General features: G+C 48.9%; 55 protein-coding genes and 5 tRNA genes (2 of these 60 running past the window's edge). 42 read left to right on the forward strand and 18 right to left on the reverse strand.

The features are described from left to right. The 9 genes from ispD to QUE60_RS04280 all read left to right on the forward strand — a co-directional run. Positions 1 to 214, forward strand: partial view of a 2-C-methyl-D-erythritol 4-phosphate cytidylyltransferase gene (ispD, locus tag QUE60_RS04240; RefSeq protein ID WP_286227388.1) — the 3' portion only. It extends 542 nt beyond the left edge of the window; 214 of the gene's 756 nt are visible here — the last part of the coding sequence; its start codon lies off the left edge, out of view; the stop codon is at positions 212 to 214. Positions 215 to 223: 9 nt separating this feature from the next. Next, complete coding sequence (gene ispF / locus QUE60_RS04245; protein ID WP_286224640.1) at positions 224 to 718, forward strand: 2-C-methyl-D-erythritol 2,4-cyclodiphosphate synthase; 495 nt, start codon at positions 224 to 226, stop codon at positions 716 to 718. 53 nt (positions 719 to 771) lie between these two features. Next, positions 772 to 858 (forward strand) — tRNA-Leu (locus QUE60_RS04250). Positions 859 to 909: 51 nt separating this feature from the next. Then, the gene (gene tig / locus QUE60_RS04255) at positions 910 to 2,241 is read left to right on the forward strand and encodes a trigger factor (protein WP_286227389.1); all 1,332 of its coding nucleotides are present in this window, start codon (positions 910 to 912) and stop codon (positions 2,239 to 2,241) included. A 30-nt stretch (positions 2,242 to 2,271) separates the two neighbouring features. Then, complete coding sequence (gene clpP / locus QUE60_RS04260) at positions 2,272 to 2,889, forward strand: ATP-dependent Clp endopeptidase proteolytic subunit ClpP (RefSeq protein ID WP_108508366.1); 618 nt, start codon at positions 2,272 to 2,274, stop codon at positions 2,887 to 2,889. A 15-nt stretch (positions 2,890 to 2,904) separates the two neighbouring features. Then, on the forward strand, positions 2,905 to 4,269 hold the full coding sequence (gene clpX, locus QUE60_RS04265) for an ATP-dependent Clp protease ATP-binding subunit ClpX (RefSeq protein ID WP_286227390.1): 1,365 nt from the start codon (positions 2,905 to 2,907) through the stop codon (positions 4,267 to 4,269). A gap of 158 nt (positions 4,270 to 4,427) precedes the next feature. Then, positions 4,428 to 6,860, forward strand: a complete 2,433-nt coding sequence (gene lon, locus QUE60_RS04270; protein ID WP_108508368.1) for an endopeptidase La — start codon at positions 4,428 to 4,430, stop codon at positions 6,858 to 6,860. A 26-nt stretch (positions 6,861 to 6,886) separates the two neighbouring features. Next, positions 6,887 to 6,962 (forward strand) — tRNA-Val (locus QUE60_RS04275). Positions 6,963 to 6,975: 13 nt separating this feature from the next. Further along, entirely contained in the window at positions 6,976 to 8,415 is a 1,440-nt protein-coding gene (locus QUE60_RS04280) for a peptidylprolyl isomerase (protein WP_286227391.1), read from the forward strand. Positions 8,416 to 8,418: 3 nt separating this feature from the next. Here QUE60_RS04280 and QUE60_RS04285 read toward each other — a convergent pair whose 3' ends face one another. Further along, on the reverse strand, positions 8,419 to 9,081 hold the full coding sequence (locus QUE60_RS04285; RefSeq protein WP_458574798.1) for an arylesterase: 663 nt from the start codon (positions 9,079 to 9,081) through the stop codon (positions 8,419 to 8,421). Between the two features lies 1 nt (position 9,082). Between QUE60_RS04285 and QUE60_RS04290 the strand changes: the two genes are divergently transcribed. The 4 genes from QUE60_RS04290 (at position 9,083) to QUE60_RS04305 (ending at position 14,896) form a co-directional block, all read left to right on the forward strand. Beyond that, positions 9,083 to 9,772 (forward strand): ABC transporter ATP-binding protein, encoded by a 690-nt coding sequence (locus QUE60_RS04290; protein ID WP_286227392.1) that lies wholly within the window; start codon positions 9,083 to 9,085, stop codon positions 9,770 to 9,772. 38 nt (positions 9,773 to 9,810) lie between these two features. After that, positions 9,811 to 13,797 carry a phosphoribosylformylglycinamidine synthase gene (gene purL, locus QUE60_RS04295; RefSeq protein WP_286227393.1) on the forward strand — a complete coding sequence of 1,329 codons (3,987 nt, stop codon included), beginning with the start codon at positions 9,811 to 9,813 and terminating at the stop codon, positions 13,795 to 13,797. Further along, positions 13,798 to 14,574, forward strand: a complete 777-nt coding sequence (locus QUE60_RS04300) for a spermine/spermidine synthase domain-containing protein (protein WP_286227394.1) — start codon at positions 13,798 to 13,800, stop codon at positions 14,572 to 14,574. A gap of 67 nt (positions 14,575 to 14,641) precedes the next feature. Next, complete coding sequence (locus QUE60_RS04305; RefSeq protein ID WP_286224647.1) at positions 14,642 to 14,896, forward strand: hypothetical protein; 255 nt, start codon at positions 14,642 to 14,644, stop codon at positions 14,894 to 14,896. An 83-nt stretch (positions 14,897 to 14,979) separates the two neighbouring features. Here the strand turns inward: QUE60_RS04305 and acnB are convergent, their stop codons facing one another. After that, positions 14,980 to 17,565 (reverse strand): bifunctional aconitate hydratase 2/2-methylisocitrate dehydratase, encoded by a 2,586-nt coding sequence (gene acnB, locus QUE60_RS04310; RefSeq protein WP_286227395.1) that lies wholly within the window; start codon positions 17,563 to 17,565, stop codon positions 14,980 to 14,982. 96 nt (positions 17,566 to 17,661) lie between these two features. Next, on the reverse strand, positions 17,662 to 17,850 hold the full coding sequence (locus QUE60_RS04315) for a superinfection immunity protein (protein WP_286227396.1): 189 nt from the start codon (positions 17,848 to 17,850) through the stop codon (positions 17,662 to 17,664). Between the two features lie 92 nt (positions 17,851 to 17,942). On the opposite strand from QUE60_RS04315, the gene QUE60_RS04320 reads away from it, so the two are divergent. From QUE60_RS04320 to ftsB, 4 genes are read left to right on the forward strand one after another with little or no spacing between them, the layout of a single operon-like run. Further along, a complete protein-coding gene (locus tag QUE60_RS04320) occupies positions 17,943 to 19,604 on the forward strand; it encodes a CTP synthase (RefSeq protein ID WP_108508375.1) in 1,662 nt (553 codons plus the stop codon). A 10-nt stretch (positions 19,605 to 19,614) separates the two neighbouring features. Next, positions 19,615 to 20,478, forward strand: coding sequence for a 3-deoxy-8-phosphooctulonate synthase (kdsA, locus tag QUE60_RS04325; protein ID WP_286226097.1), 864 nt, complete (start codon positions 19,615 to 19,617; stop codon positions 20,476 to 20,478). A gap of 51 nt (positions 20,479 to 20,529) precedes the next feature. Next, a complete protein-coding gene (gene eno / locus QUE60_RS04330; protein WP_286227397.1) occupies positions 20,530 to 21,822 on the forward strand; it encodes a phosphopyruvate hydratase in 1,293 nt (430 codons plus the stop codon). Between the two features lie 13 nt (positions 21,823 to 21,835). After that, positions 21,836 to 22,162 (forward strand): cell division protein FtsB, encoded by a 327-nt coding sequence (gene ftsB, locus QUE60_RS04335; protein WP_108508378.1) that lies wholly within the window; start codon positions 21,836 to 21,838, stop codon positions 22,160 to 22,162. Here ftsB and hslO read toward each other — a convergent pair whose 3' ends face one another. Beyond that, on the reverse strand, positions 22,163 to 23,137 hold the full coding sequence (gene hslO / locus QUE60_RS04340; RefSeq protein WP_286227398.1) for an Hsp33 family molecular chaperone HslO: 975 nt from the start codon (positions 23,135 to 23,137) through the stop codon (positions 22,163 to 22,165). 38 nt (positions 23,138 to 23,175) lie between these two features. On the opposite strand from hslO, the gene gltX reads away from it, so the two are divergent. From gltX to QUE60_RS04380, 8 genes are all read left to right on the forward strand, one after another. Continuing rightward, positions 23,176 to 24,579 (forward strand): glutamate--tRNA ligase, encoded by a 1,404-nt coding sequence (gene gltX / locus QUE60_RS04345; RefSeq protein WP_286227483.1) that lies wholly within the window; start codon positions 23,176 to 23,178, stop codon positions 24,577 to 24,579. A gap of 34 nt (positions 24,580 to 24,613) precedes the next feature. Continuing rightward, positions 24,614 to 24,689: transfer RNA gene (locus QUE60_RS04350), tRNA-Ala, on the forward strand. Positions 24,690 to 24,708: 19 nt separating this feature from the next. Continuing rightward, positions 24,709 to 24,784: transfer RNA gene (locus QUE60_RS04355), tRNA-Glu, on the forward strand. A gap of 31 nt (positions 24,785 to 24,815) precedes the next feature. Further along, positions 24,816 to 24,892: transfer RNA gene (locus tag QUE60_RS04360), tRNA-Asp, on the forward strand. Between the two features lie 114 nt (positions 24,893 to 25,006). Further along, positions 25,007 to 25,600, forward strand: coding sequence for a hypothetical protein (locus QUE60_RS04365; protein ID WP_286227399.1), 594 nt, complete (start codon positions 25,007 to 25,009; stop codon positions 25,598 to 25,600). A 52-nt stretch (positions 25,601 to 25,652) separates the two neighbouring features. Then, a complete protein-coding gene (locus QUE60_RS04370; RefSeq protein WP_286224656.1) occupies positions 25,653 to 25,832 on the forward strand; it encodes a hypothetical protein in 180 nt (59 codons plus the stop codon). A 182-nt stretch (positions 25,833 to 26,014) separates the two neighbouring features. Next, on the forward strand, positions 26,015 to 27,088 hold the full coding sequence (locus QUE60_RS04375; RefSeq protein ID WP_286227400.1) for a TauD/TfdA family dioxygenase: 1,074 nt from the start codon (positions 26,015 to 26,017) through the stop codon (positions 27,086 to 27,088). A gap of 110 nt (positions 27,089 to 27,198) precedes the next feature. Next, positions 27,199 to 28,194: a Bug family tripartite tricarboxylate transporter substrate binding protein gene (locus tag QUE60_RS04380; RefSeq protein WP_286226104.1), complete on the forward strand. Its 996-nt coding sequence runs from the start codon at positions 27,199 to 27,201 to the stop codon at positions 28,192 to 28,194. Between the two features lie 44 nt (positions 28,195 to 28,238). Here the strand turns inward: QUE60_RS04380 and QUE60_RS04385 are convergent, their stop codons facing one another. The 4 genes from QUE60_RS04385 to QUE60_RS04400 are packed head-to-tail and all read right to left on the reverse strand — an operon-like array spanning position 28,239 to position 32,384. Beyond that, a complete protein-coding gene (locus QUE60_RS04385) occupies positions 28,239 to 29,084 on the reverse strand; it encodes a M48 family metallopeptidase (protein ID WP_286226105.1) in 846 nt (281 codons plus the stop codon). Between the two features lie 40 nt (positions 29,085 to 29,124). Beyond that, positions 29,125 to 30,765 carry a thiamine pyrophosphate-binding protein gene (locus QUE60_RS04390; protein ID WP_286227401.1) on the reverse strand — a complete coding sequence of 547 codons (1,641 nt, stop codon included), beginning with the start codon at positions 30,763 to 30,765 and terminating at the stop codon, positions 29,125 to 29,127. Positions 30,766 to 30,805: 40 nt separating this feature from the next. Further along, a complete protein-coding gene (locus QUE60_RS04395) occupies positions 30,806 to 31,435 on the reverse strand; it encodes a hypothetical protein (RefSeq protein WP_286227402.1) in 630 nt (209 codons plus the stop codon). Between the two features lie 34 nt (positions 31,436 to 31,469). Then, positions 31,470 to 32,384: a LysR family transcriptional regulator gene (locus QUE60_RS04400; protein ID WP_286227403.1), complete on the reverse strand. Its 915-nt coding sequence runs from the start codon at positions 32,382 to 32,384 to the stop codon at positions 31,470 to 31,472. Positions 32,385 to 32,512: 128 nt separating this feature from the next. On the opposite strand from QUE60_RS04400, the gene gcl reads away from it, so the two are divergent. The 4 genes from gcl to QUE60_RS04420 are packed head-to-tail and all read left to right on the forward strand — an operon-like array spanning position 32,513 to position 36,662. After that, positions 32,513 to 34,303, forward strand: coding sequence for a glyoxylate carboligase (gene gcl, locus QUE60_RS04405; protein ID WP_286224663.1), 1,791 nt, complete (start codon positions 32,513 to 32,515; stop codon positions 34,301 to 34,303). Between the two features lie 31 nt (positions 34,304 to 34,334). Continuing rightward, positions 34,335 to 35,111 (forward strand): hydroxypyruvate isomerase, encoded by a 777-nt coding sequence (gene hyi, locus QUE60_RS04410; RefSeq protein ID WP_286224664.1) that lies wholly within the window; start codon positions 34,335 to 34,337, stop codon positions 35,109 to 35,111. A gap of 33 nt (positions 35,112 to 35,144) precedes the next feature. After that, entirely contained in the window at positions 35,145 to 36,050 is a 906-nt protein-coding gene (gene glxR / locus QUE60_RS04415) for a 2-hydroxy-3-oxopropionate reductase (RefSeq protein WP_286226169.1), read from the forward strand. A 6-nt stretch (positions 36,051 to 36,056) separates the two neighbouring features. After that, complete coding sequence (locus tag QUE60_RS04420; protein WP_286227404.1) at positions 36,057 to 36,662, forward strand: YqiA/YcfP family alpha/beta fold hydrolase; 606 nt, start codon at positions 36,057 to 36,059, stop codon at positions 36,660 to 36,662. On the opposite strand, the gene QUE60_RS04425 is transcribed toward QUE60_RS04420, so the two are convergent. Further along, complete coding sequence (locus QUE60_RS04425; RefSeq protein ID WP_286224666.1) at positions 36,659 to 37,519, reverse strand: LysR family transcriptional regulator; 861 nt, start codon at positions 37,517 to 37,519, stop codon at positions 36,659 to 36,661. The two genes, QUE60_RS04420 and QUE60_RS04425, sit on opposite strands and share 4 nt — an antisense overlap. 82 nt (positions 37,520 to 37,601) lie before the next feature. Between QUE60_RS04425 and QUE60_RS04430 the strand changes: the two genes are divergently transcribed. From QUE60_RS04430 to QUE60_RS04455, 6 genes are read left to right on the forward strand one after another with little or no spacing between them, the layout of a single operon-like run. Then, complete coding sequence (locus QUE60_RS04430; RefSeq protein WP_108508394.1) at positions 37,602 to 38,333, forward strand: succinate dehydrogenase/fumarate reductase iron-sulfur subunit; 732 nt, start codon at positions 37,602 to 37,604, stop codon at positions 38,331 to 38,333. Continuing rightward, the gene (locus tag QUE60_RS04435; RefSeq protein ID WP_286224668.1) at positions 38,318 to 38,683 is read left to right on the forward strand and encodes a succinate dehydrogenase; all 366 of its coding nucleotides are present in this window, start codon (positions 38,318 to 38,320) and stop codon (positions 38,681 to 38,683) included. The genes QUE60_RS04430 and QUE60_RS04435 overlap by 16 nt, the downstream gene beginning before the upstream one ends. After that, the gene (sdhC, locus tag QUE60_RS04440; RefSeq protein ID WP_286224669.1) at positions 38,680 to 39,042 is read left to right on the forward strand and encodes a succinate dehydrogenase, cytochrome b556 subunit; all 363 of its coding nucleotides are present in this window, start codon (positions 38,680 to 38,682) and stop codon (positions 39,040 to 39,042) included. The genes QUE60_RS04435 and sdhC overlap by 4 nt, the downstream gene beginning before the upstream one ends. Positions 39,043 to 39,054: 12 nt before the next feature. After that, positions 39,055 to 39,930, forward strand: coding sequence for a fumarate hydratase (locus QUE60_RS04445; protein WP_286227405.1), 876 nt, complete (start codon positions 39,055 to 39,057; stop codon positions 39,928 to 39,930). A gap of 8 nt (positions 39,931 to 39,938) precedes the next feature. Then, positions 39,939 to 40,547 (forward strand): fumarate hydratase C-terminal domain-containing protein, encoded by a 609-nt coding sequence (locus QUE60_RS04450; protein WP_286224671.1) that lies wholly within the window; start codon positions 39,939 to 39,941, stop codon positions 40,545 to 40,547. 17 nt (positions 40,548 to 40,564) lie between these two features. After that, the gene (locus tag QUE60_RS04455; protein ID WP_286227406.1) at positions 40,565 to 42,286 is read left to right on the forward strand and encodes an L-aspartate oxidase; all 1,722 of its coding nucleotides are present in this window, start codon (positions 40,565 to 40,567) and stop codon (positions 42,284 to 42,286) included. A 47-nt stretch (positions 42,287 to 42,333) separates the two neighbouring features. On the opposite strand, the gene QUE60_RS04460 is transcribed toward QUE60_RS04455, so the two are convergent. After that, positions 42,334 to 43,314: a Bug family tripartite tricarboxylate transporter substrate binding protein gene (locus QUE60_RS04460; protein ID WP_286224673.1), complete on the reverse strand. Its 981-nt coding sequence runs from the start codon at positions 43,312 to 43,314 to the stop codon at positions 42,334 to 42,336. 96 nt (positions 43,315 to 43,410) lie between these two features. Between QUE60_RS04460 and QUE60_RS04465 the strand changes: the two genes are divergently transcribed. From QUE60_RS04465 to QUE60_RS04485, 5 genes are read left to right on the forward strand one after another with little or no spacing between them, the layout of a single operon-like run. Further along, entirely contained in the window at positions 43,411 to 44,346 is a 936-nt protein-coding gene (locus QUE60_RS04465; protein WP_286227407.1) for a hydroxyacid dehydrogenase, read from the forward strand. After that, on the forward strand, positions 44,343 to 45,353 hold the full coding sequence (locus tag QUE60_RS04470; protein WP_286227408.1) for an Ldh family oxidoreductase: 1,011 nt from the start codon (positions 44,343 to 44,345) through the stop codon (positions 45,351 to 45,353). Before QUE60_RS04465 ends, QUE60_RS04470 begins: the two co-directional genes overlap by 4 nt. A 27-nt stretch (positions 45,354 to 45,380) precedes the next feature. Then, complete coding sequence (locus tag QUE60_RS04475; protein WP_108508403.1) at positions 45,381 to 45,662, forward strand: SAF domain-containing protein; 282 nt, start codon at positions 45,381 to 45,383, stop codon at positions 45,660 to 45,662. Positions 45,663 to 45,710: 48 nt separating this feature from the next. Beyond that, on the forward strand, positions 45,711 to 46,883 hold the full coding sequence (locus tag QUE60_RS04480) for a UxaA family hydrolase (protein ID WP_286224676.1): 1,173 nt from the start codon (positions 45,711 to 45,713) through the stop codon (positions 46,881 to 46,883). 44 nt (positions 46,884 to 46,927) lie between these two features. Further along, complete coding sequence (locus QUE60_RS04485; RefSeq protein ID WP_286227409.1) at positions 46,928 to 47,647, forward strand: GntR family transcriptional regulator; 720 nt, start codon at positions 46,928 to 46,930, stop codon at positions 47,645 to 47,647. Here the strand turns inward: QUE60_RS04485 and QUE60_RS04490 are convergent. The 3 genes from QUE60_RS04490 to QUE60_RS04500 are packed head-to-tail and all read right to left on the reverse strand — an operon-like array spanning position 47,644 to position 52,155. Further along, the gene (locus QUE60_RS04490) at positions 47,644 to 48,600 is read right to left on the reverse strand and encodes a dimethyl sulfoxide reductase anchor subunit family protein (protein WP_286224678.1); all 957 of its coding nucleotides are present in this window, start codon (positions 48,598 to 48,600) and stop codon (positions 47,644 to 47,646) included. The two genes, QUE60_RS04485 and QUE60_RS04490, sit on opposite strands and share 4 nt — an antisense overlap. Continuing rightward, positions 48,600 to 49,250, reverse strand: coding sequence for a 4Fe-4S dicluster domain-containing protein (locus QUE60_RS04495; protein ID WP_286227410.1), 651 nt, complete (start codon positions 49,248 to 49,250; stop codon positions 48,600 to 48,602). Before QUE60_RS04495 ends, QUE60_RS04490 begins: the two co-directional genes overlap by 1 nt. Beyond that, the gene (locus QUE60_RS04500; protein ID WP_286227411.1) at positions 49,243 to 52,155 is read right to left on the reverse strand and encodes a molybdopterin oxidoreductase family protein; all 2,913 of its coding nucleotides are present in this window, start codon (positions 52,153 to 52,155) and stop codon (positions 49,243 to 49,245) included. The genes QUE60_RS04495 and QUE60_RS04500 overlap by 8 nt, the downstream gene beginning before the upstream one ends. 421 nt (positions 52,156 to 52,576) lie before the next feature. Here QUE60_RS04500 and QUE60_RS04505 point away from each other — a divergent pair, with 421 nt between their 5' ends. Further along, on the forward strand, positions 52,577 to 53,152 hold the full coding sequence (locus QUE60_RS04505; RefSeq protein ID WP_286224681.1) for an HNH endonuclease: 576 nt from the start codon (positions 52,577 to 52,579) through the stop codon (positions 53,150 to 53,152). Between the two features lie 35 nt (positions 53,153 to 53,187). Then, positions 53,188 to 54,168, forward strand: a complete 981-nt coding sequence (locus QUE60_RS04510) for a DUF3108 domain-containing protein (RefSeq protein ID WP_286224682.1) — start codon at positions 53,188 to 53,190, stop codon at positions 54,166 to 54,168. Between the two features lie 3 nt (positions 54,169 to 54,171). Here QUE60_RS04510 and QUE60_RS04515 read toward each other — a convergent pair whose 3' ends face one another. The 5 genes in view from QUE60_RS04515 to tmk are tightly spaced (at most 59 nt apart) and all read right to left on the reverse strand, a layout consistent with a single transcriptional unit that may run on beyond the window. After that, entirely contained in the window at positions 54,172 to 54,651 is a 480-nt protein-coding gene (locus QUE60_RS04515; protein WP_286227412.1) for an ion channel, read from the reverse strand. 59 nt (positions 54,652 to 54,710) lie between these two features. Further along, complete coding sequence (locus tag QUE60_RS04520) at positions 54,711 to 55,424, reverse strand: ankyrin repeat domain-containing protein (RefSeq protein WP_286227413.1); 714 nt, start codon at positions 55,422 to 55,424, stop codon at positions 54,711 to 54,713. Next, positions 55,421 to 56,209 (reverse strand): TatD family hydrolase, encoded by a 789-nt coding sequence (locus QUE60_RS04525; RefSeq protein WP_286227414.1) that lies wholly within the window; start codon positions 56,207 to 56,209, stop codon positions 55,421 to 55,423. The genes QUE60_RS04520 and QUE60_RS04525 overlap by 4 nt, the downstream gene beginning before the upstream one ends. 11 nt (positions 56,210 to 56,220) lie before the next feature. Beyond that, entirely contained in the window at positions 56,221 to 57,360 is a 1,140-nt protein-coding gene (locus QUE60_RS04530) for a DNA polymerase III subunit delta' (protein ID WP_286227415.1), read from the reverse strand. A 53-nt stretch (positions 57,361 to 57,413) separates the two neighbouring features. Beyond that, a protein-coding gene (gene tmk, locus QUE60_RS04535) for a dTMP kinase (RefSeq protein WP_286227416.1) crosses the window boundary here: on the reverse strand, positions 57,414 to 57,671 show its 3' portion. It continues 378 nt past the right edge of the window; 258 of the gene's 636 nt are visible here — the last part of the coding sequence; its start codon lies beyond the right edge, outside the window; the stop codon is at positions 57,414 to 57,416.

The following is a 57,671-nucleotide window of genomic DNA, read 5'->3' on the forward strand; positions in this document are numbered from 1 at the left end:
GCAAGCACAAACCCCACAGATGTTTCCTCTCAAAGTGCTCCATGACGCATTAAGTCAGGCCATTGAAGCGGGGGCCAATATTACCGATGAAGCGAGCGCGATTGAGCGCTTAGGTGGGCAACCTCTTTTGGTCGAGGGTGCTACCCGGAACTTCAAGGTAACCCATCCTGCAGATTGGGAGTTGATGGAGCTAGTACTCAGTGAGCGTCGGTAAAATAGTGCCATGACAAGCAGCATTCCATTTCGGATCGGGCAGGGGTATGACATTCATGCTCTGGTACCCGATCGCAAATTGATTCTGGGGGGAGTAACCATTCCCTATGAAAAGGGTCTGCTTGGTCACTCGGATGCTGACGCACTCCTGCACGCCATTACCGATGCACTCTTGGGTGCCGCTGGTCTGCATGACATTGGGCAAATGTTCCCCGATGACGATGCGCGCTTCAAAGACATGGATAGCCGAGTGCTACTGCGAGCAGCCTTACAAAAGGTCCAAGCTGTGGGGTATCAGGTTGGCAATGTCGATGCTACTGTCATCTGTCAAAAGCCAAAATTAGCTCCGTATATTCCGGAGATGGTGCGCCACATTGCGAGCGACCTGAAGGTGACCGACAGCCACATTAATTTGAAAGCCAAAACCAATGAATCCCTAGGCCATCTGGGTCGGGGTGAGGGAATCGCAGTCCACGCCGTGGCTCTCCTCTATAAGGCATTGTAGAATCTACCTTTTACGTGAATTCTGAGCCGGTTCGTGTCTGCATCGCTGAAATAGCGAGGATGGCGAAATTGGTAGACGCACCAGGTTTAGGTCCTGACGCCAGAAATGGTGTGGGGGTTCGAGTCCCCCTCCTCGCACCACACGGCTGCTTGGCTTAGTCTTCACATCTAACCTTCATTAAAGAGGCTGCAGTGCAAATCGAAAACTTAGGTAGCTTAGACCGCAAAATTACTCTCCAATTTAATCGTGCTGATGTGAACCAAGCACGCGAAGCACGTTTAAATAAGATTGGTAAATCCATGAAGATGCCTGGCTTTCGTCCAGGTAAGGTGCCCAAGAAAATGGTGGAGCAGCAGTATGGCCTGCAAGTAGATTTTGAGGTTCAGTACGACAAAGCCTCGCAACTCTTTTATGAGGTCAGCAAAAAAGAAGGAATCAAATTAGCTAGCCAGCCCCGCTTAGAACCCAAAAGTGAGATTGGTGCCGACGAAGTGGTCTTCGACGCTTTCTTTGAGGTCTTGCCGGAAGTGAAGATTGGGGACTTCAGTGGCTCCGAATTAACCCGCTACACCACCGATGTGAACGATCCAGAAATCGATCGCGCATTGGATGTGTTGCGTAAACAGCGCGTGCATTACCACTCGCGTGGTGAGGCAGGCGAGCATGGTGACGGCGGTGCTGACACGAGTGCTCAAAAAGATGATCAAGTCACTCTTGATTTTGTGGGCACGATTGATGGTGTGGAGTTTGCAGGCGGTAAAGCCGACGACTTCAAATTCGTAATCGGTGCCGGTCAGATGTTGCCCGAGTTTGAGGCCGCAGCCTTAGGTCTTAAAAAGGGCGAGAGCAAAACCTTCCCTTTAAGCTTCCCAGCGGAATACCATGGTAAAGAAGTGGCAGGTAAAACAGCTCAGTTCACAATCACCATCAAGGATGTCGCCTGGCCTCATTTACCTCCTGTTGACGATGAGTTTGCCAAATCCCTTGGGATTACCGAAGGTGGCGTCGAGAAGATGCGCAGTGAGATTAAGGCCAATATGGAGCGTGAGGTGAAGCGGCGCAGCGAGGCTCTCCTTAAGAATCAGGTCATGGAAGAGCTAATCAAGCAATGCCAACTCGATGTGCCTAAATCACTAATTACCAGCGAGCAAGAACGCTTAGTAGAAGGCGCGCGTCAGGACCTGATGCAACGCGGCGTCCCCAATGCAAAGGATGCGCCGATTCCTGCCGAGATGTTTGCTGAGCAGGCTGACAAGCGCGTGCGTCTTGGATTGATTCTGTCGGATCTTGTCAAGCTTCATAACTTAACCGCGACCCCTGATCAAATTAAAGCGTCTATCGAAGAGACTGCTGCAACTTATGAAGATCCCAAAGAGGTGGTGCGCTGGTATTACAGTGATCCGAGCCGCCTCAAGGAGGTCGAAGCAGTGGTTCTCGAGGAGAACGTGGTGAAGCACATTTGTAGCCTCGCGAAGGTAACCGACAAATCGGTTAGTTTCGAAGAGCTCAGCAAAATGAGTTAATCTAGTACAAATGATCAATCTAGAAAGTCAATGAGCATGAGCGCACTTGAGACCCAAGCCCTTGGTTTAGTCCCGATGGTGGTAGAAACCTCCGGACGAGGAGAGCGTGCCTACGACATCTACTCACGTCTATTAAAAGAGCGGGTGGTGTTTCTGGTGGGTGAGGTCAATGATCAAACCGCCAACTTAGTGATTGCGCAATTACTATTTCTGGAGAGCGAGAACCCCGACAAGGAGATCTCGCTTTATATCAATTCTCCTGGTGGATCGGTCTCTGCTGGTTTAGCAATCTATGACACCATGCAATTTATCAAACCCCATGTGAGTACCTTGTGCATGGGAATGGCTGCCAGCATGGGCGCCTTCTTGCTGGCCGCTGGTGAAAAGGGCAAGCGCTACGCCTTGCCCAATGCTCGCGTGATGATTCATCAGCCATTAGGTGGTGCACGCGGTCAGGCCTCCGATATTGAGATCCAAGCTCGCGAGATCTTGTACTTGCGCGAACGCTTGAACACGATCTTGTCGCAACGCACAGGCCAAACGATCGAGACCATCGCTAAAGATACCGATCGCGATAATTTCATGTCAGCTGAGCAAGCACGTGATTATGGCCTGGTTGATAAAGTGATCGATCAGCGCGGTAGCTAATACCTAGATTAAGCGATGAGCGAAACTACCACCACGGATAAAACGCTGTACTGTTCCTTCTGTGGCAAAAGCCAGCATGAGGTCAAAAAACTAATTGCTGGCCCATCGGTGTTTATTTGTGACGAGTGCATCGATCTATGCACCGATATTATTCAAGAAGAAATTGCGAAAGAGCCGCTGGCTAACAAAGGAGATGCCTTACCATCCCCTCAAGAGATTCGCTTAAACCTTGATCAATATGTAATCGGTCAAGATCTCGCCAAGAAAACCTTAGCAGTCGCTGTTTACAACCATTACAAGCGCTTATTGCATCTGCCCCCACCGAAAGTGAAGAAGGCGGAAGGCGACAAAGCGGAAGCACCTAAAGATAATAAGAAAACGGCCGCCCAAGCAGGCAACAACAAGCCACTGGTCGATGGTGTGGAGTTAGCCAAGAGCAATATTCTATTAATTGGCCCTACTGGTTCCGGCAAAACCTTGTTGGCACAGACCTTGGCCCGCATGCTGGATGTGCCCTTTGTGATGGCCGACGCCACTACATTGACCGAAGCTGGATACGTGGGCGAGGATGTTGAGAACATCATTCAGAAGCTCTTGCAAAACTGCGACTACAACATTGAGAAGGCCGAGCGTGGCATTGTGTATATCGATGAGATCGATAAGATCTCTCGTAAATCGGATAACCCATCGATTACCCGTGATGTCTCGGGTGAGGGTGTGCAACAGGCTCTACTCAAGTTGATTGAAGGCACGATGGCCTCAGTACCCCCCCAAGGCGGACGCAAACATCCTAATCAAGATTTCTTACAGGTCGATACCACCAACATCCTCTTTATTTGTGGTGGCGCCTTTGATGGCCTAGAGAAAGTTATTGCGCAGCGCACCCAAAAGACGGGTATTGGTTTTGGAGCAGAAGTTGCTGCCAAAGACAGTCGAGGTATTGGCCAGCTCTTGGCAGAAGTAGAACCCGAAGATCTCATCAAGTTTGGTTTGATTCCGGAGTTAATTGGTCGTTTACCAGTACTTGCAACCTTAGCGGAGCTTGATGAAACCGCCCTGGTCGCCATTTTGACCGAACCTAAAAACGCACTGGTAAAGCAATACCAAGCCTTGCTTGGGATGGAGGGTGTGGAGTTAGAGGTTCGCCCCGAGGCCTTAAGTGCGATTGCGAAGAAGGCGATTGCTCGTAAAACTGGTGCCCGAGGCCTGCGATCTCTGCTCGAAGGCGTGCTGATGGATGTGATGTACGAACTTCCATCGATGAAGAATGTCCAAAAAGTTGTGATTGACGACAGTACCGTGCAATCTGGCGCTAAGCCTTTGATTGTGTACAAGCAGGGTGGCGATGACGCGGAGTCATCCCTAAGCAAAAAGGCTTAGGCCTTTGTCATAAAACTCTCTGAAATTAAGCCGTTTTTGCAAAATTAACCCTAATTTGGGGTATTTTTGATCTTTTTTGTATGATTGGTATTGAGTTTTTCGATGAACTCCCCACATAGGTAGTATGCTAGTCATAGAACTAACTGGAGAACAACGCAATGCCAGGACAATTATTACTTCCTTCTGAACCCATCCAGTTACCTTTGTTGCCCTTAAGGGACGTGGTGGTCTTTCCCCATATGGTGATCCCATTGTTTGTGGGTCGCCCCAAATCGATTAAGGCCCTTGAGGCCGCGATGGAGACCGGTAAGAGTGTCTTGCTGGTGGCACAAAAAGCCGCCGCCAAAGATGAGCCCTCGGTTGAGGACCTGTATGAGGTGGGCTGCATTGCCAGCATCCTGCAAATGCTCAAACTCCCGGACGGTACCGTGAAGGTTCTCGTTGAAGGCTCGCAACGGGCTGAAGTCAGTCAGATTGAAGATAGCTTGGGCTACTTCAGTTGCGAGGCCACTCCTAAAGAGATTGAGGTGGTCGACGCGCACGAGACTGAAGCACTGCGCCGTGCGATCATGGCTCAGTTTGATCAATACGTCAAACTTAATAAAAAAATCCCCCAAGAGATCTTGGCATCGCTTGCAGGAATTGATGATCCCAGCCGCTTAGCCGACACCATTTGCGCGCATTTGCCAGTAAAACTTGAGCAAAAGCAGCGCCTATTGGAAATGAACGGTGTGATGCAACGCTTAGAAAGTCTCTTAACAGATCTTGAGAGCGAAATCGATATCTTGCAAGTTGAGAAGCGGATTCGTGGTCGCGTGAAGCGCCAGATGGAAAAGAGTCAGCGCGAGTACTACCTCAACGAGCAGGTGAAAGCCATTCAGAAAGAACTGGGTGAGGGCGAAGAAGGCGCAGACCTTGAAGAGCTGGAGAAGCGCATTAAAGCGGCACGCATGCCCAAAGAGGCTTTGAAGAAGGCCGAGTCTGAGCTCAAGAAATTAAAACTCATGTCACCGATGTCGGCAGAGGCGACGGTGATCCGTAACTTCATTGATACCTTGGTGAACTTGCCATGGCGCAAGAAGAGCAAAATTAATAACGACTTGAGTAATGCTGAAAAGGTATTGAACGAGGACCACTATGGGCTCGACAAAGTCAAAGAACGTATTCTGGAGTACCTTGCGGTTCAGCAACGGGTAGATCGCGTGAAAGCACCCATTCTATGTTTGGTTGGACCGCCCGGAGTCGGTAAGACCTCGCTTGGACAATCGGTTGCACGCGCAACGAACCGTAAGTTTGTGCGCATGGCCTTGGGTGGAGTCCGGGATGAGTCGGAGATTCGGGGGCATCGTCGTACCTATATTGGTTCAATGCCAGGCAAGATTCTGAGTAGTCTCACTAAGGTTGGTGTTCGTAATCCATTGTTCCTACTTGATGAAGTGGATAAGATGGGTATGGATTTCCGTGGCGATCCCGCGAGCGCTCTGCTTGAGGTTCTGGACCCAGAGCAAAACCATACCTTCCAAGATCACTATGTTGAAGTGGACTTTGATCTCTCGGATGTGATGTTTGTGGCAACTGCCAATTCACTCAACATCCCGGGGCCCCTGCTCGATCGCATGGAAGTAATCCGCCTAGCCGGTTATACCGAGGATGAGAAACTCAGTATTGCGAAGAACTACCTCATTCCAAAACAAAATAAGAACAATGGCTTGAAAGACGGTGAACTCACCATTGATGAGAGCGCAATTCGGAACATCATTCGTTATTACACGCGCGAGGCAGGTGTTCGTGCACTCGAGCGTGAGATTAGCAAAATCTGCCGCAAGACCGTGAAGATGTTGCTCCTCAAAAAAGAGAGTGCACCGATCAAAGTCGATGCTGATAATCTCGAGAAATTCCTATCGGTACGCATGTTTGACTTTGGCTCCGCCGCAAAGGAGAACCAAGTTGGGCAGGTTACGGGTCTGGCATGGACAGAGGTTGGTGGTGATTTGCTCACGATTGAAGCAGCTCTGATGCCAGGTAAAGGCACGATCACTCGTACTGGCTCCATTGGTGATGTGATGAAAGAATCCGTCGAGGCTGCCAGAACGGTGGTGCGCTCGCGCGCCAAGGGACTCGGTATTGTGGATGAGGCCTTTGAGAAGAAGGACATTCATATTCACTTCCCGGAGGGTGCCACCCCCAAAGATGGTCCATCGGCAGGTATTGCAATCACCACCGCACTGGTCTCGGTATTTACCGGAATCCCTGTACGTTCAGACATTGCCATGACTGGTGAGATCACCTTACGAGGCGAGGTCCTTCCAATTGGCGGCCTGAAAGAAAAACTCTTGGCAGCACACCGTGGCGGGATTAAGTTGGTCCTGATTCCGGAAGAGAACGTCAAAGATTTAATTGATATTCCGGATAATGTGAAGAATGCGATCGAGATTGTCCCAGTTCGCTGGATTGATAAGGTCTTGGAACTTGCCTTAGAGCGCAAGGCCGAGCCTCTACCCGATCCCAGCCCTGAGGAGTTAGCTAAAAAGGCCGCCGAGGCTGCTAAGCAAACCAGCAGCCCTGCGAGTGGAGACGTCATCAAACATTAAGTTACAATCTCGGTTGTCAGTTTTACGGGTGCTTAGCTCAGCTGGTAGAGCGTCTGCCTTACACGCAGAATGTCAGCGGTTCGATCCCGTTAGCACCCACCATTCTTTTTAATCCATGCTCGACTCCGTTCGTAAACACCAAAAACTAGCTCAGATCATTCTGTTGATCTTTATCGTCCCATCATTTGCGCTCTTTGGTATCTCGAGCTATACGGATTTCTTTGACAAAGATACCGATTTGGTCAAGATTGATGGCAAACCCATTACCACCCAAGAGGTGGATAACAATGCTAAGCGTCAAGCCGAGCGATTTGGTGGAACTACTCAGATTGCGCAGAGTTTGCCCTTCCGACAAGCCGTATTGGATGAGTTGATCCAGCAGCGTCTCTTGGCATTTGCCGTGCGCGACCTCAAACTCAGTATTAGCAATGCCTACCTCAGTCAAAGCTTAGCGCAGATCCCAGAGATCAAAGCCATGTACAAACCCGATGGTAGTTTTGACTCTGCCCGCTATCGTCAACTATTAGCCAATGTGGGCATGACCGTTGATCAATTTGAGAACGCTCAACGCTTTGATCTCATGATTCAGCAACTGGTTACCGCAGTGGCGCGTACCGAGCTACCAAATCCAAAATTAGCGAGCATGATCTCAACCATGTATGAGACCGAACGTCAGGTTCAATCTTTACGATTTACTGCCAATGAGTTTGTAAATAAAGTGAACCCAACCGATGCTCAACTGCAGGAGTATTACCAGGCTAATACCAAACTCTTTGAGTCTCCTGAGACCATCGATGTGGAGTTCCTGGTTCTCAAAGCCGATCCTAAAGAAGACGCTAAGGTATTTAATGACAAGGCTGATCAGTTCGCCAACATCACCTATGATCAAGCTGACAGTCTTAAACCAGCAGCGGATAAATTAAAGCTCTCCATTCAGTCGGCCAAAGGGGTGGGGCGTAATGGTCAAGCGAGTCTTTCCAAAGATCATCCCATGAATGACCGACGCGTGGTGCAAGCGCTATTTAATGATGAAGCACTCAAGAACAAACGTAATATCGAAGCAGTACAAATTGCCCCTGGCACCTTTGTATCGGCGCGCGTAGTAACGTTCAACCCCTCTAAAGTTTTACCCTACAAAGAGGTGAGTGCTGAAGTGCGCCGTCAATACAGTCTGAAGGCTGCCCAAAAACTAGCAGCCGAAGCAGCAGGCACGCGCTTTGAGGCCCTACAAAAGAACCCGAATGACACCAATGGTTTTGGTAAGCCAGTATGGGTCTCGCGTAATAAGCCAATCGATCTGATTGGCCCACAACTCGATGCGGTCATGGCGGTTGATCCAGCCAAACTACCTGTCGTGGTATCTGCTCAAGGCTCGGATGGCGGAATCACTTTGTATCGCATTGATCAAGTGCGCCAACCACCAGCTGCAGACCCTAAAATGAGAGCTGCACAAGCACAGCAAATGGAAGCTCTTGCAGCCCAAGCTGAGTTTGCAGCCTTCCTCAATCACATGCGCATCTTGGCGGATGTGAAGGTTATCAATCCTCTGAAGTAATAATCAATTGGTTTTAAGAAGCTCTCGATACGGTTCGAGAGCCTTCCAAACGTTGTTAAACAGGATTGGTTGTGCCTGTTCATTTGGATGAATCCGATCCGCCTGAAATAACTCAGGCCGGGTAGCGACACCCTCCAGAAAAAATGGCAGCAGGGGAACTTGCTCCGACTGCGATAGGGTTACAAATAATCGCGCAAACTGTTTGGTGTATTCCTGACCATAATTGGGAGGGATTTGCATCCCTACGAGCAAGACCTCAGCACCACTTTTCTTACTCATCACGATCATCTCTTTGAGGTTTTTCTGGGTAGCCGCGAGCGAGAGTCCTCGCAAGGCATCGTTGGCGCCAAGCTCAATAATCACTAAACGAGGTTTGATACGTTTTAAGAGATCTGGCAGACGACTTAAGCCACCTGCAGTGGTCTCACCGCTAATGCTGGCATTGGCAACTTGCCAAATACTGCCATCCTTACGTAATTGATTTTGGAGTAATCCCACCCAACCGGTGCCGCGTGGCAGTCCGTACTCTGCAGAAAGGCTATCGCCCAGAACGAGGAGTTGTGGAGTCGCGCTTGGGGTCTTAGCAGTTTGTGCCTGCACGGGTGCAGCACTGACGAGTAAGATGGAGGCCAATCCAACAATAAATTGTTTAAACAAAGGATTCACATTGACTATTGTGCATGAATCTGCCCCAGTCTTGCAGGCCAAAGGTGTAGGTAAAACGGTTCAGACCAGTGATGGGCTGCTTGCCATTTTGCAGGATATTAATTTCACGATTCGATCAGGAGAGTCGGTTGCCATCGTGGGAGCATCGGGATCTGGTAAGAGCACACTGTTGGGATTGATGGCTGGCCTAGATCTACCCACGAGCGGCTCGATTGAGCTTATGGAACAGGATCTTGGTCGATTAGATGAAGACGGTCGAGCAAAGCTCAGGGGTCAGTTCGTGGGCTTTGTGTTTCAGTCCTTTCAGCTAGTACCGCATCTCAATGCCCTCGAGAACGTCATGCTGCCTTTGGAGATCCGCGGTACGCCCCTCTCTCAAGCACGTGAGCTCGCAGCCGATTGCCTCGCACGCGTCGGTTTATCGCAACGCTTAATGCATTACCCAAAAACCTTATCCGGTGGTGAACAACAACGCGTAGCCTTAGCCCGTGCATTTGTGAGCGAGCCATCCATTCTGTTTGCCGATGAGCCCACTGGTAGTTTGGATGAGGCTAGCGGTTCCAAAGTCATTGAGCTCCTTTTTGAGCTCAACCGCGAGAACGGCTCCACATTAATCCTAGTAACCCATGACCCTCAACTCGCAAGGCGCTGCAGCCGTCAGTTAACCCTGCAAGGTGGTCGTCTGGTCTAAAACAAGGACTGGGGTCGCTGGGATCTTATAATTACACGATGTCCTTTTTCCGTTGTCTGCCCGGGGCCGATGCCCTCTCTGTATTCCGTCAACAACGGCTTCTGAGTTACCTCCATCAGGAAGGGATTGAACTTCAGTCGATTCATGCTCAGTATCTCCATTTTGTATGGTCTGCGAATGAACTAACTAGCGATGAGCTCGCGACCCTCGAGGCACTACTGCAGTATGGTGAACCATTTGAAGCAAAAGCAGCGCCTAATCGTGCGATCGTGATTCCACGCTTTGGCACGGTTTCTCCGTGGGCAAGTAAGGCGACGGATATCGCACATCAGTGCGGATTAAAAGTCCTTCGAATTGAACGCGGTATTCGTTACCAATGGAGCGCAAAACGCACGCTCAACCCAGAACAAGAACGTATTCTCCACGCCAGCCTGTTTGATCGCATGACCGAGGTCATCATTGCTTCCCCAGATGAGGCGAACGCCCTCTATCAAACCTTACCCGATCGCCCATTCACCCGTATTGATGTCATTGGTTTGGGTCAAAAGGCACTGGATGATGCAAACCAATCGCTCGGCTTAGCACTCTCTACCGATGAGATCGCTTATCTCGAAGAGAACTTCAAGCGCTTAGGTCGCAATCCTAGCGATGTTGAGTTGATCATGTTTGCCCAGGCAAATAGTGAACACTGCCGCCACAAAATCTTTAATGCGAGTTGGACAATCGATGGAAAGGCGCAAGAACACTCACTCTTTGCCATGATTCGGAACACGCACCGCTTGCAACCCAAAGGGACAGTAGTGGCTTACTCGGATAACTCGGCCATTATGGAAGGGTGCGAAGCGGATGTATGGAGCTCCTCGGGCCCCGCAGGGCAATACCACACGAAGCGAGCCTTAGTACACACCTTAATGAAGGTTGAGACCCACAACCATCCCACTGCGATTGCTCCGTTCCAGGGGGCGGCTACAGGATCGGGTGGAGAGATCCGTGATGAGGGCGCAACCGGTATTGGTGGCAAACCCAAAGCAGGTCTTACTGGGTTTTCGGTATCGAACTTACATATTCCTGGAACGAACTTGCCATGGGAGCAAAAGCCCTACGGCAAACCAGAGCGAATCGCGACCCCCTTACAAATCATGATCGATGGCCCATTGGGTGGCGCCGCCTTTAATAACGAGTTTGGTCGCCCTAATCTGGGAGGGTATTTCAGGGTCTTTGAGCAAACGATTGCAGGCAAGCGCCGCGGTTATCACAAGCCCATCATGATCGCGGGCGGGATTGGTGCGATTGAAGACATTCACACCCATAAGAAAACCATTCTAGATGGCGATCTGCTGATTCAGTTGGGTGGCCCAGGGATGCGCATTGGTATGGGTGGTGGCACAGCAAGCTCCATGGCAACCGGGACCAACACCGCCGATCTTGATTTTGACTCCGTACAGCGTGGCAACCCCGAGATTGAGCGTCGTGCGCAAGAGGTGATTAATCAATGCCGAGCATTAGGGGAGAACAACCCCATTGTGTCAATCCATGATGTCGGAGCAGGTGGTTTATCGAATGCATTTCCTGAGCTCGCCGATAGCGCCAAGCTTGGTGCGCAATTTGAGCTACGCAACATTCCGCTGGAAGAGAGCGGTATGAGTCCTGCCGAGATCTGGTGCAATGAATCGCAAGAGCGGTATGTGATTGCGATCCACGCTAAAGACCTTGAGCGCTTTGCCGGTCTTTGCGAGCGGGAGCGTTGCCCTTATGCCGTCGTGGGCCACACCACGCAAGAGCGTCAACTGCAATTGCACGATCAGCAGCAAAGCGCCAACCCAGATCAACAATATCCAATTGATATGCCCATGGAGGTGCTCCTAGGTAAGCCTCCTAAAATGCACCGTGATGTAGAAAGTACGCACGAGCAGTTTGCCCCCATCAATTGCAATGAGATTGATCTCAAAGTGGCGATTGAGGCGGTATTACAACAACCAACGGTAGCCAGTAAATCATTCTTAATCACGATCGGGGATCGCACCGTAGGAGGCTTGAACTCGCGGGACCCATTTGTGGGTCCATGGCAAGTACCGGTAGCTGATTGCGCGGTCACCACGATGGACTATCAGGGCTATCGTGGAGAGGCGATGAGTATGGGTGAGCGCACCCCCGTGGCTCTCTTTAATGCGCCAGCAGCAGCCAAGATGGCGGTGGGTGAAGCCATCACGAATATTCTGGCAGCAGATGTCCGAGGGATTGAAGACATTAAGCTCTCAGCGAACTGGATGGCCGCCTGTGGTCAAGCGGGCGAGGATGCCAAACTCTTTACCTCAGTCGAGGCGGTCGGCATGGAACTTTGTCCGGCCTTAGGAATCTCGATCCCAGTGGGGAAAGATTCTTTATCAATGGCCACGACCTGGCAGGATCAGAATCAAACCAAACAAGTGATTGCACCGGTCTCACTAATCATCTCAGCGTTTGCCCCAGTGCAAGATGTTCGTAAAACACTCACACCGCAGCTCAACACCGAGATCGCAGATACCGAGCTGATTCTGATTGATCTAGGGTGTAATCAAAATCGCATGGCAGGTAGCATTCTTACCCAAGTGTTTGATCAAACCGATTCTGAGGCACCCTCCGTTGACAGACCTGAGGTCCTCAAAGGATTTGCCAACGCGATTACACAACTGCGTTCCAAACAAATGGTCTTGGCCTATCACGACCGTTCGGACGGAGGACTCCTCGCCTGTATTGCCGAGATGGCCTTTGCTACTCACCGCGGTATTTCGATCAATGTTGATCTACTTTGCATTGATGCGCGGACCGAACAAGATTATGGTGATGCGAAGAACTGGGCTAGCCAAGTGAGTGGTCGACGCCACGAGCAAACCATACGGGCACTCTTTAATGAAGAGCTTGGAGTGGTCATTCAGATTGAACGGTCCCAGCGTGATCAGGTATTTGCTATCTTGCGAGAGCAGGGCATCAGTGCCTATAGCCATGTGATTGGCAAAGCCAATCAAAACGACACCCTAGAGATCTGGCGCGATGCCAAATGTATCTATACAGAGAGCCGCATCACCTTGCAAAAACTTTGGCAAAACACCAGCTATCAAATTGCTCGCCTGCGCGATAACCCCGAATGCGTCGATAGTGAGTTCAATGCCTTAGATGACGCCAAGGACCCGGGTATGAGCCCGAAACTCACGTTTGATCCCAGTAAAAATATCAGTGCGCCATATCTCCAACAAGTAAGTCGTCCAAAGATCGCAATCTTGCGCGAGCAAGGCGTGAACTCGCATCTGGAGATGGCGTATGCGATGGATCTTGCCGGCTTCGCCACGCATGATGTACATATGAGCGATTTACTGGCTGGCAGAGCCCATCTGAAGGACTTTCAAGGCTTAGTAGCCTGCGGTGGATTTAGCTACGGCGATGTATTGGGAGCGGGTGAGGGTTGGGCAAAGACCATTTTGTTTAACCAGATGCTCAGTGATCAGTTCAAGGCATTTTTCAATCGCTCGGACAGCTTTGCCTTGGGTGTTTGCAATGGCTGTCAGATGATGAGTAATTTATCGAAACTCATTCCGGGGGCGGATGCGTGGCCGAAGTTCACGCGTAATCAATCGGAGCAATACGAAGCGCGTTTGGTGATGGTGGAAGTATTGGATTCACCATCATTATTCTTTCAAGGGATGGAAGGCAGTCATTTACCCATCGCAGTAGCGCATGGTGAAGGGTATGCCAACTTTAAACACCAAGGTAATTATCAGCAGATTGAATCCAATCACTTAGCAGCCATGCGTTTTATTGATCACTACGGTAATCCAACTGAATGCTATCCCTTTAATCCCAATGGCTCACCCCATGGACTCACCAGCGTAACGACTGCTGATGGCCGCTTTACCGTGATGATGCCGCACCCCGAGCGCGTCTTCAGAAATGTGCAAATGAGTTGGTATCCCAAGCAATGGAACCAAAACGCCGATGGCGCAAGCCCTTGGTTACGCATGTTCCGTAATGCCCGTGTTTGGGTGAACTAGGTGGCCAGTAATAAAACTAAATTTCCCCCTGTGACATTCTCGGAGTCAGGCGGAATTCGTTATCTCCATCTTGGTACTCCATGGATCCAAGGCGCGATGCGCATTCGCGATCCAAATGAGATCTATCTCGAGTACTCGCAGCAAATGATGGCATGGTTACTCTTTTTGCAGAGTAAGCCCAAGATGCAGGTCGCGCAATTGGGCTTGGGTACTGGCTCACTCGCGAAGTTCACCTTAGAGCATTGTCCCGATGTTGTGAATACGGTTGTCGAGCTAAACCCCGCAGTCATCCTGGCGGCGAGAACGATGTTTGCTTTACCCGACGACCATACGAAGCTACGAGTTCTACAGGAGGATGCCTTAGCCTTTGTGAATAACAAACGGCATCAGCAGCAGTTCGACGTCTTGCAAGTGGATTTATATGATGCGGATGCCAAAGGTCCCGTCTTAAGTTCGCTCGAGTTTTATCAAGCCTGTTACCGAACCTTAAAGACAGTTGGGGTGATGACCGTTAATCTGTTCTCACAACACAAAAGCTTTGACATTAATCTCAATCATATGTGTAAAGCCTTTCAGGGTAGGGTGCTGATATTCCCGGAATCGCACGATTGCAATGCCGTCGCGATCGCTTTCAAAGGACCAATGATCAAAACTGATTGGGAGCATATTGTGCAGCGCGCAAAAATTATTGAGAAAACGACGGGATTGCCAACCAAGTCTTGGGCAAATGGCTTACGGGCTGTGAATGCCCACCAAGAAGAGCGACTGGTTATTTAAATAACACTTTTCTTTTACATGTTTAGGTGTAATATTCGCTTTACACAACCTTTGTGGGGTATTAGCGATGACCGACACTACTTTTATTAGCCTTTTCATCCTCTTTGGCGCGTGTTTTGGGTTTATCACCTATGAACAACGTCACTTATTTAGTGAGGGTCCTCATAAGGCAAAGGGCTCGGATGACAGCCCATTTGAGACCCGCACCTTTTGGGTCCTGCTATGCGCATTACTCTGGCCAATCATGGTCGTTACCAGAGTCCACAGCGCTTGGATCATGCATAAACGCAGAAAACAAGCGAAGCCAGTCGCCTTACATTGAGATTTAAATCATCACCGAAGAGTGAAAACTGAAACAAAAAAGCCCAAGGCTAAAACCTTGGGCTTAATCGTTTAAGGAAAGACTTAAACACTGACGGTATCCGCAACCTCACTAAAGTCTTTGATCTTGTCAAAATTCATATAGCGATACACATCATTGGCTTTGGCATTGACCGCTTGGAACTGTTCCAAGTACTCCGCCATGGTGGGTATGCGACCCAAGAGGGCGGCGACTGCAGCCAACTCCGCAGAGGCTAAATACACCCGCGTATCAATTCCTAAGCGATTAGGGAAGTTACGTGTCGATGTAGAAACCGCTGAGGCACCCTTGCGCATCTGCGCTTGATTGCCCATGCACAACGAACAACCTGGCGACTCCATGCGTGCACCCGTGCGACCCAAAATGCCGTAATAACCTTCCTCGGTAAGGATCATGGCATCCATCTTGGTGGGTGGCGCGATCCATAAGCGCGTTGGAATATCCGTTTTACCTTCGAGGATCTTGCCAGCCGCACGGAAGTGACCGATATTGGTCATGCACGAACCAATAAATACCTCATCGATCTTGTCACCTTGAACCTCCGAGAGATATTTGACATCATCGGGATCGTTGGGGCAGGCCAAGATGGGTTCCTTGATCTCGTTCATATCGATCTCAATAATCTCAGCGTAATCTGCATTCTCATCGGCCTTGAGCAATTGTGGATTTGCAATCCAGTTCTCCATCGCCTTAATGCGACGCGCGAGCGTACGTTTATCTTCATAGCCATTCGCGATCATCCACTTCATGAGCGTAATGTTGGAGCGCATGTACTCAATGATGGGCTCTTTGTTGAGATGCACAGTGCAACCACCGGCTGAGCGCTCGGCCGATGCATCGGAAAGTTCAAAGGCTTGCTCAACCTTGAGATCAGGCAGGCCCTCAATCTCGAGGATGCGACCCGAGAACACATTCTTCTTGCCTTTTTTCTCGACGGTGAGTAAGCCACGCTTAATCGCAAAGAGGGGAATGGCATTCACTAAGTCGCGCAATGTAATGCCAGGTTGCATTTGACCTTTAAAGCGAACCAAGACAGACTCGGGCATATCCAGAGGCATGACACCGGTGGCAGCCGCGAATGCGACCAGACCCGAGCCAGCGGGGAAGGAGATGCCAATTGGGAAACGAGTATGGCTATCACCACCCGTGCCACAGGTATCAGGTAATAACAAGCGATTTAACCAACTGTGGATCACGCCATCGCCTGGGCGCAGTGAGACGCCGCCGCGATTGGTCATAAACGATGGCAGTTCATGATGGGTACGAATATCCACTGGCTTTGGATAGGCCGAGGTGTGGCAGAACGACTGCATCACTAAGTCTGCCGAGAACCCAAGGCAGGCGAGATCTTTGAGTTCATCGCGAGTCATGGGGCCGGTTGTATCTTGCGAACCAACGGTGGTCATATGGGGCTCGCAGTAGGTACCGGGACGAACGCCTTGACCTTCTGGCAAGCCACAGGCACGACCGACCATCTTCTGCGCCAAGCTAAAGCCCTTCTTGTTATCAGGTGGGCTAATCGGTACTCGGAACTCGGTCGATGCAGGTAAGCCCAGTGAGGCACGCGCCTTGGCGGTTAAGCCGCGACCAATGATGAGTGGAATACGACCGCCGGCGCGGACCTCATCGAGAATCACCGGTGACTTCAGGGTGAACTCCGCAATCACTTTGCCATCTTTGAGCACTTTGCCTTCATAGGGGCGAAGTTCAATGACATCGCCCATATTCATTTGATTGACATCGAGCTCAATTGGCAGGGCACCCGCATCTTCCATGGTGTTAAAGAAGATCGGTGCAATCTTGCCACCTAAGCAAACGCCGCCAAAACGTTTATTGGGAACGAAGGGAATGTCTTGGCCAGTCCACCAAAGCACAGAGTTGGTAGCCGATTTACGAGACGATCCGGTACCTACGACATCGCCCACATAGGCAATTTGATGACCCTTTTGTTTAAGAGCCTCAATTTGTTTCATGGGGCCACGCACTCCAGCCTCATCAGGCTCAATACCCGGACGGGGGTTCTTGAGCATGACGGTCGCATGGAGCGGAATATCTGGACGGCTCCAAGCATCGGGGGCCGGGGAGAGGTCATCAGTATTGGTCTCACCAGTTACCTTGAAAACCGTGAGGGTCATGGACTCAGGGACGGCGGGGCGGCTGGTAAACCACTCGGCATTCGCCCAGCTCTGAATAACAGCCTTAGCATTTGCATTACCTTTCTCTGCTAAGTCATTGACATCATTGAAGTAATCAAACATGAGTAAGGTTTTCTTGAGGGCTTCGGTCGCAGCAGCGCCACACTCCTTATCCTCAAGCAATTCAACTAATGGCTTGATGTTGTAGCCCCCAAGCATGGTGCCCAAGAGTTCGGTCGCTTTGACACGAGAAATCACGGGGGACTGCAGCTTACCTTTAGCAACCGCATCCAAAAACTCAGCTTTCACCTTAGCGGCTTCATCCACCCCAGCAGGCACACGATAGGTAATTAAATCAAGGAGTTGTGCCTCTAAACCCTTGGGAGGGTTTTGCAGCATTTTGACCAATTCAGCGGTTTGATCCTTGGTTAATGGGAGGGCGGGGATGCCTTGCGCAGCACGTTCGGCTACATGGGATTGGTATGCGTCTAACATAAGATTCCTGATCAGAAGTGGGCCAAAAGAACAGGCTATATTGTAAAACTTTACTGACAGCGGATCTAGTGAAAATACCCCTAATCCGCCTGATATTTACAGGATCTCTTCGTCCTTCAGAGCCCAAACCAGGGCAATCACCCAGCCAATTAAGGACCAACCTAAAAAGAGGTTCAGGGCAAAAATAGCCCCGGTATTGGCGCGTTTGCGGTAAAACGCAATCGCTACGGGCAGGAAGTAAAACAGGGATAGAAGGGTGATGAGGATGGCGAACAATAAACGCATTCCTAATTTTACTTAGGGCAAGTCCGAAGTCTCTTTTTTTCAATCCGCTCCAGCTATCGTTATAATTGCGTATTACCAATAGACGTTAAGCGATGACCAAATACGTTTTTGTCACTGGTGGTGTAGTTTCTTCTCTCGGAAAAGGAATTGCAGCCGCCTCGCTTGCCGCGATTCTTGAATCACGCGGCCTGAAAGTCACCCTCCTAAAATTAGACCCTTACATCAACGTTGATCCCGGAACAATGAGTCCGTTTCAGCACGGAGAAGTATTTGTGACCGAAGACGGGGCTGAGACCGATCTCGATTTGGGTCATTACGAACGCTTTGTGAGCGCCAAGATGCGCAAGAGCAATAACTTCACCACCGGCCAAATTTATGAGTCGGTGATTCGCAAAGAGCGCCGTGGTGAGTATCTCGGCAAGACAGTTCAAGTGATTCCCCACATTACCAATGAGATTCAGGCCTTTGTGGAGAAGGGTGCTAAAGCCAGTCATGATGGCCATGCCGATATTGCCATTTGCGAGATTGGCGGTACCGTCGGCGATATTGAATCACTCCCGTTCTTGGAAGCAGCCCGCCAAATGAGCTTGCGACTTCCTAAAGGTGATTGCGCATTTGTCCATCTCACCCTAGTGCCCTGGATTCAGAGTGCGGGTGAGTTGAAGACCAAACCCACCCAACACTCGGTGCAAAAACTGCGCGAGATCGGGATTTTGCCAACGGTCTTATTGTGCCGTGCCGATCGCGAGATCCCCGATGACGAGCGCGCCAAGATCTCTTTGTTCTCGAATGTGCGTGAAGAAGCAGTGATCTCAGTGTGGGATGTCGATACGATTTATAAGATTCCGAAGATGCTGCATGAGCAGGGGATGGATGAGCTCTTATGCAAGGAGCTCAATATTCAAGCCAAACCTGCCGATCTCTCGATGTGGGATTCCTTGGTGTACGAGCTTGAACATCCTCAATATGAGGTCACGATTGGTATGGTGGGTAAATATGTGGACCTCACCGAATCGTATAAATCATTGATTGAAGCACTACGCCATGCTGGCATTCACAATCACACCAAAATTAATATTCGCTACATTGACTCCGAGCGCCTTGAGCAGGGCAATCTCGAGTGCCTCTATGATCTCGATGCTATTTTGGTACCCGGTGGATTTGGTAAGCGCGGCACTGAAGGAAAAATCAAAGCCATTCAGTATGCGCGTGAGAACGACGTGCCATATTTAGGTATCTGTTTGGGAATGCAACTTGCTGTGATCGAGTTTGCTAGGCATGTTGCTAAGATTGAGGCGGCTAACAGCACCGAGTTTGATCCAGAGACCCCCAATCCAGTTGTGGCACTCATTACCGAGTGGCTCGATCGTGAGGGCAAGATTGAAAAACGTGCAGCCGACTCCGATATGGGCGGAACAATGCGCTTGGGTTCACAAAAATGCCCAGTGAAGCCCAATACACTTGCTCATAGCATTTATGGTGCTGAAGTAAATGAGCGTCACCGCCATCGCTATGAGGTGAATAATATCTACGCTCCAAAGCTTGAGAAGGCCGGCATGATTATTTCTGCGCGTACCCCCAATGAAGATCTGCCGGAGATGATGGAGTTGCCTAAATCGATGCATCCATGGTTCTTCGGTGTGCAGTTCCACCCCGAGTTCACCTCAACCCCAAGAGCCGGGCACCCCTTGTTCTTGGCGTACATCCGCGCAGCGCTCGCGCGTCAAACTGCTAAAACAGCAGTCGCTGCGTAATTGGATCTTTATGTTTAATCATTTGTGTGGCTTCGAGATTGGTTTAAACAAACCTTTCTTCTTGATTGCGGGCCCATGCGTGATTGAGTCGGAGCAGTTTTCTATTGACACGGCTGGTCAGATCAAAGCAATTTGTGCCGATCTCAACATCCCCTTCATTTACAAGTCCTCCTTTGATAAAGCCAATCGTTCCTCAGGATCCTCGTTTCGGGGACTGGGAATGGAAAAGGGCTTGGCAATCTTAGAAAAGGTCAAGAAACAAATTGGCGTACCAGTCCTGACCGACGTACATGAAATCAGCGATGTGGCAGCGGTAGCCTCCGTAGTTGATGTCTTGCAAACCCCAGCGTTTCTCTGTCGCCAGACAGACTTCATTGCTGCTGTTGCTCAAAGTGGCAAACCAGTCAATATTAAGAAGGGGCAATTCTTATCCCCGTATGAGATGGGTAATGTAGTCGATAAAGCGCGGGCTGCTGCGCGTGAGAAAAACCTACCCGATCAGTTTATGGTGTGCGAACGTGGTGCCAGCTTTGGCTATAACAACTTAGTCTCGGATATGCGTAGCCTCGCCATCATGCGCGCGACGCAAGCCCCCGTTGTGTTTGATGCAACCCATTCTGTGCAATTGCCCGGTGGTCAAGGCAGCAGTAGTGGTGGGCAGCGTGAGTTTGTGCCGGTGCTAGCGCGCGCAGCGGTAGCAGTCGGCATCAGCGGTCTCTTCATGGAAACCCATCCGGATCCAGCTAAGGCTTTATCGGATGGCCCCAATGCAGTGCCGCTCAATCACTTAAAAGAGCTATTAGCAACGCTGCAACAGTTGGATCGTGTTGTGAAACAAGCCAATATGTATTTAGAAGACCGATTTGTGGGTTGACCCTTAGTCAATCATCGACCTTCATCACCGAACAGATATTTAGGAGAGAGCATGAGTGCAATTGTTGACATTATTGGTCGTGAGATCCTGGACTCGCGTGGTAATCCCACCGTCGAGTGCGACGTTCTGTTGGAATCGGGTGTCATGGCCCGCGCTGCGGTTCCATCGGGTGCATCGACTGGCTCGCGCGAGGCGATCGAGTTGCGTGATGGTGATGCCTCTCGTTATCTTGGCAAAGGCGTACTAAAAGCCGTTGAGAACATCAATACCAAAATTGCTGAAACGGTATTAGGTCTAGATGCGAGTGAGCAAGCATTTCTGGATCGCACCTTGAATGATCTTGACGGCACCCACAATAAAGCCGGTCTTGGCGCAAACGCTACCTTAGCGGTATCGATGGCCGTAGCACGCGCCGCTGCAGAAGAGGCCGGCTTGCCACTCTATCGCTATTTTGGTGGCTCGGGCGCCATGCAATTGCCAGTACCGATGATGAACATCGTCAATGGCGGTGCCCACGCTAACAATAGCTTGGATATTCAAGAGTTCATGATCATGCCAGTGGGTGTGGATAGTTTTCGGGAGGCGTTGCGCTGTGGTGCCGAGGTCTTTCATGCCCTCAAAAAAATATTGCACGATAAAAATATGCCAACCTCGGTGGGTGATGAAGGTGGCTTTGCGCCCAACTTCAAGAGCAATCAAGAGTGCCTAGAAACCATTCTGAGTGCGATTGAGAAAGCGGGCTATCACGCCGGTGATGATGTGTTGCTGGCCTTAGATTGTGCGGCGAGTGAGTTCTATAAAGATGGCAAGTACCATTTATTAGGCGAGGGTTTGCAACTGAGTTCCACCGAGTTTGCGGATTACCTCGGCAATTTAGCCAATCAGTTCCCGATCGTATCAATTGAAGACGGGATGCATGAGAGTGATTGGGATGGCTGGGCGACCTTAACTCAAAAGCTTGGTCAAACTATCCAGTTGGTTGGGGACGATCTATTTGTCACCAACACTCGCATTCTCAAAGAGGGGATCGACAAAGGCATTGCGAACTCGATTCTGATCAAGATCAACCAAATTGGCACACTCACTGAGACCTTTGCGGCGATCGAGATGGCTAAACGCGCCAATTACACTGCAGTGATCTCTCATCGCTCTGGTGAGACCGAAGATAGCACCATTGCGGATATTGCAGTGGGTACCAATGCTGGTCAAATTAAAACCGGTTCCCTGTCTCGCTCTGATCGGATCGCGAAGTACAACCAGCTCCTGCGTATTGAAGAGGATCTGGGTGATGTGGCGAGCTATCCCGGTAAGGCTGCGTTCTACAACCTGCACAATTTAAAGTAAGCCTGCTTGCGTAATGCGCCTGATTATCTACTCGATGTTGGGGTTGCTGATCGTGATTCAGTATCCGCTCTGGTTTGGTCAGGGCGGATGGCTCAAGGCCTATGAGCTAGAGCGTCAGCTCGATGCGCAAATCCAGAAAAATAAAGCCTTAGAAATTCGGAACAATAAACTGGCTGGCGATGTAAAGGATTTAAAAGAGGGCACACGTGCAATTGAAGAACGGGCCCGATCAGAGCATGGGATGCTCAAAGAGGGCGAATATTTTGTGCAGATCGTACCAAAAGACGGCGTGCCCTCAAGCCCTAATGCCGCTCCAGTACCCGCAACACCCAAGCAATAGTTAATGCCCCTTGGAGGCCGGTCGCACAGCGTCGCTGAGCGTCGCGCTGGCGAACGCTTGTTTGCAATCAACCGCATCAAAACGATATTGCATGCCACAGAAGTCGCAGCGAGTCTCTACCGCACCGAGTTCGGCCAAAATGCTATCGACCTCTTCTTGACCTAACATCCGAATCACATCGGCAACTCGCTCACGTGAGCAGCGGCAGGCAAAGCGAACGAGGCGTATTGGAAAGCTGCGCACACCAAAGCGCTCCGATTCCTCGAGAAATAAGCGACGCAATAAGGTCTCAGGCGCAACTTCTAAGAGCTCTTCATTGGTAATGGTGCTTCCTAGCATCTGAATGCGCTCCCAACCCTCGGACATCATCTTGGGGTCATATTGAGAGGCGCCACCGGCATCGGGCATGCGTTGCAATAAAAAACCGCCCAAGGATTTTGAACTTGAGGCGAGCCAGATACGGGTATCAATTTGTTCGGAGCGTTGCATATATTGCATGATGGCCTCTGCGACCGTTTCAATCGGCTCGTCCAAACCGGGGTGGGTGGAGGATGGTCGTTTTAATGCCACGATTCCTTGATAGGGTGTTTGGGATGGCTTGCGATCGATCGGATCGAGGGTGATGGCTAAGCGCCCTGAGCCCTCTGCATCAAGTAATTCAGCGAGAGTGGCATTATCAGGAATTTGACCAAAATCCGGATTGAGGGTGACACTCGCCCGAATCTCAAGTTGGGATGTGCATTCAACCACCAAGAGCTGAATTGGCCCCTTACTCTGGGCTTGAATAATTAAAGTGCCATCGAGCTTGATGCTAGCCGTTAAGAGCGTGGCTGCTGCAATAAACTCGCCCATCACCTTTTGCACCGCCGGTGGGTCATTGCGCAGGGCCAAGATGTTCTGCCACGCACTACCAATCGAGACAAACTCACCCCGCACGGGGGCGCCGTCACACACAAAGACCAAAAGCTGATTCATCCGAAAAATATCCTAAGCAGTTCTGACCTGAGATAATACTGCCCATGCGTATTCGAACTCGTTTTGCCCCAAGCCCAACCGGCTTTATTCATTTAGGTAATCTGCGTAGTGCCTTGTACCCCTGGGCCTTTGCGAGAAGTAAGGGTGGGGACTTCATCTTGCGGATTGAAGATACTGATCAAGAGCGCTCCTCCCTCGAGGCCGTTGAGGTGATCTTAGAAGGAATGCATTGGCTGGGCTTAGATCCCGATGAGGGTCCCATCTATCAAATGCAACGCATGGACCGCTATCGTGAAGTTCTCAAGCAAATGCTAGCGGATGGCTCGGCATACTATTGTTATATGAGCGAAGATGAGCTCAATCGTTTGCGTGACCAGCAAATGGCTAATAAAGAGAAGCCTCGCTACAACGGCTTTTGGCGTCCCGAACCTGGCAAGACATTGCCAGAACCTCCCAAAGATGCTTTACCCGTAATTCGTTTTAAAAACCCAATTGGCGGCTCAGTCATTTGGAAAGATGCCGTTAAGGGGATGATTGAAATTAGTAACGATGAGTTAGATGATCTCATCATCGCCCGTCCCGATGGCACTCCCACCTATAACTTCTGTGTGGTAGTGGATGATCTCGACATGCAAATTACCCATGTGATTCGGGGCGATGATCATGTGAACAATACCCCACGGCAAATCAATATTATGAAAGCGCTTGGTGGTACGCCGCCGGTCTACGCGCACCTACCAACGGTCTTGGATGAGAGTGGCGAGAAGATGAGTAAGCGCAATGGTGCTCTGAGTGTGCGCGACTATCAAAAAATGGGCTATCTACCTGAAGCGGTCCTAAACTATCTCGCGCGCTTAGGCTGGTCGCACGGCGACGCTGAAATCTTTACGCAAGAGCAGTTTGTGAAATGGTTTGATTTGGAGCACTTGGGTCGCTCACCCGCACAACATAATCCCGAGAAACTACTCTGGCTCAATCACCACTATATTCAGCAGGGCGATGCAAAACGACTTGCGCAGTTGTGCATGCCGTTTATCCATCAGCAGGGAATTGATCTCTCGCAAGGCCCTGATTTTGAGTCCGTGGTTAACTTACTTAAAGATCGTGCGAACACTTTGTTAGAGATCGTCGAAGGTGCCAAGCTTTTCTATCAGGGCCTACCCAATCTCAGTAATGAGCAAATTTCACAAAATATTCCAAATGCTGTGATCCCAGCCATTACTGATTTTAGAGAGCGACTAATAGCATCAAATCCCAAAACTAAGGAAGAGGTCGCCACTCAGCTGAAAGCGACGCTCACTCAGTTTCAACTCAAGATGCCCGCCTTGGCAATGCCAATCCGGTATGCGCTATTTGCCACCACCCAAACGCCAGCGCTTGATGCGGTGATTGCGGTGATGGGTAAGGACGAAGTTGTCGAGCGTCTCTCAAAAATAGGCTAAAATCTTGGATTGTTTTGAAAGTGCACCAATATAAGGGGGTATAGCTCAGCTGGGAGAGCGCTTGCATGGCATGCAAGAGGTCAGCGGTTCGATCCCGCTTATCTCCACCAACAAAACAAGTAGTCCAAGGTCCCCATCGTCTAGAGGCCTAGGACATCACCCTTTCACGGTGAGTACGGGGGTTCGAATCCCCCTGGGGACGCCAGTCATGCAGTGACGCGCATGATGCAGTATCTGGAGCGGTAGTTCAGTTGGTTAGAATATCGGCCTGTCACGCCGAGGGTCGCGGGTTCGAGTCCCGTCCGCTCCGCCAATTTCCAAAAGCCACCTTCGGGTGGTTTTTTCATTTCCTGGTCATGAAAACCACTATCATTACAACAATATTCTCGTTTGAGGTATTTTTGTTAATTAACCATAGAGGAATTTCATGAAGAAAATTGCACTTGTAAGCGCAGCCGTATTAATGATGGGCACATCCGCTATCATGGCCCAAAATAAACCACAGGCAGTGGTTGCTGTTGAAACTGCTCCAGGCGTCTTAAAAGTAGCTGAAGGTGTTCAGTTCCAAGGCAAATTCAAATCAGTAGATCCAAAAACCCGTGAAGTGGTGATTGTTGGCCCAAATGGTAATGAGTACAAAACCGTGTTGGGTGATGAGGTCAGAAACTTTAATCAAATAAAAGTGGGCGATATTGTTACGCTCACTCATGTTGAGATCCTCGTGGCTGACATTAAAAAGCCAAGCAAAGTTGAAATCCGTGAGCGTGTTGAAACCGAAAAGGCAGCGCGTGCAAAGTTGGGTGATAAGCCTGCTGCTGCGATCGAGCGTCAAGTCACTGTAGTTGCTGACGTAACCGCTGTAGATGAAAAGAAAGGTACTATCACTCTGCGTGGTGCTACCCGTACATTGGATCTAAAAGTGAAGGATCCAAAAGTACTCAAGGGCGTTAAAGTGGGTACACAAGTTGAAGCAACTGTTACCGAAATCATTGCGATTGAAGTAACTGCTCCCAAGAAGTAATTTATATCGTATTGAAGACCCGTCTAGTGTGAACTAGGCGGGTTTTTTCATCATGACCCTCAAGAAAACCGATTTAGCAAAACGCCAAGGTCTTCAGATCGCGCTGCGCCTGAAAAATGCCAGCAAGGCTGATTTGCAAAACAAGCAAACAAAGTCAAAATCAAACGCCAAACCTGCACCTCTATTGCAGTCAATTTTGCGCAAATCCAAACAAGACGACCCCAAGCGCTAAATTAGTATTAGCCCGAAGTCATGTAGAGTCATCTACTCAATTTAGATATAAAGAGTATTCACATCCAAACTAATTGATCTGATTTGCTCTATTTTTGCTTAAATTTGGGCTATTTTTGTAATAGACTAATTTCAGTTCATAAGGAAGTGATTACCAAGCAAAGATCCGAACGGGGGCGTACGATGAGAACAAGTCAAGCAGTTAATGCCGTGGGTAGTATCCCCAAATCGATTGATGGACCGTGCGCATGGCGAGGCGCCGACCTTGCTCAAAAATCGGATTGGATCGTGCACTGGACTCCCGAACAAGTCGCCGAACTCGAGCGCGCTGCGGAGCACTTTGCTAGCACCGGACTTGCTCTTGAGAACATCACACCCGCGAGTTTTCCTCTTCACAATCTAGAGCCATTTATTCAGGGGCAGCTGCAAGAGCTCTTGCATGGCCGTGGCTTTGTGATGCTACGAGGGTTGCCAATTGCAAACTGGTCGATTGAGAAAGCCGCCACCATTTACATGGGGATCGGTCGTCACATGGGGAGTTTGCGCAGCTCCAATGGCAAAGGACATCTCTTGGGTCATGTGCGCGATCAAGGCGCCAAAGTGGAGGCGGGTGCGCGTTTTTACCAAACCAACAAGAAGCTGGACTACCACACTGACTCCGCGGACATTGTGGGCCTCTTGTGTCTACAAAAGGCAAAGCAGGGTGGTGAGTCCTTCATCGCCAGCTCAATGGCTGTTTACAACGAACTTGTGAGGCGCCGCCCCGATCTCATTCCTGCGATGTTTACTCCGTATCCCACCGATCGCCGTGGCGAAGTTCCCGAAGGACGTGACCCTTGGTTTGAGATCCCCATCTTTAACTGGTATCACGGTGAACTATCGTGCGTTTATCTACGCCATTACATTGAAGAGGCGCAACGACGCTTTCCCAATGCGCCACGCCTCACCAAAGAACAAGTGGAGGTCATGGACTTGATCGATGCAATCTTGCAAGAGCCCGGATTTGCTCTGCAGATGGCATTTGAACCTGGCGATATTCAGCTTTTGCATAATCATCAAATTCTGCATTCCAGAAATGATTTTGAGAACTGGCCTGAACCTGAGCGTCATCGTCATTTGCTAAGACTCTGGATTGCCCCGCCATCTGGACGACCTTTGCCCGATTACTTTGCATCTCGTTGGGGCAATACGACCCCTGGGGATCGGGGCGGCATTATTGTGCCGGGCACCAAACTCTCAGTGGAATTGAGTATTTAGCCCCTAAAAGAGTAAAAACCTAGTTTTAACCCTGATTGGTTTCCCAAAAATCGACTTGTAGTATGGGTTGTTGTGCCTATAAAAACATCCCATTGTGGAGGAGACCTACTATGTTGAAGTCTAGTAAACGCCTAATCGGCAAATCGATTCTTGCGGGATTAGTTGCAAGTGCGCTTGGTATCAGCCCAGCAATCGCGCAAAACTATCCCAATAAACCCATTACCTTAATTGCCCCATACGCAGCTGGGGGTGATAGTGATTTCTCAGGCCGCAATTTAGCCGCTGTTGCAAGCAAATTGATTGGGCAGCCCATCGTGGTACAGAACGTGGTTGGTGCCTCTGGCACAATCGGCTCACAAAAGGTGAGCGCTGCGCCACCCGATGGATATACCTTATTGGTGTCGCGCGGTGGTTCGCAAGCCATTGTGCCAGCTCTCGATAGTAAGGCGCCTTATAAGTGGAATGATTTCACAATGATTTCCTTGTTGGATTTCAATCCAGTGGTGTGTGTGGTCAAAAATGACGCACCCTATAAGACCATGAAAGATTTAATTGATGCGATCCGCGCTAATCCCGGTAAGCTCAATTACGCAACTGCTGGCCCTGGAACAACACAACATTTAGCAGTGGAAGTCATGCTCAGTCAGCTTGGATTGCCATCTACTGCTGCCATGATGATCCCGTATAAAGGAGGCGGCGAGGCAACTACCGCATTATTAGGTGGTCAAGTGCAATTCATCTGCAACAATCTCACCACTATGGTTGGTCAAATTAAGGGCGGTGCCATGCGCGCACTGGTTACATCAACCCCTAATCGCCTAAAGGACTTCCCAGATGTGCCAACTGCCAAAGAAATGGGCATCGGCAACCTAGAGCAAGTCATGGGATGGAGTGGTTTGTATGGGCCCCCAGGATTACCTGCTGAGGTTGTGAACAAATGGCAAGCTGTTTTGAAGGAAGTCGCCAAAGACCCAGCTTGGTTACGTGGAAACGATACCGTTGGTGCAATCCCAGCGATTCGGTCACCCCAAGATACCGAGAAATTTGCCCGAGAGCAATTTGAGCTCTATAGCAAACTTGGAACACAACTGAACCTTAAGAAATAAACAAAATATCTTAAAAACTACGGCCCCAAAATCTGGGGCCGTTTTTATTTGGTCACATTCTCTCGCTTTGCCGCCTCGTATAAGGGCATGACCTTCGGTATCAATGCAGAAAGCTCTTTAATACGATTCTCATTGGAGGGGTGGGTCGATAAAAACTCAGGTGGGTTCTTGCCCTGACTTTCTTTACTCATCTTTTGCCACAGCGTTATCGCAGCGCGAGGATCATAGCCACCACGCGCCGCAAGCTCTAAGCCAATCGCATCAGCTTCGCGCTCATTCTGGCGAGAGTTAGGAAGTACCATCACGTATTGCATGATTTGATTGGCTGCATCAATCGATTGTGCCGAGCCCGCCCCAGCAGCAGCAAGCGCAACATTACTAATAATGTTTTGGGCTAATGCCTGGGAAACTTGCTCCCGTCCATGTTCTCGTACGGCATGAGCAATCTCATGACCCATGATGGCTGCAATTTCATCATCATTGAGGTTAAGTTTATTAATGATCCCGGTATAAAAAGTAATCCGACCACCAGGTGCACAGGTGGCATTCACAATAGGGGAATCAATCAACTGTAGACCCCAGTTCCAATTGCGGGTATCGTCCCGAAATACCGCGGTCTGTGGAATCAGTCGATTGGCGATGGTCTTGAGGCGCTCATATTCTGGGCCACTGGTAATGAGGATTTTTTTCTTCTGCGCCGCCTTCGCCTGCTGCTCAAAACTAATCGCCGACATCCGATCAATTTGCGCTGCGGAGATCATCATGAACTGCGAGCGTTGCACGCCTACAACCCCAGGACGGCTAGTATTGGCGCACGCCACCAAGAGGCAGCTTGCTACCAAAATACCAACAACTGCTTGAATAAAACGCGGGCGATACATCAGGTGCATGGTCGTTAAACGCCTGATACGTAACAGCGGATGACCCTAACTAACTGCGCTTGAGATTGGGGGCAGGTAAGCCCTCGATCAAGATGTTCAAGATCGCTGGTAAGCCTTTGGCCTGTAAGCGCTGCGCAGCAGGTAAGACATCAACCGCATCAGTCACTAACTCTCCAGCACCACCAAACGCCTCTGCAACCTGATCATAGCGGGAAGGTAAAAGCTCACATCCCTTCGCCCTTTCTTGACCATATTCCCGTATCTGAATCTGATACTCGGCATTCCAGCAGGCATCATTGCCCACGACCCCAATGAATGGCAGTTGATAGCGAACGGCAGTATCGAGCTCGGACGAATGAAAGCCAAAGGTGCCATCTCCCATCACAGCAACAACTGGCACGCCTGGCTTAGTGTACGCAGCTGCAGTCGCAAAGGGCAGTGCTGCACCTATCGAACCAGCAACACCATTAATCACTCGGTTGGGTGCATGCAGGCAAGCCTGTGCCCATTGGCCAATTTCACCACCATCTGCTACCAGTACTGAATCTGGATGGGAGTCGAGGATGGCTTGTAAGGCAAGCATTGCTCTGCCTGGGTGCGCATGCTTGGGTGTCTTAGATGTAGCGGTTGACCAAGTATTGGGGCGATAAGCGATTGCCTCCTTGACCCATGGCAACCAACTAGTATCTTGAGATTTAGCTTGATCACTCTTAGCAGTTTGCAATAAGGTCTCAATAGATGGAAGTAAATCAGCTTGTACTGCCAACTCCAACCGCGAGCCGAGTGCATTCTGAGAGCGCTGCAGTTCAGCCGCCTCTGAGTCAATTTGCATAAAGCGCGCATCGGCTTTGAAAGTTGGTGAGTTACCAAACTTGAGCGTGAAGTCCAGTCGTTTCTCAAGCAATAAGACACAATCACTTTGTGCTAGCACCTCAGCAAAGGCGCCTAAACTGGGATCGCCTACGCCACGAGGACTTTCTGTGGCAATCACTGGCACGCCAAGCGCTTCGCTTAATTGGTGAAGTTCCTTAGCGTATTGGTAGCAACCACGCGGACCCACTAAAACCACCGGCTTTTGCGCAGCACGTAACTGCTTTACGATCAACTGTGCATTCTCCGAACTTAAGGGAGGGTTTGATGCAAGTTTGGGCGCACTAGGACTCGGTGTTGCAGATGCAGCTGTTAATGGATTCTCAAGCGCATCGGATGGCAGGCTTAAATGAACGGGGCCTGGTCGACCCGATTGAGCAATTGCACAGGCTAACTCAAAATCGGCTGCTAAATATTGGGGGCCCGCACAGGTCCACGATGCTTTGCATAAAGGCGCGGCAATATCAGCTTGGGACATTTCTTGGAAGGCGCCTTTGCCTAATTGATTTAGAGGAGCATGTCCAGATAAAAGCACGACAGGAGCTTCGGCCATCGCGGCTGTGTATAGGGCAGATACAGCATTGGCATGGCCTGGCCCACCTGTGACCATTGCAATGCCCACTTTGCCACTCAAGCGAGCATATGCATCGGCCATATGAACGGTTGCCGCTTCATGACGCGTATGAATTAATTTAATCGGGTGATCAATCACCGCATCAAAAATGGGCATGATGTGATTACCAGAAAGGGTAAATATTGAATTCACACCCTGTGCCTTAAAGGCATCCACCAATGAATGCGCACCAAGCCGTTCTGCCATGATTGCTCCTTAATAATTGCTTTATTTTAATTAGACGTTCTTATTTTTTCTGGGTAGCAGCAGTAGGAGCCGTAAAGGATGCAGCCATTGCATCGTATAAAACAATCTTGACCTCGTCGTTGACGGCAATATCCTTAAGTAGGGCCGCATTCTTGATGCGGTAGGTATCGGGCTTACCTTTGGGACCCTTAACCGAGATGGTCATCTTCTGGCGATCAATACCAATCACGGTGGCAATAATCGTGGTGGTATTAGAAATGACTGAAGCGGGCTTGCTGCCAAGTGGAGCAGAGGTTTGGCTGGTGGTTTGTACTTCGCTGCGAATACCCTGGTTGTTGACCTTAGCCAATTCAATTACAACTGCTAACTCATGCGTGACGGTAAGACGATCACCCACTTTAATTTGGGGGAAGTTCTTGATCTCAGGCCCTGCAACAAAATTGGTCACTGTGCCGTCTTTATCTTTTAGGGTAACTGTGCGCGTTTTGCTATCGACCTTTGTTACTACTGCATCGACTAATTGATAGACCTCATCAATCCCAGCAGCCGCGATCGGAGCCTTATTGGGGTCAACCATTGCCGGCTTGTTTTGGGCAAAGACAGTAGAAGAGAGGCCAATGCCTATAGCGAGGATTGCAAGATTTTTTGAGATGTATAACGATGAGTTCATGATTTTGAGCAATAGTTGATTGAATACCAAATGATTATGACCCGATTTCTCTGGCCCACCAGTTTCCCTTAAATTGACCTGCGAGCCAATCGATTAATTTACTAACTTTACTCGTTAGCAGTCGTGGTGAGCTATAGACCGCATGGATCTCTTGAGCGGGCATGGTCCAATCTTCTAACAAGGGCTTAAGGTGTCGGCTTTGAACGGAGGTATAGGCTATATACCAGGGAAGGGCCGCAATTCCGAGATGTTGCCTGGTTGCAGATAGAAGTGCTGAGAGATTATTGGAGTAGAGGGGTCCTTGCACCTGAATGGATTTATTGGAGCCGTCACGACCAGTAAATTGCCAACGATGGTCTCCTTGAACGGAGCTGTAGATCAGTGCGGTATGACGACTTAAATCACTGGGTATGGAGGGCGTGCCAGCTTGCAAGAGGTATTCAGGGGTAGCGACTAGGACCCAGGGATTGAGACCCAAAAAGCGTGCACCCAAACTAGAATCGGATAGACGCCCCATCCGAATCGCTAGATCAACACCTTCCTCAACCAAATTAATGTAGCGGTCATCTAAGTTGAGGCTTACCTGTAACTGTGGATGATCCCTCATGAACTCTAGGACCAGCGGAGTCAGTACACGACGACCGAAGGCGACCGAGCTACTGATATTGAGTTTGCCTTGTACTTCGGTTTGTAAGAGGCCGGCTAGATTCTCGGCATCCTCAACTTCATGAATAATTGTTTTGCACTTCTCATAATAGATCTTGCCGATTTCGGTGGGCGTTACCCCGCGGGTACTGCGATGGAGCAGAAGGGATCCCAGGCGCTTTTCAAGGGCGGCGACATGCTTGGTGGCGGTGGGTTGAGTTATTCCCAAACTGCTCGCCGCTTTGCTAAATGATCCCGTTTCGACCACTCGTATGAATAAGGAAATGCCTTGAATTCGATCCATAAATTATTGATTTAAATGAATTAAAACTAATATATTCCAAAATAGAATAGATGATATTAAGGTATCACACTTCTCAGAATACCTCAATTTAAGGATGATTCATTCATCTTATTCAAAAGGAGGCAACAATGGCACTCATGAAAGCCGCAATGGCAGCTGTTTTGGTAATGGAAAAAGAGGGCATCACCACCGCGTTTGGCGTTCCTGGTGCCGCGATTAATCCCCTGTACGCACAATTACGCGAGCGTCAATCCATCACCCATATTCTGGCACGTCACGTCGAGGGCGCATCTCACATGGCTGAGGGCTACACCCGTGCCAAGGCTGGCAATATCGGTGTTTGTATCGGTACCTCCGGCCCCGCTGGAACGGACATGATTACTGGCTTGTATTCAGCAAGCGCAGATTCAATTCCAATCCTTTGTATTACAGGCCAAGCACCACGTGCCCGTCTCTATAAAGAAGATTTCCAGGCGGTTGATATCGAGAGTATTGCCAAGCCAGTGACCAAAATGGCCGTAACCGTGCGTGAGCCTGGTTTGGTACCTCGCGTATTTCAGCAAGCCTTTCATGTAATGCGCTCAGGACGTCCTGGCCCTGTACTGATTGATTTGCCCATCGATGTGCAGTTAGCCGAGATCGAGTTTGATATCGATACCTACGAGCCATTGCCGGTTTACAAACCATTTGCCAATAAGAAGCAAATTGAGAAGGCCATGGAGATGTTGATGTCAGCCGAGAAGCCATTGATCGTGGCGGGCGGCGGAATCATTAATGCAGATGCCGCAGATCTTTTAGTGGAGTTTGCCGAGATTACTGGTGTTCCTGTGATCCCAACATTAATGGGTTGGGGTGCAATTCCAGATGATCATCCCTTGATGGCTGGCATGGTGGGTTTACAAACCTCGCATCGTTATGGCAATGCCACGATGTTGGCCAGCGACTTTGTATTAGGAATCGGTAATCGTTGGGCCAATCGCCATACTGGTTCGTTAGAGGTCTACACCAAAGGCCGTAAGTTTGTACACGTCGATATTGAACCAACTCAGATTGGTCGCGTATTTAATCCTGACTACGGCATTGTGTCTGATGCGAAGGCTGCCCTCGAACTCTTCGTTGAAGTAGCCAAAGAGTGGAAGGCGAAAGGCAAGCTCAAAAATTACAGCGATTGGGTCTCGCGTTGCCAAGAGCGTAAGCGCCTCATGTTACGCAAAACAAACTTTGATAATGTGCCCATCAAGCCTCAGCGTGTTTATCAAGAGATGAACCAAGCGTTTAAACGCGATACGGTTTATGTATCAACCATTGGTCTTTCACAAATCGCTGGCGGCCAGTTCTTGCATGTCTATGGCGCACGTCAATGGATTAATTGCGGTCAAGCAGGCCCCTTAGGTTGGACTGTGCCAGCTGCACTTGGTGTGTTGGCTGCTGACCCAACTCGCACCGTCGTTGGTCTTGCAGGTGATTATGACTTCCAGTTCTTGATTGAGGAATTGGCCGTTGGTGCTCAGTTTAAGTTGCCACTCGTCATGGTTCTCGTGAACAACAGCTACCTTGGCCTCATCCGTCAGGCGCAGCGTGGCTTCGATATGGATTACTGTGTACAGCTCGCGTTTGACAATATCAACGTACACGATGACAACCTGAAGGGCTATGGCGTTGATCACGGTAAGGTGGTTGAAGGCTTAGGTTGTAAAACCTTGCGCGTTACCCATCCAGGCAAGATTCAGGAGGCTTTGATTGAGGCCCAGAAGATGGCCAAAGAGTATCGAGTCCCCGTAGTTGTTGAAATCATTTTGGAGAAGGTCACCAATATCGCCATGGGTACCGAGATCAATAATGTCAACGAGTTTGAGGACATTGATTGCCGTCACCCAGCCGGTACTGAAGGTTTGGTAACGGCCGGTCTTTTAGAATAAATCTTTTTTAAACTCACATAGAGGAACTGGAATGCCAAAGTTTGCTGCAAATCTAACCATGTTGTTTAATGAAGTGCCCTTTATGGAGCGCTTTGATCGTGCAGCCGCTTGTGGTTTTCAGGCAGTCGAGTTCCTCTTTCCATATCCGTTTGCAGCGAGCGAGATTAAAGCAGCGTTAGATCGTAATCAACTCAAACTGGTGTTGCATAATTTGCCTGCTGGTAATTGGGAGGCGGGTGAACGTGGCATTGCGTGCCTGCCCGATCGAGTCGAGGAGTTTAAGTCTGGCGTTGCTAAGGCGATTGAATATGCCAAGGCTCTCGGGGTTGGTCAGCTCAATTGCTTGGCCGGCAAAGTTCCAGACGGCGTTGATCACAAGACCTTGCACGCAACATTTGTTAGTAATTTGCGGTACGCAGCGGCTGAACTGAAAAAACATCAGCTCAAATTGCTGATTGAACCTATCAATACATTTGATATCCCTGGTTTCTTCTTGTCTACCACCGCCCAAGGAATTGCAATCTTGGATGAGGTGGGTGCCGATAACGCTTTCTTGCAATACGACATCTATCATGCCCAACGCATGGAAGGGGAGTTAGCCAATTCCATGAAGAAGTACCTCAGTCGTATTGCGCATCTGCAGTTAGCAGACAACCCTGGTCGTAATGAGCCCGGGACTGGTGAAATTAACTACGCCTATTTGTTCAAGTTCATTGATCAATTGGGATATCAAGGTTGGATCGGCTGCGAATATAAGCCAGCCACCACCACGGAAGCCGGCTTGGGTTGGTTGAAGTCGATCTCCTAAAATCAATTTAGTTCGTTATTTTTCTTCAAAGGGATTGCTATGAGTGCAAAGAAATTGGGTTTTGTTGGATTAGGCATTATGGGTTCACCAATGGCTGGTCATTTGATTAAGGGTGGTCATTCGGTCTATTTAGCAACCCGTAGCCAAGTACCCGAGGAGCTCATCAAGGCCGGCGGGATTGCCTGTAAGACCCCTGCCGAAGTGGCTCAGCATGCCGACATCATCTTCACAATGGTTCCTGATACACCCGATGTTGAAAAAGTTCTGTTTGGGGAGAACGGTATCGCATCCGGAATTAGTAAAGGCAAGATTGTGGTGGATATGAGTTCCATCTCACCAATTGCGACCAAAGAGTTTGCTAAAAAGCTCAACGATCTTGGGTGTAACTATGTCGACGCCCCGGTATCGGGTGGTCAAGTAGGCGCACAAAACGCCACGCTCTCGATTATGGTTGGAGGAGACGAAGCGGTATTTAATCAAGTCAAGCCGCTCTTTGAGCTCATGGGTAAAAACATTAACCTAGTGGGTGGTAATGGAGCAGGGCAAACCGCAAAAGTGGCTAATCAAATCATTGTGGCTCTCAATATTGAGGCGGTTGGTGAGGCTCTCTTATTTGCTGCTAAAGCAGGTGCTGATCCAGCTAAGGTTCGTCAAGCCTTGATGGGCGGCTTTGCAAGCTCGAAAATTTTGGAAGTGCATGGTGAGCGCATGGTCAATCGCACCTTTAATCCAGGCTTTCGGATTGAGTTACATCAAAAGGATTTGAACTTGGCGCTTAGCAGTGCCAAAGCACTCGGCGTTTCATTACCCAATACGGCGACTGCCCAAGAGTTATTTAACTCCTGCGCAGCTCACGGTGGCAAGGCCTGGGACCATTCAGCCATGGTAAAGGCGCTCGAGACCTTAGCCAACTTTGAGATTGGACAAAAAGCAAACTAAGACACTATGCCCGATCATCCTGATCTGCTAATTGTCTATTTGCACGGATTTCGGTCCTCACCGAACTCCTCCAAAGCACAACTGACCAGGGATGCAATTGCATCCCTCGTTGAAAAAGGCAAATCCATTGACTGGTATTGCCCTCAATTGCCCCCATCACCCGCAGAGGCGATCGCGATGATCAAGGCAAAAATTGAAACAGTAAATCCCAAACGGATTGGTTTTATTGGCTCATCGCTTGGTGGCTTCTATGCAACTCATTTAGCCGAGCAATTCCCGAATGCGCGCGCTGTGTTGCTTAATCCAGCAGTACGAGCCGCTCGGGAATTGGCACCTTATGTTGGGCAACTGACTGCCTATGACAGTGATGAGCCTTTTGATTGGCGCGCCGAGTATGTGGAGCAGTTGCGTGCCCAGCAAGTCGAAGCGATCACCCATCCCGAGCGCTATTTACTGGTTGCGGCAACAGGCGATGAGTTACTCGACTGGCATGAGATGGTTGACTTTTACCCCAATGCGAACCATGTCGTAATTGAGGGGAGCGATCATGGCATCACAGAGTATCCTCTGTATTTAGATCGTGTAGTTCACTTTGCCAGTTATCTCGACTAAGAACTAGAATTAATCCCAGTTCTAAATTGTTCTTCAATCGCTTTGGTGATTTTGGTGCGGGCATGATTTTTTCGTTCAAGTAGGCCCACCCGACGATAAATCGTTTTACGGGGCGGATTTGCAATCACAATTCGTTTGTCTTTATCCCACTCAACATTGGCTAATTTTGGTACTACGGCATAGCCGAAGCCTTGGCGAACTAATTCAATAATGGCCTCAACCGAGTTAACCACCATGCTGTTGCGTATCTCTAAACCATTGACCCGAATAAAGCGATCGACTAGCTCCCCAGTCCAGGTTTTGGGTTCAAACCGAATGAAGGGGAGATTGGCAGGGTCCTTGCCTTTGGGGTATATCAAGATCATGGGCTCTTCATACAGCAAGGTCCAGCGAACACTTTTGGGTAATGCGTAAGGGGATTCAGTAACGATGGCTGCATCGAGCATGCCATCAATCACTTGTTGCAAAAAATCGCTCGATAGGCCGGTACTAATTTTTAATTCAAGGCCTGGATACTCATCTTTCAAATGATCCAATGTTTTACCAAACTGGCCCATCAGGCTTGAGACCAAGGCGCCCACTGTGAGCGAGCCAGAGAGACCTGTACGAAACTGACTTCCGAGGGATTCATAGCGGGAGAGAATATCTTGGATGGGCTCAATCAGAGCGCGGCCTTGATTATTGAGGATTAGTGAGCGTTTATTGCGATCAAATAGCGTCACACCCAATTCGGCCTCGAGCTGTGCAAGCTGTTGTCCTGCAGCAGCGGGGGTCAAGCCAATTTCACGGGCCGCAGCAGCCACGCTGTTGTGACGCGTGATGGCGATGAAATTTTTAAGTACCCGGATGCTGGTCATTGATTCAATAGTAAATAATTTTTTTATCTCAATTAAAATACTATTCGATTTATTTTTTATTGTCTATCCCTATAATGTTTACATGAATCCAAGCATCCTCAAAGTAAAAGTCTGGCGGGGCACCGATGACGGTGAGTTCGTAGAGTACGACGTGCCACGTGCCGCCAATCAAACAGTATTGGACGTAGTTACCTACATCCAACGCAAAATTGACCCAACTCTAAGCTATCGTTTTGCATGTCGTGTAGGAATGTGCGGCTCCTGTGCGATGACCGTCAACGGTAAAGCACGTTGGACCTGCCGTACTCATGTTGCCAAAATTGCAGATCAAAATACGCTTGAGATTGCGCCTCTCGATAATCTACCCATCATCAAAGACCTGGCCACCGATATGCGCGAGTTCTTTGACAAGATGAGTAAGGCGGTGGGTTACTTTAAAGGTGATAAAACCCGATTTGATGATTTTGCGCAAGTCAAACCAGATTCAGAGGAGCGTCAATTGGCGAATGCTGGTATTGAGTGCATTGGTTGTGGGGTTTGCTACGCCTCGTGTGAGGTGGTCTCCGCACGTGATAGTTATTTAGGTCCAGCCGCCCTCAATCGTGCCTGGACCCTAGTGAACGATGAACGCGATACCCAGCAACTGGATCGCTTGCGTGCGGTCGCTGGGGATGCAGGATGTCATTCATGCCATACGCAAGGTACCTGCTCAGAGCGCTGCCCTAAACAGATTGAGCCAACCGCTGGTATTGCAGGATTGAAAAAGATGGTTGGTCGTGCAGCAGTTAGGGGTAGCAAATGGGGCAAACTGTAATGACTAGCGGCGCGATTCTTCAAGCCAAACTTTGGTACTACCAACGGATCAGCGCCATGGTACTTACACTATGCGTTGCAATTCATCTGGTGATCATCTACTACGCAATACAGGATGGCCTGACTGCTGGAGAAATCTTGGCGCGTACGCGAGGTAATCTTGCCTTTGCTCTTTTCTATGAGATCTTTGTTCTGGCTTGCTTTGTTCATGCGCCCATTGGCTTAGCGAATATTCTGCGTGAGAACATCCAAAGCGCATTTCTGATTAGAGCGCTCCCAATATTGCTTGCGGCATTCATCCTGATCTTGGGAACGGCTGCTGTTATTGGCGTAGTGTGGGGTGCGCCATGAGCAAGGCGGGGCGTCGACTCGACTTTCGAACCAAGGCGCATTGGTCTTACTTTGCCTATTACCTGCATCGCGTCTCTGGACTCTTGCTAGCGTGCTTTTTGCCACTGCACTTTTTTTTCCTCTCGCGCTCCCTGTACGGAGAAGCGGAACTGGGACGGTATCTGCAGTTTACCGACCATCCCATGGTCAAGTTTGGTGAATGGGGACTGGTGACTTTGTTAGCCCTTCATCTAATTGGCGGCACCCGTTTATTGGTGATCGAGTTTGGAATCTGGAAAGGCCTTCGTAAGGCCTGGGTGCAGGTGACCTTAATTGGCTCCTTAATTAGTGGAGCCTTGTTTTTAATTCTTTCTCGCTAAGGCGAATCATTTATGGAACTGAACCTGCAACACGTTGAAGATGCATGCAAAGAGCTTTACATCCGGGCCCTGAAATTATTACCTGACGATATTAAAGAGGGAATTAACGATCTCAAACAGAAAGAGCGCGATGCTCGCGCGCAAGTAGTGCTGGGGACGATGGTCACGAATATTGCCGTGGCAGAACGTGAAGATAATCTGCTTTGTCAAGATACGGGATTGCCAATCTATAACGTTTGGATTGGTCGAGATGTTCAATTTGATGGAGTCCAGCTGAAGCAGGCGATTCGAAAGGGCTGTGAGCGGGCCACAACGGAATACCCCTTACGCTCATCCGTTGTGCACCCCATCACCCGAAAAAATAATCACACCTCCACTGGTATTGACATGCCAGCAATTCATATTGATTTTATGGATAAGCCCGGCGTGATTGAGATTGAAATGATTCCAAAGGGTAGTGGCTCGGAGAATAATTCCTTTCTGAAGATGGCGATTCCAGCAGAAGGAATCTTAGGAGTTAAAGCATTTGTCATTGAGAGCGTTGTCAACGCTGGCGGTAAGACCTGTCCACCGACCATTGTTGGTGTTGGGGTGGGCGGCACATCCGACCAATGCGTGGCACTTGCAAAGCGCGCTGCTACTCGGCCGCTTGGCACTATTTGCAGTGATGCGGAAGGCGCCAAGTTGGAGAAGGAGCTAAGTACCGCAGTCAATCAACTCGGAATTGGTCCCCAGGGACTTGGTGGTGATGGTACAGCGTTTGCAGTGCATGTGGAATTGGCGGCTACGCATATCACCATGAACCCTGTTGCAGTCAATATGCAATGCCACTCGGCGCGACGCGCGCGGGCATCGATTGGATCACACGGTATTGAATACGGCTTTTAAGGAAGATCATGGCGCACTACAACCTAGCAACACCAGTCAGTGAGGGTGATATCCGCAAGTTGAGGATTAATGACACCGTTACCTTACAACAGACCTTATTTGGTATCCGCGATGCAACGCAAATTCATTTATTTGATCGGGGACGAAAAACTAAATTTGATCTTCAGGGGCATGCTGTGATTCATACAGCACCCAATGTTCGTAAAGTGCCTATTAGTTCTGAGTTCCCAGCGGGTTATGAGCCGATTTGCATTGGCACAACCACATCGGATCGAATGGAGCGGTTTACAGAACCTCTCATGCGGGAATACGGGGTTCGCATGATTGTGGGTAAAGGTGGCTTACGGGAATCATCCGCAAAAGCGTTTGAGCAGTTCGGTGGCGTCTATCTTGCCATTATTGGTGGTACTGCGGCTCTTGAGACTACCTGGATTGACCAAATTGAGGACGTGGATCTCGATGACCTAAACCCTGAATCACTCTGGAAGTTCAAAATTAATCAATTTGGTCCTTTGTTAGTGGCGATGGACAGCCACGGGGGCAGCATCTATCAAGAGGTGAAATCCGATGTTGCAAGTAACAAAGAAGCGGTACTTAAAAGCTTAGGCATTGTCTAAAGAAAGAGAAGGTTGGTATGCCATCGATTGAAACCATTCAAACTGATATCTTGGTCCTAGGCTCCGGCGGGGCAGGTCTCTTTGCAGCTTTGCATGCGCATCAAGCCAACCCAAATTTGCATATTACGATTGCAGTAAAAGGTCTTTTGGGCAAATGCGGTTGCACTCGTATGGTTCAAGGCGGCTATAACGTTGCGCTGGCCGAGGGTGATTCGGTTGAACGCCACTTTATGGACACCATCGAGGGTGGCAAATGGCTATCTGATCAAGAGCTCGCTTGGACCTTGGTGACTAAATCGGTTGAACGAATTCATGAGCTCGAGAATGAATTGGGCTGTTTCTTTGATCGCAACCCTGATGGCACGATTCATCAAAAAGCATTTGCTGGACAAACCTTCGATCGTACGGTTCATAAGGGCGATCTCACTGGAATTGAAATCATTAATCGCTTAGCAGAGCAAGTTTGGGCTCGTGGAATTCATCGCTTAGAGGAACATCGTGCGATCGAATTAATTAAAAGCACCGACGGTAAAGCAATTGCTGGAGTATTAATGCTCAATATGCGCACTGGTCAATTTGTGATGGTGCGTGCAAAGGCAGTCTTATTGGGAACCGGTGGCGGCCCCACGATGTATAAATACCATACCCCATCGGGTGATAAAAGCTGTGATGGATTGGCCATGGCCCTTCGAGCAGGATTGACGCTGCGCGATATGGAAATGGTGCAGTTTCATCCAACTGGAATGTTGGCTGGCCCCAATACGCGTATGACCGGAACGGTTTTGGAGGAGGGTTTACGAGGAGCGGGTGGTTACCTACTAAACGGTAATCAAGAGCGCTTTATGGGTAACTACGATCCACGCAATGAGCGCGCCACACGTGATATTGTCTCGCGCTCGATTTACTCCGAAATGCGCGCTGGGCGGGTTAGCCCAAATGGTGGGGTTTATATTCAGATGCATCATCTGGGGCCCGACAATGTTCGTAAATTGTTCAAAGGAATGGTCGAGCGTTGTGCCGACTCGGGATTTGATTTGGCAGGAGGATTGGTTGAAGTTGTTCCCACCGCCCATTACATGATGGGTGGAGTGGTGTTCCACGCGGACACTAGTACGGATCTGCCTGGCCTATTTGCTGCTGGTGAAGATACCGGTGGCGTTCATGGTGCGAACCGATTGGGCGGTAATGGTGTTGCAAACTCCACAGTATTTGGTGGGATTGCCGGCGATACGATGGCGCGCTATGTATCCGATCGAGAGTTCTTGGAATTTGATCCCGTAATGATCGAACAAAGTATTGCGATACATCGCAAACCACTAACACAAGCCCAAGGGGATATTGAGTTCATTCGCGATGAGTTGGCTGATTGCATGTGGGATCAGGTGGGTATCTTACGTAATCGCAAGGATTTAGAAGCGGCCCGGGAACGCTTAGATCGCTTAGATCAAATGTTGCAAACCATGGGTGTGGGTGATACCAACCCTGCATTTAATCTTACATGGCAGGATTGGATGAATTTACGTAATCTATTGCTAGTTAGCAAAACAGTTGTAGGGGCTGCCATCGCTCGCGAGAACTCTCGGGGGGCGCATTATCGTGAGGACTACCCTGAAGAAGGCGACCTGGAAACTTCCTACTATACGGCTGTGCAAATGGTTGGCGATCAATTAACGATCGATAAAAAACCAGTGATATTTAGCATGGTCAAACCAGGTGAAACCATTTTGGTGGAGGCATAAAAAAAGCCCAGATCAACTGGGCTTAAGAGATATGAAGGGTTTTATTGTTATTGACTTAAATTGCGAGCCTTCACAATCTTTTCCCAGTTTGCACCTTCTTTTTTAATCTGAGCTGCAAATTCTTGTGGTGTATTAAGAACCGGGGTTAAGCCAGCACCTTCAACGCGTGCCTTAAACTCAGGGTTCTTAAAGGCTTCTAGAGTTGATCGATAAATTTTGTCGACAATCGCATTGGGTGTGCCAGAAGGAACCACTAAACCAAACCAACCCGTGTTTTCAAAACCAGGAATTGTTTCTGCAATGGTAGGTACGTCTGGTAATTGTGGAACGCGTTTCGCACTGGTAACGCCCAGAGGACGAATCTGCCCCGATTTTGCAAAGCCAGTCGCAGCAGTTAAGTTACCCACCATAAAATCAATTTGACCAGCAACCAAGTCGTTTAATGCTGCAGATTCACCCTTGTAAGGAACGTGGGTGGCATTGATGCCAGCAGCATAGGTAAAGTTTTCACCCGCCATATGCACTTGGCTACCAATACCTGCAGAACCAAAGTTGAGGTTCTTGGTTTTAGCCAATGCAATTAATTCCTTAACGTTCTTCGCAGGTACCTTTGGGTTCACCGATAGAAGCATTGGGCCGCTTGCGACATTGGTTACAACCTTGAAATCCTTGTCGTAATCGATTGGCAACTTCTTATAAAGGTAGGGATTTACGGTCAACATACTGCCTGAAGCCAGCATGATGGTGTATCCATCGGCAGGGGACTTAGCTACTAAATCCGCAGCGATATTGCCTCCCGCACCGCCTTTGTTCTCCACAATCACGTTTTGTTTCCACTCGGTGCTTAATTGCTGGGCCAACAAACGACCCAAAATATCGGTGGTACCACCAGCAGCAAAGGGAATCACAAGCTTTACAGGCTTATCAGGCCAGCTTTGCGCCTGAATCGAAGGGCTTGTGAACGCGATCGAACTGGCCGCCACAAGACCCAAGGCAAACTTCATACGACTAAGTACGGTTTTATACATACTGATCTCCTTGGTTATCTATCTTCTGATCCATTTAATCACATATTCGATCGGCCGCCTCTTGCAAGAGATCTAAGTCATCTATATGATATGGATATGTCTAATATTTTCATCTCGGAATTCATTACGAGTCAAGCCCTAGAAACCCTTAAGGCTCGGCATACAGTTATTTATCAGCCAGATGCCTATCAAGACCCAAAGCAAATGGCTGATTCCTTGGTCAGCGCCGATGCCTGGATTGTCCGAAATCTAAGCAAAGTATCCAAGGACTTGGTCGATGGGGCCAAGCAATTGAAGGTGGTTGGTCGCTTGGGCGTTGGTCTAGAGAATATTGATTTACATGCCTGTGCTGAGCGAGGGGTTCGGGTGATTCCGGCCACCGGTGCGAATGCTGAGTCGGTAGCCGAGTATGTGCTTGGTACTGCGATGGCACTCATGCGCTCGTATCGCGAGGCCACGTTAGAAACTCTCGCAGGAAAATGGCCCAGACCGACTTACTCCAAATGCCACGAAATTGCTGGTAAAACAATTGGCATCGTCGGATTTGGGAGTATTGGTCGTGTCGTTGCTGAAAAAGCACTCGCGCTGGGAATGCGCTGCATTGCCTACGATCCCATCATTAAAGAATCCTCTATTGCCATAAAGGGTGGGGATGTCGTAATGCGCTCGCTATCGGAAGTACTTGCAAACAGCCAAATTGTTAGCCTGCATCTGCCATTACTCCCTGAGACTAAGGGCCTATTCAATCAGGATTTGCTCAACCAGATTCAAGAAGGTGCTTATCTAATTAATACAGCTCGTGGCGGCATTGTGGATGAGCTAGCGCTCGCACAGTCTTTGAAATCCGGCAAGCTCGGTGGAGCAGCGCTAGATGTGTTTGCGCTTGAGCCCGCAAAGGATCTGGGTCATTTTATGGGTGTGCCGAATTTAATTCTGACGCCACATGTAGCAGGCGTCACCGAAGAAAGCAATGATCGTGTGAGCACCATGATTGCCCGAGAAGTGAATCTATTTTTGGAGAAGAATACGTGAGTCATTCATTTCAGGAGCTAGTACAACTTGCTTATCAGGGCTTATGTGCCGCTGGAGTTAAACATGAGGCAGCAGCAGATACCGCCTTATTTTTAGCCTTAGCAGAGATTGATGGATTAGCCTCTCATGGCCTAGCACGGGTTGCACAGTATTCGGGGCATGCTAAACATCAGCGAATTAATACTCAAGCAGTCATTAAGACGCATCCCTATAAATCTGCGGCAGCATTGGTTGACGGTCAAGATGGTCTTGCATTTCCTGCGCTGAAGTGCGCAACAGATCTTTCAGTGAATCTTGCACATCGCTATGGCGTTGGCTTGGTGGCAATTAAGAACACCCATCATTTTGGTGTTGCGGGTCACTATACAGAAGCCGCAGCTAGAGCTGGATACATCTCGATTTTGCTCGGTAATACCCCTGCGGCAATGCCGATGGCTGGCGGCACCAAAGCGGTCTTCGGAACCAATCCACTGGCTGCTGCCTTTCCAGTTCAGGGCAAGGATCCTTTGGTCATTGATATGTCACTCTCTGCAGTGGCGCGAGGCAAATTATTAGTGGCATCCAAAAAAGGGGAGTCAATTCCATTGGGCTGGGCTCTAACTGCTGACGGCCAGCCCACCACCGATCCGAATGAAGGTCTTAAGGGTTTAATGGTTCCGCTCGGTGGTGATAAAGGTGCGTTATTGGCACTCATCATCGAACTACTTGCAGTTGGTTTATCGGGAAGTCAGTACTCGTATGAAGCTGATAGCTTCTTTTCAATGAAGGGTAATAAGCCACGATTAGGTCAGCTCATCATCACGATTGATCCTGGTCTGCCAGGTAAGGGTGTCTACCGTAATCGTATGCTTGACTTACTAAACACCTTTGCAAGTGATATGGGTGTGCGATTACCTGGACAGCGTCGCTTTGCCGTACGCCAAAAGGCAATGAAGTCTGGGGTTATGGTCAATGAAGCAGTATTGCAAGAGATTCAGAATGGCATTCAAAGCCGTTGGAATAGTTAATAAGTCAATCTTTAAAGGAGAGAAAGCATGATTCACTTTGTCGTACATGAACCCGGAGATGTGGTGGGTGTCGTAGTAGTGGAGGGCGTGAAAGCCGGTAATGACCTAACAGGGTGGGTGATGGACGGCGATACCACCCTGAACATTAAATCCGAGAGCGATATTCCGATTGGTCACAAGATCTCATTAAAAGATTTAAAGGTCGGTGATACCGTGATCAAGTACGGAATTGATATTGGCAAAGTAGTCGCCCCAATTAAAAAGGGCGAACATTTGCACGTTCAAAACGTTAAGACAAAGCGCTGGTAATCGATTAGCCAACTGATTAACTAATTTTTTGATTGAGAGAAAGAACAAATGATTGATTTGAAAAAAGCGACCTTTATGGGATATCGTCGTGAAAATGGACGGATGGGTATTCGTAATCACGTAATTATTTTGCCCCTTGATGATTTGTCGAATGCAGCCTGTGAGGCGGTAGCAAACAATATCAAAGGCACCATGGCAATCCCACATCCTTATGGGCGTTTGCAGTTTGGTGCTGATCTGGAACTCCATTTCCGTACCCTGATCGGCACTGGCTGCAATCCCAATGTGGCTGCAGTTGTGGTGATTGGAATTGAGCCACAGTGGACCAATACCGTAGTTGAGGGGATCAAGAAATCAGGTAAGCCTGTTGAAGGATTCTGGATTGAAGGCAATGGTGATACAGCGACCATTGCTGCTGCAAGTAAAGCTGCCTACAAGATGATGAAGCACGCATCGAAGTTACAGCGTGTCTCTGCACCCTTGTCTGAGCTCTGGGTCTCTACCAAATGCGGTGAATCCGACACCACCTCAGGTTGCGGTGCCAATCCGACCGTTGGCAATGCCTTCGATAAGCTCTATGACATTGGCTCTACTTTGGTGTTTGGTGAAACCACTGAGTTAACCGGCGGTGAGCATCTAGTAGAAGCGCGTTGCCGTACCCCTGAAATCAAAGCGAAGTTCAAGCAAGTCTTTGATCGTTATCAGGACGTGATTGAGCGTCACAAAACCAGTGACCTTTCTGACTCACAACCAACCAAAGGAAATATTGCCGGTGGTTTAACGACGATTGAAGAGAAAGCTCTAGGTAATATTCAAAAGATTGGTAAAAAGTGCATGATTGATGGCGTATTGGATAAAGCCGAAACCCCGACCGGTAAAGGTTTGTACTTTATGGACTCCTCATCAGCGGCTGCTGAGATGGTGACCCTATGTGCAGCCGCCGGGTATGCAGCCCATTTTTTCCCAACCGGACAGGGCAATGTGATTGGTAACCCCATTCTTCCAGTGATTAAGCTATGCGCGAATCCAAAAACAGTGCGTACGATGTCTGAGCACATTGACGTCGATGTTTCTGGAATCTTGCGCCGCGAGGAAAACATGGATACCGCCGGAGAGAAATTATTAGATTGCCTCTTGCGAACTGCGAATGGCGAGCTAACCGCTGCTGAGATTTTGGGTCATCGCGAGTTTGTTCTCACTCGCTTATACGAATCGGCCTAATTTGTCCCATGGGCCATTCAGACGTCTGACTGGCCCGGATTGGTATGAAAGCAATTACTGCGTATCAAGAAGTAAAACAGAAGATCACGGGCGATATCGTCCGTGGTCGTTACTTTATGGGCGAGGCCCTGCCTGCTGAAAAGGAGTTGGCAAAAGAGCTGAAGGTATCAATTGGCACGCTCCGCAAAGCAGTGGATGAGCTTGTCTCAGAAGGTATTGTGATTCGACGGCAAGGGAAGGGCACCTTTATTGCCGAGCATGACGAACAGCGCTTGCTGTATTACTTCTTTCATGTGATTAAGCATGACGCTGACCACAAAAAATATCCAACGGTTGAATTAGTCTCGTTCCAAAGTGCAAGCGCAAATAGCGAAGAAGCAAAAAAGCTTCAACTAAAAGAGGGTTCGCCAGTATGGCGGATTATTAATCGCCTCTCACTAGATGGTCAATGCGTCATTGTCGATCGACTTACGCTTAGCAAAGAGCGATTTCCAACCTTGACTCGAAGTGCTTTTCAGCATCGTGAGGGCAGTATTTATCAGTTATATCAGGCCCAATATGGACAAGTGGTTGCGCGAACCAGTGAGCGATTACGAGCCGGTGCAGCAAGTAAACAAGATGCTGAATGGCTTCACTTAAAGGCTGGTGACCCCGTAATTGTGATTCGTCGTCTAGCGATTGGAATGCAAGACGAGCCGATTGAGTGGCGAGTCTCAACCCTAAATACCCAGCATTACGAGTACTTCAGCGAACTAGGGACTTAAGCAATACGCTGGTAATACAGATTTTGTGGGTGGTTGGATTCAGCAAAAAATAGCCAGCGCTCTGCAATTAGACCAAGCAGATGCACTAAAAACGCTACGATAATTAAATTTAAGCTAGCTTGACTTGCCGCAAATACCAGTAGGGTGACAGGAAGCAGATAAGCCCCAAAAAATGCCAGCTTGCGAACATTGGCAACAAAGAAATTCGATTGCTGATGAAAGAACTCACGCGTATTAAAACTACCACCCATCATCCCCATTGAAATTTGTCGAACGGGGCCTTGCTGGATTCCGGTCGCCGACTGCAAGGTTGATTTTGGCTTAAGGCTGCGATTTCGTTTCCAGATCCAAAGTTTCAGAGTGAGTGATAGCAACAATAAGAATCCGGTAAAACCAGTCACACCAGCAATGTTTTGAGAGGTGACGATAGCTTGTTCAGGGAGCCATGCTGACCAAATGGTAAATAGGGTCATTAGCAAAAACCATCCTGAAGCAAACCCAAGTGCAATGAAATTAACCATGGTCATCGGATGGGCCCACTCTTGAATAAACCGAATGCATTGGTAAATCATGGCAGTGCACACCCATAGAAGAACTGCAAAAATACCGAGTAACAACCACAGCCAATTGGGAATCGCACCCATTTGCCAGGAGTAAATATAGGCTAGAACTGTGAGGGCGATGAAACTTGGCAAAACTAACACCTCACGCGAGAGCCAGGAAGTTCTCCACATCAAAATGGCGCGCCATGCACGCTCTGGGTGTCCCAGATGAAAAAATGAGGCGAGCAATCCACCAGCCAATAGCAATAGCACGATTGGAAAAGCCAGGTAGTTCATGAAGTGACTGGGTAATGGATCACCTGCTAGATGCAAAACGAGAAGACTCATCACCATACCCTGAGCCATACCGGCCATACCGGTAAAGAAGATGAGTGAGAAAGCGGGATGCATTAGTTTTCTGCCTTTACAGCCGCAATGGTTTCAGTAATCGAACGGGGCAAGTAGTGATTTGCTGGTTGGGTCTGCCATTCAGGCATTAAACCGTATCCGCCTCGTTGGGCAATCACCTTACTGGCATCTGACTCTGGATCATGTACATCACCAAAGATCCGAGCGCTGGTTGGACAGGCTAAAACGCAAGCTGGCTTACGCTCTGACTCTGGTAGGGTCTCGCTATAGATGCGATCGACACATAAGGTGCATTTGGTCATCACCTGCCGGTCCTCGTCGAGCTCACGAGCTCCATACGGGCAAGCCCAAGCACAATACTTACAACCGATGCACTTGTCATAATCAACCAGCACAATGCCATCTTCTTTGCGCTTATAGCTAGCTCCGGTTGGGCAAACGGGCACGCATGGTGGATCCTCACAATGTAAACAGGATTTCGGGAAATGCACGGTCTCCATTTTTGGAAATACACCAGCCTCATACGTTTGGACCCGATTAAAAAAGGTGCCGCTGGGATGAGCGCCGTAAGGATCTTGATCGGTCATCGGGCCAGCTGATCCCTGCGTATTCCATTCTTTGCATGAGGTAACGCATGCATGGCAGCCCACGCACACATTTAAATCAATTACGAGTGCTAACTGTTTACTCATTCGGCTTCTTAATTTCGTACGATGATAGTTTGAGCATGCCAGGAACTTCTTTGGCTTGTGCCGCTGGCCAAGTGTCTAAATTTTCACTTGATCCAGCAGGGGATATCTTGACGCGCACATCGTACCATCCCGCTTGACCAGTAATCGGATCTGAATTGCTGACACGGAAGCTGCCCTCGCGTGTGCCCATGGGCAGCTCTTCGGTAATTAAATGATTAAGCAGGAAGCCCTTCTTAGACTCATCCGCATTAGGATCAAGATGCCATGCGGATTCTGCTTTACCAATGGCATTCCAAGTCCAAACAGTCCCCATTTCAACAGCCTGGGTATGACGGGCCATGCAGCGTACTTTGCCCCATTGGGATTCCACCCAAATCCAAGCGCCGTCCTCAATACCATGATCAATGGCCGTAGCTGCATTAATAAACAGGAAGTTATGACTGTGGATTTGTCGTAACCAGGCATTTTGTGAGTCCCACGAGTGATACATCGCCATCGGCCGTTGCGTAATGGCGTTGATGGAGTACTCGTCTAAATTAGTAACCGCATCCTCCAAAGGTGGATACCAAAAGGGCAGCGGATCAAAAAATTGGATGATCCGTTCTTTGAGGTGATCCGGCGGTACGCGACCGGGGCGTTGGCCTTTGGCAGCCAGTCGAAACTGTTGAACGATATCTGAATACACCGCCAAAATAATCGGATCGTTCTTTTGGCGTAAGGCGTTGGCTTTGGCAAAGTCTAAATAGCCTTGGTTCCAGTTACGCATGTATTGATGTTCGGGGGGCATGCTGTAGTGAAAAACACAATTATTTTCTTGGTACCGCTCCCATTGGTTGGGATTCGGTTCACCACGAATACTTTTATCACCATCCTTGCCGCGCCAACCCATTAAGAACCCAATACCTGAATCGGGTGCCGTCTGGAAGTTGGTAATGAAGTCGGGATAATCCTTGAACTTTCTTTGTCCATCCGCGGTTGTGAACGCAGGGAACTTTAAGCGGGAGGCAAGCTCAATTAAGACATCTTGAAAAGGTTTGCATTGTCCGGTCGGCGGCAAAACTGGGATACGTACTGAATCGCATGGCCCGTCAAATTCAGAGATAGGGCGATCCAACATACTCATTGCATCGTGGCGCTCAAGATAGGTCGTGTCAGGAAGCACGAGATCAGCAAAGGCCACCATCTCCGATTGAAATGCATCACAAATCACAAGAAATGGAATCTTGAACTGTCCATTTTCATCTTTAGCATTGAGATGCTGTCTAACTTCCATGGTGTTCATCGTGGAGTTCCATGACATATTGGCCATGAAAATCATTAAGGTATCAATCGAATAGGGATCGCCTTTGACAGCATTAGTAATAACGTTATGCATCAATCCATGAGCGGCTAAAGGGTGCTCCCAGGTATAAGCCTTGTCAATACGTAAAGGCTTACCATCCTGATCAAGTGCCAGATCTTCTGGGCGAGTTGGCCAACCAAGCGGTGCTTTTGCTAATGGGGTATTGGCTTGAATATCGTTTTCAGAAGAGGGCGGTTTGATGTTCGGAGGAATCTGGCGAGGGTAGGGGGCTTTATGACGAAACCCACCTGGACGATCAATGGTGCCGAGTAGAGTCATTAATACAGCTAAGGCACGCGTGGTTTGAAAGCCGTTGGAGTGTGCAGATAAGCCACGCATCGCATGAAATGCCACAGGCCGTCCGGTTACCGATGTATGCTGCTGACCAAAGGAATCGGTCCAAGCAATTGGTAATTCAAATGATTGCTTAAATGCGGTGTGCGCCATTTCCTTGGCCAGTAAGCGAATGCGTGCCGCTGGAATCGAGGTAATTTTCTCGGCCCACTCGGGCGTGCAAGTCTTAACTTGACGACGCAATAATTCAAATGCAGGCGCAACCCGCTTGCCCTGATGGGGGCCGGGACCCATGACATACTCGCCTGATAGGGCAGGGTCGACATCATTTGCAAAACAGGCTTTTGCAGCATTGCTTTTGATGTCCCAAATGTATTTGTTATGAGGAATGTCGGTATTAATTGGATCCGACTCAGGATCAAATAAAAATAATCCTTCTTCAGGACCCGCATCAAGACAAACCAACTGCGATGAGTTGGTATACCGCTTTAAGAATGGATGATCGACTTGATTGGATGCAATTAACTCATGCATCAAAGCCATGAATAGCGCGCCATCAGTACCCGGTTTAATTGGAATCCATTCATCGGCGATCGCTGAATAACCAGTTCGTACGGGATTAATTGAAATGAATCGCCCACCATTGCGCTTGAACTTCGACAACGCAATCTTCATTGGATTGCTATGATGATCCTCCGCAGTGCCAATCATCACAAATAATTTGGCCCGCTCTAAATCAGGACCGCCAAACTCCCAAAAGCTACCGCCAATGGTGTAAATCATGCCCGCGGCCATATTGACCGAACAAAAACCTCCGTGGGCTGCGTAGTTAGGAGTGCCAAATTGACGAGCAAATAAGCCTGTAAGAGCTTGCATTTGATCGCGTCCAGTAAATAGTGCAAATTTTTTGGGATCGGTTTCTCGGATACCTCGTAAACGATCTTCCAAAATACTAAAGGCTCGTTCCCAAGAGATTTCTTCAAACTCCGATTGGCCGCGCTCTGAACCTGGCTTACGTAAGAGTGGCTTCGTGATCCGCGCAGGGGACTTCTGCTTCATGATGCCCGATGCACCCTTGGCACAAATGACCCCCTGATTCAGCGGATGATTTGGATTGCCATCAATATAGACCAGTTCGCCATCCCGCAAATGCGCTCGGATGCCACAGCGGCAAGCGCACATATAGCAGGTCGTGGTTTTTACCTCAGTCGCCGGGTTTTGCGAATGAATCGGATCGTGAACTGGTTGGGAGGATAGGAATTTGAACATGCAGCGACTTATAGTTATCTCTGAATTGTAGCGACATTTCAGTGAATTCACAGGTATTACAGCACCATTTGTTTTATAAATTCATGATTGAAATCAATGATTTGAAGATATTCTTGGATAGTTACCGTAAAGCTCATTTTATGAGCCTTTAATGAACCACAATGATCTCTCAAAACAAGGAGAGTGTCATGAAAAAACTATCGGAATGGATCGTTTGGTTGGTATTCGCAGAGCGTCCTGGGGAGTGGGGTCGTAAAGAATGGGTTTGTAAACGATTTGAGTAGAAACCAAGCTCTTTCCAGCAATTACTCATAAATCCTCTGGGGGCTTGAAAAACGTCATCTTTTTATAGGAAACTTAGACTATATTAAGAGTTATCAGGCGTGCCATGGCGCTAAGACCATGACAGAGAGGAGGAGTGGTGCTCAGCATTTTGAAGTTGGATGCGGGCGGTATCCCCCAGTGCTGGATAGATGCTGAGGATGCAACCCGACATTATGCGGATGACAGCGTTTCATGGACGCTGGGTGAACCTGTCGCCATCATGCGTGGTGGCATCTCTCGTTTAACCGGCCAACAATCGATCATTGAGCTGCACTCCATCATTGCTGTTAAGGGCTCTGCAAAAATAAATTTGTTTGATGTGGTTCCAGCCATCACGAAACGCAAGCTCTATCGACGTGACCGCGGCCTATGCGCCTATTGTGGCTGCCGAATCTCAGAGCACGATGCTGAAGCAGAGCATATTGTTCCCAACAGTAAAGGCGGTAGCTACACCTGGATGAACCTAGTTGTCTCATGCCGTCCTTGCAATCAACGCAAAGGTAATCGTACGCCCGAGAGAGCGGGGATGAGCCTTCTCTACGCCCCTTATACGCCTAGTTTGTACGAAGATATGATTTTGAAGGGCAGAAATATTTTGGCAGATCAGATGGATTTTCTGGCTGCCAATCTGCCGAAGGATAGCCGCATCTTGCAAGACCCATTTTGGGTCTAATTGATTGCAGTAGCAATCGTTCGTTGAGTCTTTTTATGAATGGTTTGCGCTTACTCAAACCGCGTACGATTGTGCTGTTTGCAATCACCATATCGGTATTGGTCCATCTTTACATATTTGTTGGGTTTCCCAGTTTTTTATTCTCTAAGGCGGCTCCATTAGAAGATGTGACCGTCGCCGAGCTGCGTGTCGAGCCTGTTAAAAAAGTTCAGTTAAGTAAACCGGCCGCACCTGAGCCAACCGTGCGGGATCAAAGCTCAAACGCAGTGGGCGATGGCGCGATCATTGAGTCCGATGGCGGGAACGGCGCAGGGCAAGTGGAGCAAGAAGGTCAGGCTTTTCGAGTTCCCGATCCTGGTATTTATTACTACGATGCCTATCTCGATGGCCAATACTTGCAAACGGCTTCAATCGAGTGGCAATTTGATCCAAAACTTGGCTATCGATTATTCATCAATATTCCCTATGCATTTGTTGGGCCATTTATCTTTGAATCCCGAGGAAAGATTGATGCCTACGGATTGGCCCCTGATTTTTATGTGGAGCACCTTGGGAGCCGGCCAGCACGATTTACCCGATTTGATCGCGATGATAAGGGGGGAGGGAAGTTATTCTTCTCTCAAAAGCCAGATCAATTAAAAGATATTCCACCTGGCACCCAAGATCGTTTCAGTCTCATGATGCAGCTTGCATCACTACTAGCGGGCAATGATCAGATTGATGAAAAAGGTACCGTGCGAGAAGTTCCAATTGCTAATTTGGATACAGTGGAGACCTGGCGCTTTCAAAGCCAAGGTGAAGAATTATCGGATGCAGTATCGACTCTAGGACCCACGGTCCTGCGGCACTACAAGCGCTTACCTGTCAAGGAGATGGACCACAAGCGCAGAAATGACATATGGTTAGTGAAAGATTTTGGCTGGATACCGGGTAGGGTGCGCCTGGAAAATGAAAAGGGTCGAACCTTTGAACTATTTCTAAAGCAAGTCGACCCAATTGCAGATTTGCCCAAGTAAAACTTATTTGACTGTTTTCTTGCGGATAATCTGACCAATCATATTAAAGAGGACCGCCCCAGACATCGAGGCAGCAAATATTCCGCTAAAGGCAACAACGATCGGTAGAATTTTCCAGTTATCCGGTAATGGAAAGCTTCCATACCCAACCGTGGTGTACATCTCGCCAGCAAAGTAAAAGGCGTTGGTATCGACCTCAAAAATCTTCAGTGCAATTAGTGCGTAGGACCACACCACAATATCGACCAAATGGGTCATTAATACCAAGCCAACAGCAATCATATAAAAAGGGATCGACAGCCAGAACATTTTCCGGTTGTCCGCCCAGTCAATCAACACTTGGTAGATCTTGCCAATTAATAGGATTAGTAGCGCATGGGCAACCAACATAGCAATTGCTGTGACAAACACTACAGTTAGCTGATCGGGGAGGCTTTCGCCAACTTGCTGGGCTAGGGTAAAAAAGTTTGGAAGCTCTGCCATCGCTATTGAATGCTATATTTCTTATTTGACATAATAATGATTATACGCAAATATGATATTTAGCCCTTAGGCTGGGATTCCACGGCTACAGGCTTTGGACCCCCCTCATATTTGGTTTTATAGAGCTTTTCCCAACGCGAACGCAGACCTCTCGATATCTCTTCTTGATTGAATAAATCTGCAACATCAATGGCACTAAAGCCTTGGTGATTGCGGATTTGCAAATCAGCGCCACGATCAAGCAATAGTCTTACTAGCTGAATATTCCCAGATCGCACAGCCATCATCAGTGGCGATGTATCACTATCAGACAAGGCGTTTACCTGAGCACCTTTATCCAACAGAAACTCCGCAACTTGCAAATGACCATTAGTACAGGCGTAATGCAGTGGCGTCCAACCCGTTTTATTAATCGTAGCGGCCCGCTTATCAACCAGGGTCTTAACCTCAGGTAGCAGCCCATAAAGCGAAGCCATCATTAGAACGTTTTCACCCGAGAGGTTCGGTTGGTCGACATCCAAATTCTTAAGAGTAAGAAGGTAATCGAGGGTGGTACGCGAGTTCTCTCGCACTGCGTAAACCGAGATCGGATTGCCACCGCGAACGAGCAAATTGGGGCTTACGCCGTCTTGTAGGAGCCTTTTCACTTGCGCAAGGTCGTCAAATTGGACAGCGCGCGCCATTCGATCGGCCTGCTCTTGAGATTGGGCAATAGCAAAACCTGAGATAAAGCTTAGGACGGTAAGAGCAATAAAACTGCGACGTAGCATCATGAATAACTTCTATTTAATTGAAAACATTGAAAAAAATTATCTGTAGTTTGCTTGGCAATGCGCTCAACTGATTCACCACGCAATTGAGCAATATAGCTCGCCACATGCGCTACCCAGGCAGGTTCATTGGTTTGGCCGCGGTGCGGTACGGGAGCCAAATAGGGTGAATCGGTCTCAATGAGCAATCGGTCTAAAGGCAAGGCCTTACAGGTTGCCTGAAGATCCTTGGCATTTTTGAAGGTCACAATTCCAGAAAAAGAGATATAAAACCCAAGCTCAATCGCTGCCTTGGCCACTTCATAAGACTCCGTAAAACAATGCATCACGCCACCAATTGCATCAGCGCCCTCCTCTCGCATGATTCGCAAGGTATCTTCTGAGGCCGAACGCGTATGAATAATCAAAGGCTTTTTAGCTACTAAGGCAGCGCGAATATGAGTCCGAAAGCGTTCGCGTTGCCACTCCATTGAGTCATAGGATCGATCACCCATTCGGTAGTAATCAAGCCCGGTCTCACCAATCGCAATGACTTTATCGTCTTTGGCTTCCTCAACTAAAAACTCAAACGTAGGCTCAGGAGTTTCCTCGTAATCCGGATGAACACCAACCGAGGCAAATAAATTTGGATAAGTGTGGGCGAGTTGCTTCACCTTGGGAAAATCTGGAATGTCTACGGAGATGCAAAGCGCATGACTCACATTGGCGCGCATCATATTTCCCAAAACCTCGGGAAGGCGATCTTGGTATTCTGGGAAGTCGAGATGGCAGTGCGAATCAATAAACATAACAACTAATTTTAGTCTGCAAAGAGCTGTTGATATTGCAAGAGCATCGATTCCATTTGAACCCGTGTGGACAAGGGGTGATTCTCGTGACGACGAGCGAGCGTTAGGGTTGACCACAATCGCTGAGCTTTTGCCAATTGCAGTTGGGACGCTAGTTGCCCGATGAGTTGGGCGTGCCGGCGGTAGTAGCGCACCTCCCCTAATTGGCGAGACAATTGCAAATCAAATAGCCAGCGTTGCATACACATTAATAAAGCGGAATACGGGGCTTTTTGAACCTTCTCTGCACATTCCAAGTAAGCAATCTGAGGCCCTTTGCTTAAAGCCTCCAACAACACTCTCGTGGCATGGATGGCAAGACCAATGCCATCCTTATCATCGCCGAGATGCCTTACCAAAATCTGATCCTTTGCGCTTAGCGGTGCACCCGCATGCTCATCGATCGTAGCTTCCAGTTCCTCGGTTCGAACCGTATCCGTTAGTAATAATTTCAGCTCAGATTGCAACCAATCAAGCGCCACATCCCGACTTGGTTTTGGTAAGGCAATCAGTTGGCAACGTGACCGTATGGTTGGTAGCACACGATCAATGCGGTCGCTCACCAGAATAAAAATTGTGTCGAGATTGGGCTCCTCCAATGATTTGAGCAAGGTGTTGGATGCATCCTCTCGCAAACTTTCTAAGGGATAAATTAAAATGATGCGTTTGCCACCCCGGTGCGAACCAATATTGATGCCCCCAAGCGCCCCTCTCACATCGTCAATTTTGATGAAAGGACTCTCTTTCTTTCCATCGCTATCGTCTTGGCTCTCAGAGGCTGCAGGGTCGATTTTTGGGCTTCCTTCCAGTTCAGCTTGGACCAAGCGCCCTTTTAAGCTTTGCGGTAGTAAAGCAATAAAGTCTGGATGATTTCCAGTATCAAACCAACGGCATGCCTCGCAAGAATTGCAAGGCTTATGCCCTGTTGAGAACAAATCAGCCTCACACAGCAGCGCCTTAGAAAGCCAGCGGGCAAAATCAAATTTACCTATGCCCGGCTGCCCATGAAACAAAATTGCCTGGGGGGTTGCCTCCAAATTGAATGCTTTACCAAGCGCATCAAACCATGGCAATAGCTTCACTGATTCATGATGAATATTTTCTATTGGCATGGATTTTAGAAAAAACTTATCATGAAATTATTAATATAAATCAGTAATTTGCATCAGTAATTCAACTGAATTTCTGATAATTGCTTCCAGATCAGCTCTTGCGATTGCCGTGCATCAATCACCATAAAGCGGCCGGGATCGGCCTTAGCACGTCGCAAGTACTCATTGCGAACGTTCTCAAAAAAATGCAGATCCAAGCGTTCAAACTTATCGGGGGTTCTCGCCTTCGAGCGACGCTGCTCCGCAATCTCGCCAGGTAGGTCAAATAAGAGCGTGAGGTCCGGCTGTATCAATTCAGCCCCCCTCCCCTG

It is taken from the genome of Polynucleobacter sp. HIN11 (genome assembly GCF_030297675.1).
Taxonomy (GTDB): Bacteria; Pseudomonadota; Gammaproteobacteria; order Burkholderiales; family Burkholderiaceae; genus Polynucleobacter.

Bases quoted from the DNA above. Each gene is read 5' to 3' on its own strand.
- clpP (WP_108508366.1), top strand. From the start codon at position 2,272: ATGAGCATGAGCGCACTTGAGACCCAAGCCCTTGGTTTAGTCCCGATG.
- lon (WP_108508368.1), top strand. From the start codon at position 4,428: ATGCCAGGACAATTATTACTTCCTTCTGAACCCATCCAGTTACCTTTG.
- acnB (WP_286227395.1), bottom strand. From the start codon at position 17,565: ATGTTAGACGCATACCAATCCCATGTAGCCGAACGTGCTGCGCAAGGC.
- QUE60_RS04475 (WP_108508403.1), top strand. From the start codon at position 45,381: ATGATTCACTTTGTCGTACATGAACCCGGAGATGTGGTGGGTGTCGTA.
- sdhC (WP_286224669.1), top strand. From the start codon at position 38,680: ATGAGCAAGGCGGGGCGTCGACTCGACTTTCGAACCAAGGCGCATTGG.
- QUE60_RS04380 (WP_286226104.1), top strand. From the start codon at position 27,199: ATGTTGAAGTCTAGTAAACGCCTAATCGGCAAATCGATTCTTGCGGGA.
- QUE60_RS04320 (WP_108508375.1), top strand. From the start codon at position 17,943: ATGACCAAATACGTTTTTGTCACTGGTGGTGTAGTTTCTTCTCTCGGA.
- QUE60_RS04495 (WP_286227410.1), bottom strand. From the start codon at position 49,250: ATGAGTAAACAGTTAGCACTCGTAATTGATTTAAATGTGTGCGTGGGC.
- QUE60_RS04525 (WP_286227414.1), bottom strand. From the start codon at position 56,209: ATGTTTATTGATTCGCACTGCCATCTCGACTTCCCAGAATACCAAGAT.
- QUE60_RS04400 (WP_286227403.1), bottom strand. From the start codon at position 32,384: ATGGATCGAATTCAAGGCATTTCCTTATTCATACGAGTGGTCGAAACG.
- QUE60_RS04450 (WP_286224671.1), top strand. From the start codon at position 39,939: ATGGCGCACTACAACCTAGCAACACCAGTCAGTGAGGGTGATATCCGC.
- kdsA (WP_286226097.1), top strand. From the start codon at position 19,615: ATGTTTAATCATTTGTGTGGCTTCGAGATTGGTTTAAACAAACCTTTC.
- QUE60_RS04315 (WP_286227396.1), bottom strand. From the start codon at position 17,850: ATGCGTTTATTGTTCGCCATCCTCATCACCCTTCTATCCCTGTTTTAC.
- gcl (WP_286224663.1), top strand. From the start codon at position 32,513: ATGGCACTCATGAAAGCCGCAATGGCAGCTGTTTTGGTAATGGAAAAA.
- QUE60_RS04485 (WP_286227409.1), top strand. From the start codon at position 46,928: ATGAAAGCAATTACTGCGTATCAAGAAGTAAAACAGAAGATCACGGGC.
- QUE60_RS04455 (WP_286227406.1), top strand. From the start codon at position 40,565: ATGCCATCGATTGAAACCATTCAAACTGATATCTTGGTCCTAGGCTCC.
- hyi (WP_286224664.1), top strand. From the start codon at position 34,335: ATGCCAAAGTTTGCTGCAAATCTAACCATGTTGTTTAATGAAGTGCCC.
- QUE60_RS04385 (WP_286226105.1), bottom strand. From the start codon at position 29,084: ATGCACCTGATGTATCGCCCGCGTTTTATTCAAGCAGTTGTTGGTATT.
- QUE60_RS04435 (WP_286224668.1), top strand. From the start codon at position 38,318: ATGGGGCAAACTGTAATGACTAGCGGCGCGATTCTTCAAGCCAAACTT.
- QUE60_RS04490 (WP_286224678.1), bottom strand. From the start codon at position 48,600: ATGCATCCCGCTTTCTCACTCATCTTCTTTACCGGTATGGCCGGTATG.
- QUE60_RS04370 (WP_286224656.1), top strand. From the start codon at position 25,653: ATGACCCTCAAGAAAACCGATTTAGCAAAACGCCAAGGTCTTCAGATC.
- QUE60_RS04395 (WP_286227402.1), bottom strand. From the start codon at position 31,435: ATGAACTCATCGTTATACATCTCAAAAAATCTTGCAATCCTCGCTATA.
- QUE60_RS04305 (WP_286224647.1), top strand. From the start codon at position 14,642: ATGACCGACACTACTTTTATTAGCCTTTTCATCCTCTTTGGCGCGTGT.
- QUE60_RS04430 (WP_108508394.1), top strand. From the start codon at position 37,602: ATGAATCCAAGCATCCTCAAAGTAAAAGTCTGGCGGGGCACCGATGAC.
- QUE60_RS04480 (WP_286224676.1), top strand. From the start codon at position 45,711: ATGATTGATTTGAAAAAAGCGACCTTTATGGGATATCGTCGTGAAAAT.
- QUE60_RS04420 (WP_286227404.1), top strand. From the start codon at position 36,057: ATGCCCGATCATCCTGATCTGCTAATTGTCTATTTGCACGGATTTCGG.
- QUE60_RS04375 (WP_286227400.1), top strand. From the start codon at position 26,015: ATGAGAACAAGTCAAGCAGTTAATGCCGTGGGTAGTATCCCCAAATCG.
- QUE60_RS04390 (WP_286227401.1), bottom strand. From the start codon at position 30,765: ATGGCAGAACGGCTTGGTGCGCATTCATTGGTGGATGCCTTTAAGGCA.
- QUE60_RS04425 (WP_286224666.1), bottom strand. From the start codon at position 37,519: ATGACCAGCATCCGGGTACTTAAAAATTTCATCGCCATCACGCGTCAC.
- QUE60_RS04460 (WP_286224673.1), bottom strand. From the start codon at position 43,314: ATGTATAAAACCGTACTTAGTCGTATGAAGTTTGCCTTGGGTCTTGTG.
- QUE60_RS04445 (WP_286227405.1), top strand. From the start codon at position 39,055: ATGGAACTGAACCTGCAACACGTTGAAGATGCATGCAAAGAGCTTTAC.
- ispF (WP_286224640.1), top strand. From the start codon at position 224: ATGACAAGCAGCATTCCATTTCGGATCGGGCAGGGGTATGACATTCAT.
- eno (WP_286227397.1), top strand. From the start codon at position 20,530: ATGAGTGCAATTGTTGACATTATTGGTCGTGAGATCCTGGACTCGCGT.
- ftsB (WP_108508378.1), top strand. From the start codon at position 21,836: ATGCGCCTGATTATCTACTCGATGTTGGGGTTGCTGATCGTGATTCAG.
- purL (WP_286227393.1), top strand. From the start codon at position 9,811: ATGTCCTTTTTCCGTTGTCTGCCCGGGGCCGATGCCCTCTCTGTATTC.
- QUE60_RS04365 (WP_286227399.1), top strand. From the start codon at position 25,007: ATGAAGAAAATTGCACTTGTAAGCGCAGCCGTATTAATGATGGGCACA.
- QUE60_RS04465 (WP_286227407.1), top strand. From the start codon at position 43,411: ATGTCTAATATTTTCATCTCGGAATTCATTACGAGTCAAGCCCTAGAA.
- QUE60_RS04510 (WP_286224682.1), top strand. From the start codon at position 53,188: ATGAATGGTTTGCGCTTACTCAAACCGCGTACGATTGTGCTGTTTGCA.
- QUE60_RS04515 (WP_286227412.1), bottom strand. From the start codon at position 54,651: ATGGCAGAGCTTCCAAACTTTTTTACCCTAGCCCAGCAAGTTGGCGAA.
- clpX (WP_286227390.1), top strand. From the start codon at position 2,905: ATGAGCGAAACTACCACCACGGATAAAACGCTGTACTGTTCCTTCTGT.
- QUE60_RS04280 (WP_286227391.1), top strand. From the start codon at position 6,976: ATGCTCGACTCCGTTCGTAAACACCAAAAACTAGCTCAGATCATTCTG.
- QUE60_RS04500 (WP_286227411.1), bottom strand. From the start codon at position 52,155: ATGTTCAAATTCCTATCCTCCCAACCAGTTCACGATCCGATTCATTCG.
- QUE60_RS04530 (WP_286227415.1), bottom strand. From the start codon at position 57,360: ATGCCAATAGAAAATATTCATCATGAATCAGTGAAGCTATTGCCATGG.
- QUE60_RS04520 (WP_286227413.1), bottom strand. From the start codon at position 55,424: ATGATGCTACGTCGCAGTTTTATTGCTCTTACCGTCCTAAGCTTTATC.
- hslO (WP_286227398.1), bottom strand. From the start codon at position 23,137: ATGAATCAGCTTTTGGTCTTTGTGTGTGACGGCGCCCCCGTGCGGGGT.